This is a genomic window from Acinetobacter calcoaceticus ANC 3811 (assembly GCF_000399665.1).
Lineage (GTDB): Bacteria > Pseudomonadota > Gammaproteobacteria > Pseudomonadales > Moraxellaceae > Acinetobacter > Acinetobacter calcoaceticus_B.
Map to the genome: position 1 here is coordinate 3,502,788 of NZ_KB976986.1, position 52,268 is coordinate 3,555,055.

General features: G+C 39.4%; 47 protein-coding genes, 2 tRNA genes, 3 rRNA genes and 3 pseudogenes. 30 read left to right on the forward strand and 25 right to left on the reverse strand.

From position 1 onward, the window contains the following. Positions 1-191 precede the first annotated feature (191 nt). Together F935_RS17770 and F935_RS17775 are read left to right on the forward strand one after the other, a co-directional pair. On the forward strand, positions 192-689 hold the full coding sequence (locus F935_RS17770; protein WP_016140124.1) for a YcxB family protein: 498 nt from the start codon (positions 192-194) through the stop codon (positions 687-689). A 39-nt stretch (positions 690-728) separates the two neighbouring features. Beyond that, the gene (locus F935_RS17775) at positions 729-1,370 is read left to right on the forward strand and encodes a fumarylacetoacetate hydrolase family protein (RefSeq protein WP_016140125.1); all 642 of its coding nucleotides are present in this window, start codon (positions 729-731) and stop codon (positions 1,368-1,370) included. A gap of 105 nt (positions 1,371-1,475) precedes the next feature. Here the strand turns inward: F935_RS17775 and F935_RS17780 are convergent, their stop codons facing one another. Beyond that, on the reverse strand, positions 1,476-2,723 hold the full coding sequence (locus F935_RS17780; protein WP_016140126.1) for a YihY family inner membrane protein: 1,248 nt from the start codon (positions 2,721-2,723) through the stop codon (positions 1,476-1,478). 360 nt (positions 2,724-3,083) lie between these two features. Here F935_RS17780 and wrbA point away from each other — a divergent pair, with 360 nt between their 5' ends. Further along, positions 3,084-3,692, forward strand: a complete 609-nt coding sequence (gene wrbA, locus F935_RS17785) for an NAD(P)H:quinone oxidoreductase (protein WP_016140127.1) — start codon at positions 3,084-3,086, stop codon at positions 3,690-3,692. Positions 3,693-3,739: 47 nt separating this feature from the next. Here the strand turns inward: wrbA and F935_RS17790 are convergent, their stop codons facing one another. From F935_RS17790 to F935_RS17800, 3 genes are all read right to left on the reverse strand, one after another. After that, positions 3,740-4,315 carry a xanthine phosphoribosyltransferase gene (locus tag F935_RS17790; RefSeq protein WP_016140128.1) on the reverse strand — a complete coding sequence of 192 codons (576 nt, stop codon included), beginning with the start codon at positions 4,313-4,315 and terminating at the stop codon, positions 3,740-3,742. A gap of 71 nt (positions 4,316-4,386) precedes the next feature. Beyond that, positions 4,387-5,100 carry a DUF3108 domain-containing protein gene (locus tag F935_RS17795; protein ID WP_016140129.1) on the reverse strand — a complete coding sequence of 238 codons (714 nt, stop codon included), beginning with the start codon at positions 5,098-5,100 and terminating at the stop codon, positions 4,387-4,389. A 156-nt stretch (positions 5,101-5,256) separates the two neighbouring features. Further along, a complete protein-coding gene (locus tag F935_RS17800) occupies positions 5,257-5,928 on the reverse strand; it encodes a hypothetical protein (protein WP_016140130.1) in 672 nt (223 codons plus the stop codon). A 232-nt stretch (positions 5,929-6,160) separates the two neighbouring features. On the opposite strand from F935_RS17800, the gene F935_RS17805 reads away from it, so the two are divergent. Then, positions 6,161-7,045, forward strand: a complete 885-nt coding sequence (locus F935_RS17805; RefSeq protein ID WP_016140131.1) for an energy transducer TonB — start codon at positions 6,161-6,163, stop codon at positions 7,043-7,045. Positions 7,046-7,145: 100 nt separating this feature from the next. Here F935_RS17805 and ybeY read toward each other — a convergent pair whose 3' ends face one another. From ybeY to miaB, 3 genes are read right to left on the reverse strand one after another with little or no spacing between them, the layout of a single operon-like run. After that, the gene (ybeY, locus tag F935_RS17810; protein ID WP_016140132.1) at positions 7,146-7,628 is read right to left on the reverse strand and encodes an rRNA maturation RNase YbeY; all 483 of its coding nucleotides are present in this window, start codon (positions 7,626-7,628) and stop codon (positions 7,146-7,148) included. A gap of 9 nt (positions 7,629-7,637) precedes the next feature. Further along, positions 7,638-8,726, reverse strand: a complete 1,089-nt coding sequence (locus F935_RS17815; protein WP_016140133.1) for a PhoH family protein — start codon at positions 8,724-8,726, stop codon at positions 7,638-7,640. A 37-nt stretch (positions 8,727-8,763) separates the two neighbouring features. Continuing rightward, positions 8,764-10,215 carry a tRNA (N6-isopentenyl adenosine(37)-C2)-methylthiotransferase MiaB gene (gene miaB / locus F935_RS17820; RefSeq protein ID WP_016140134.1) on the reverse strand — a complete coding sequence of 484 codons (1,452 nt, stop codon included), beginning with the start codon at positions 10,213-10,215 and terminating at the stop codon, positions 8,764-8,766. Between the two features lie 287 nt (positions 10,216-10,502). On the opposite strand from miaB, the gene F935_RS17825 reads away from it, so the two are divergent. From F935_RS17825 to F935_RS17840, 4 genes are all read left to right on the forward strand, one after another. Next, positions 10,503-12,446: a lytic transglycosylase domain-containing protein gene (locus tag F935_RS17825; RefSeq protein WP_035366422.1), complete on the forward strand. Its 1,944-nt coding sequence runs from the start codon at positions 10,503-10,505 to the stop codon at positions 12,444-12,446. A gap of 56 nt (positions 12,447-12,502) precedes the next feature. Continuing rightward, positions 12,503-13,165 carry a ribonuclease T2 family protein gene (locus tag F935_RS17830; RefSeq protein WP_004789563.1) on the forward strand — a complete coding sequence of 221 codons (663 nt, stop codon included), beginning with the start codon at positions 12,503-12,505 and terminating at the stop codon, positions 13,163-13,165. Between the two features lie 211 nt (positions 13,166-13,376). Continuing rightward, entirely contained in the window at positions 13,377-14,363 is a 987-nt protein-coding gene (locus tag F935_RS17835) for a malate dehydrogenase (protein WP_004639466.1), read from the forward strand. A 176-nt stretch (positions 14,364-14,539) separates the two neighbouring features. Continuing rightward, positions 14,540-14,785 (forward strand): DUF2789 family protein, encoded by a 246-nt coding sequence (locus F935_RS17840; RefSeq protein ID WP_016140137.1) that lies wholly within the window; start codon positions 14,540-14,542, stop codon positions 14,783-14,785. A 54-nt stretch (positions 14,786-14,839) separates the two neighbouring features. Here the strand turns inward: F935_RS17840 and F935_RS17845 are convergent, their stop codons facing one another. Next, complete coding sequence (locus tag F935_RS17845; RefSeq protein ID WP_016140138.1) at positions 14,840-15,367, reverse strand: hypothetical protein; 528 nt, start codon at positions 15,365-15,367, stop codon at positions 14,840-14,842. A gap of 67 nt (positions 15,368-15,434) precedes the next feature. Further along, on the reverse strand, positions 15,435-16,040 hold the full coding sequence (locus F935_RS17850; RefSeq protein ID WP_016140139.1) for a 2OG-Fe(II) oxygenase: 606 nt from the start codon (positions 16,038-16,040) through the stop codon (positions 15,435-15,437). A 117-nt stretch (positions 16,041-16,157) separates the two neighbouring features. Here F935_RS17850 and F935_RS17855 point away from each other — a divergent pair, with 117 nt between their 5' ends. From F935_RS17855 to rrf, 8 genes and pseudogenes are all read left to right on the forward strand, one after another. Next, on the forward strand, positions 16,158-17,015 hold the full coding sequence (locus tag F935_RS17855) for a 23S rRNA (adenine(2030)-N(6))-methyltransferase RlmJ (protein WP_016140140.1): 858 nt from the start codon (positions 16,158-16,160) through the stop codon (positions 17,013-17,015). Between the two features lie 41 nt (positions 17,016-17,056). Continuing rightward, a complete protein-coding gene (gene pssA, locus F935_RS17860; RefSeq protein ID WP_016140141.1) occupies positions 17,057-17,890 on the forward strand; it encodes a CDP-diacylglycerol--serine O-phosphatidyltransferase in 834 nt (277 codons plus the stop codon). Positions 17,891-17,907: 17 nt separating this feature from the next. After that, positions 17,908-18,994: pseudogene (locus F935_RS17865) on the forward strand (DUF6670 family protein). A 444-nt stretch (positions 18,995-19,438) separates the two neighbouring features. Further along, positions 19,439-20,976 (forward strand): 16S ribosomal RNA (locus F935_RS17870). A gap of 59 nt (positions 20,977-21,035) precedes the next feature. Then, positions 21,036-21,112: transfer RNA gene (locus F935_RS17875), tRNA-Ile, on the forward strand. A gap of 56 nt (positions 21,113-21,168) precedes the next feature. Continuing rightward, positions 21,169-21,244 (forward strand) — tRNA-Ala (locus F935_RS17880). Positions 21,245-21,605: 361 nt separating this feature from the next. Further along, positions 21,606-24,499: ribosomal RNA gene (locus F935_RS17885) — 23S ribosomal RNA — on the forward strand. A gap of 178 nt (positions 24,500-24,677) precedes the next feature. Then, positions 24,678-24,792 (forward strand): 5S ribosomal RNA (gene rrf, locus F935_RS17890). Together the 16S, 23S and 5S rRNA genes with 2 tRNA genes alongside form the textbook arrangement of a ribosomal RNA operon. 149 nt (positions 24,793-24,941) lie before the next feature. Here the strand turns inward: rrf and F935_RS19125 are convergent. Then, positions 24,942-25,031, reverse strand: a pseudogene (locus F935_RS19125) (hypothetical protein); the annotation flags it as partial. Between the two features lie 79 nt (positions 25,032-25,110). On the opposite strand from F935_RS19125, the pseudogene F935_RS18065 reads away from it, so the two are divergent. From F935_RS18065 to F935_RS17900, 3 genes and pseudogenes are all read left to right on the forward strand, one after another. Further along, positions 25,111-25,300 (forward strand): annotated as a pseudogene (locus F935_RS18065) (hypothetical protein). A gap of 20 nt (positions 25,301-25,320) precedes the next feature. Beyond that, complete coding sequence (locus F935_RS17895) at positions 25,321-25,884, forward strand: DUF4256 domain-containing protein (protein WP_016140143.1); 564 nt, start codon at positions 25,321-25,323, stop codon at positions 25,882-25,884. Positions 25,885-26,020: 136 nt separating this feature from the next. Next, a complete protein-coding gene (locus F935_RS17900) occupies positions 26,021-27,184 on the forward strand; it encodes an acyl-CoA dehydrogenase family protein (RefSeq protein WP_016140144.1) in 1,164 nt (387 codons plus the stop codon). An 81-nt stretch (positions 27,185-27,265) separates the two neighbouring features. On the opposite strand, the gene F935_RS17905 is transcribed toward F935_RS17900, so the two are convergent. Both F935_RS17905 and F935_RS17910 read right to left on the reverse strand, forming a co-directional pair. Continuing rightward, the gene (locus F935_RS17905) at positions 27,266-28,102 is read right to left on the reverse strand and encodes a DUF4238 domain-containing protein (RefSeq protein WP_016140145.1); all 837 of its coding nucleotides are present in this window, start codon (positions 28,100-28,102) and stop codon (positions 27,266-27,268) included. A 126-nt stretch (positions 28,103-28,228) separates the two neighbouring features. Next, positions 28,229-28,828, reverse strand: a complete 600-nt coding sequence (locus tag F935_RS17910) for a TetR/AcrR family transcriptional regulator (protein WP_016140146.1) — start codon at positions 28,826-28,828, stop codon at positions 28,229-28,231. 185 nt (positions 28,829-29,013) lie between these two features. On the opposite strand from F935_RS17910, the gene F935_RS17915 reads away from it, so the two are divergent. The 6 genes from F935_RS17915 to F935_RS17940 are packed head-to-tail and all read left to right on the forward strand — an operon-like array spanning position 29,014 to position 37,355. Continuing rightward, a complete protein-coding gene (locus tag F935_RS17915) occupies positions 29,014-30,819 on the forward strand; it encodes an acyclic terpene utilization AtuA family protein (RefSeq protein ID WP_016140147.1) in 1,806 nt (601 codons plus the stop codon). A gap of 20 nt (positions 30,820-30,839) precedes the next feature. Next, on the forward strand, positions 30,840-31,727 hold the full coding sequence (locus tag F935_RS17920) for an SDR family oxidoreductase (RefSeq protein WP_016140148.1): 888 nt from the start codon (positions 30,840-30,842) through the stop codon (positions 31,725-31,727). Between the two features lie 2 nt (positions 31,728-31,729). After that, positions 31,730-33,343 (forward strand): acyl-CoA carboxylase subunit beta, encoded by a 1,614-nt coding sequence (locus tag F935_RS17925; protein WP_016140149.1) that lies wholly within the window; start codon positions 31,730-31,732, stop codon positions 33,341-33,343. 42 nt (positions 33,344-33,385) lie between these two features. Further along, the gene (locus F935_RS17930; RefSeq protein WP_016140150.1) at positions 33,386-34,543 is read left to right on the forward strand and encodes an acyl-CoA dehydrogenase family protein; all 1,158 of its coding nucleotides are present in this window, start codon (positions 33,386-33,388) and stop codon (positions 34,541-34,543) included. Positions 34,544-34,559: 16 nt separating this feature from the next. Beyond that, on the forward strand, positions 34,560-35,396 hold the full coding sequence (locus tag F935_RS17935) for an enoyl-CoA hydratase/isomerase family protein (protein WP_016140151.1): 837 nt from the start codon (positions 34,560-34,562) through the stop codon (positions 35,394-35,396). An 18-nt stretch (positions 35,397-35,414) separates the two neighbouring features. Then, positions 35,415-37,355 carry an acetyl/propionyl/methylcrotonyl-CoA carboxylase subunit alpha gene (locus F935_RS17940; RefSeq protein ID WP_016140152.1) on the forward strand — a complete coding sequence of 647 codons (1,941 nt, stop codon included), beginning with the start codon at positions 35,415-35,417 and terminating at the stop codon, positions 37,353-37,355. 53 nt (positions 37,356-37,408) lie between these two features. Here the strand turns inward: F935_RS17940 and F935_RS17945 are convergent, their stop codons facing one another. The 5 genes from F935_RS17945 to rplM form a co-directional block, all read right to left on the reverse strand. Then, entirely contained in the window at positions 37,409-38,068 is a 660-nt protein-coding gene (locus F935_RS17945) for a hypothetical protein (protein ID WP_016140153.1), read from the reverse strand. A gap of 17 nt (positions 38,069-38,085) precedes the next feature. Further along, positions 38,086-38,520 (reverse strand): ClpXP protease specificity-enhancing factor, encoded by a 435-nt coding sequence (locus F935_RS17950; protein ID WP_016140154.1) that lies wholly within the window; start codon positions 38,518-38,520, stop codon positions 38,086-38,088. A 6-nt stretch (positions 38,521-38,526) separates the two neighbouring features. Beyond that, positions 38,527-39,180 (reverse strand): glutathione S-transferase N-terminal domain-containing protein, encoded by a 654-nt coding sequence (locus F935_RS17955; protein ID WP_016140155.1) that lies wholly within the window; start codon positions 39,178-39,180, stop codon positions 38,527-38,529. A gap of 174 nt (positions 39,181-39,354) precedes the next feature. Then, complete coding sequence (gene rpsI, locus F935_RS17960; protein WP_016140156.1) at positions 39,355-39,741, reverse strand: 30S ribosomal protein S9; 387 nt, start codon at positions 39,739-39,741, stop codon at positions 39,355-39,357. 12 nt (positions 39,742-39,753) lie between these two features. Then, positions 39,754-40,182: a 50S ribosomal protein L13 gene (gene rplM / locus F935_RS17965; RefSeq protein ID WP_003656097.1), complete on the reverse strand. Its 429-nt coding sequence runs from the start codon at positions 40,180-40,182 to the stop codon at positions 39,754-39,756. Between the two features lie 173 nt (positions 40,183-40,355). Here rplM and pdxA point away from each other — a divergent pair, with 173 nt between their 5' ends. The 3 genes from pdxA to F935_RS17980 are packed head-to-tail and all read left to right on the forward strand — an operon-like array spanning position 40,356 to position 43,018. Further along, positions 40,356-41,339, forward strand: a complete 984-nt coding sequence (gene pdxA / locus F935_RS17970) for a 4-hydroxythreonine-4-phosphate dehydrogenase PdxA (protein ID WP_016140157.1) — start codon at positions 40,356-40,358, stop codon at positions 41,337-41,339. 23 nt (positions 41,340-41,362) lie between these two features. Then, the gene (gene rsmA, locus F935_RS17975; RefSeq protein ID WP_016140158.1) at positions 41,363-42,175 is read left to right on the forward strand and encodes a 16S rRNA (adenine(1518)-N(6)/adenine(1519)-N(6))-dimethyltransferase RsmA; all 813 of its coding nucleotides are present in this window, start codon (positions 41,363-41,365) and stop codon (positions 42,173-42,175) included. After that, on the forward strand, positions 42,176-43,018 hold the full coding sequence (locus F935_RS17980) for a symmetrical bis(5'-nucleosyl)-tetraphosphatase (protein ID WP_016140159.1): 843 nt from the start codon (positions 42,176-42,178) through the stop codon (positions 43,016-43,018). It abuts the gene before it with no gap. A gap of 58 nt (positions 43,019-43,076) precedes the next feature. On the opposite strand, the gene F935_RS17985 is transcribed toward F935_RS17980, so the two are convergent. The 4 genes from F935_RS17985 to hflX form a co-directional block, all read right to left on the reverse strand. Further along, positions 43,077-43,520: a DUF2147 domain-containing protein gene (locus tag F935_RS17985; RefSeq protein WP_016140160.1), complete on the reverse strand. Its 444-nt coding sequence runs from the start codon at positions 43,518-43,520 to the stop codon at positions 43,077-43,079. An 82-nt stretch (positions 43,521-43,602) separates the two neighbouring features. Then, the gene (locus F935_RS17990; protein ID WP_016140161.1) at positions 43,603-44,277 is read right to left on the reverse strand and encodes an LrgB family protein; all 675 of its coding nucleotides are present in this window, start codon (positions 44,275-44,277) and stop codon (positions 43,603-43,605) included. A gap of 10 nt (positions 44,278-44,287) precedes the next feature. Continuing rightward, entirely contained in the window at positions 44,288-44,659 is a 372-nt protein-coding gene (locus F935_RS17995; protein ID WP_005299915.1) for a hypothetical protein, read from the reverse strand. Between the two features lie 33 nt (positions 44,660-44,692). Next, a complete protein-coding gene (gene hflX, locus F935_RS18000) occupies positions 44,693-46,036 on the reverse strand; it encodes a ribosome rescue GTPase HflX (protein ID WP_016140162.1) in 1,344 nt (447 codons plus the stop codon). Between the two features lie 214 nt (positions 46,037-46,250). Between hflX and F935_RS18005 the strand changes: the two genes are divergently transcribed. Continuing rightward, positions 46,251-47,060: a lysophospholipid acyltransferase family protein gene (locus tag F935_RS18005; protein WP_016140163.1), complete on the forward strand. Its 810-nt coding sequence runs from the start codon at positions 46,251-46,253 to the stop codon at positions 47,058-47,060. On the opposite strand, the gene F935_RS18010 is transcribed toward F935_RS18005, so the two are convergent. Beyond that, positions 47,061-48,686 carry a phospholipase D family protein gene (locus F935_RS18010; protein ID WP_016140164.1) on the reverse strand — a complete coding sequence of 542 codons (1,626 nt, stop codon included), beginning with the start codon at positions 48,684-48,686 and terminating at the stop codon, positions 47,061-47,063. 106 nt (positions 48,687-48,792) lie between these two features. Between F935_RS18010 and F935_RS18015 the strand changes: the two genes are divergently transcribed. Continuing rightward, complete coding sequence (locus tag F935_RS18015; protein ID WP_016140165.1) at positions 48,793-49,803, forward strand: metallophosphoesterase; 1,011 nt, start codon at positions 48,793-48,795, stop codon at positions 49,801-49,803. A 48-nt stretch (positions 49,804-49,851) separates the two neighbouring features. On the opposite strand, the gene F935_RS18020 is transcribed toward F935_RS18015, so the two are convergent. From F935_RS18020 to F935_RS18030, 3 genes are read right to left on the reverse strand one after another with little or no spacing between them, the layout of a single operon-like run. Then, a complete protein-coding gene (locus F935_RS18020) occupies positions 49,852-50,331 on the reverse strand; it encodes an outer membrane lipoprotein YfiB (protein WP_016140166.1) in 480 nt (159 codons plus the stop codon). Between the two features lie 14 nt (positions 50,332-50,345). After that, positions 50,346-51,569, reverse strand: coding sequence for a diguanylate cyclase DgcN/YfiN (locus tag F935_RS18025; protein WP_004796327.1), 1,224 nt, complete (start codon positions 51,567-51,569; stop codon positions 50,346-50,348). A gap of 5 nt (positions 51,570-51,574) precedes the next feature. Continuing rightward, complete coding sequence (locus F935_RS18030) at positions 51,575-52,078, reverse strand: regulatory sequestration protein YfiR (protein ID WP_016140167.1); 504 nt, start codon at positions 52,076-52,078, stop codon at positions 51,575-51,577. Positions 52,079-52,268 lie beyond the last annotated feature (190 nt).

Below are 52,268 nucleotides of genomic sequence, written 5' to 3' on the forward strand. Positions count from 1 at the left end.
TGTAGAAATTTTAAAAAGTGAAATAAGCTCAATAAATATGAATCTACGTTCTATATATGCAACGAAAAATATTTCGCAACCGAACCGTAACTGTTCATTTTGAACAAAACAAAAAATAGCCTTTGATTCATTTTAAAGCTGAAATGAATATGCTCTAATAGTTTCGATTTATTGAGTATTGATGCATTGCAATGACTGAGCAAAAAACAGCTTTATCTTTACGTTACTATTTGAATTTAGAAGAATCACAAGATGGATTTTCATTGGTAACATTTGGGAAAAAACAATTTACCCGTTTTCTCACACCTGCGATTAGTATCGCAATTATTATTTGGGGACTTTATTTAGGTTTCTCTGGTGTAGGCCGATATTATGTCGGGTTAGGTTTGTTTTTTCTGGTGATGCAAGGGTTAATGCGTTACTGGCTTTTACCGATGTTATTTAAACGTCAATTTGTTCGTTACCAGTTTGGAAAGAGCGAGCAGGGAATCGACCTCTATCAAGATTATTTTGAGCTTTATTCCAGTGAGCGTAAGCAAGTGGTGCAATATGCGGATGTGCAAACCTTTGCTAAAGGTAAGTTGACTTACATGCTTGAGTTGAAAAATAAAACTGTAATTATTGTGCCAAAGCGCGCATTTGCACAGGATTCAGATCAAACGATATTTGAAAATACATTTAAGAAATAAATTATTGGAATTATTAGTCGCAACAACAAAGGAAGCCTCATGAATACACGTCCTTCAAAAATCGTTTGCGTAGGCAGAAGCTATGCCGATCATGTCAAAGAACTAAATAATGCTATGCCTGACAAGCCTATATTATTTATTAAACCACCTAGTAGTTTGATTGGTTTAAATGACGGTATTTCTTGGAATCCAGCTTGGGGCAGTTGTCATTTTGAGTGTGAATTAGTTTTACGCATTGACCAGCCTTTAAAAGGTGAAACAGATCCTACAAAAGCATTGAAAGCGATTGGTGCTGTGACATTAGGTCTTGATTTAACAATGCGTGATTTACAGAATGATCTGAAAAGTAAAGGTCACCCATGGGAACGTGCAAAAGCTTTTGATGGTGCTTGTGTATTGGCTGATTGGGTAGATACAAAAGAAATTACAAACTGGCAAGAGACCAAATTTACTTTCCATATTAATGATGAGTTACGTCAAGATGGAAATACTGAACTATTAATGTTTACCATTGGTGATCTATTAACAGATATTAATCAGGTCTTTTCACTAGAGCCGGGTGATGTGATTATGACAGGTTCACCTGCTGGTGTTGGGCCATTATATTCGGGCGATCAGTTAAAAATGACATTAAAAGGTGCAACGCAAGATTTTGTATGGAAAACTTTTGTAAAGGCATAATCCATTCTTAAATTTGCCAATTTTTAACCCTATTATTTTTCAATAATAGGGTTTTTTAGTGTTTAGAAGTGGAAGACATTTATATTAATAAATCGTCTTATTTTTCTATTTCTCTTCAAAAACTGTTGAAAGAGGAATAGAAAGTTTTGCAGCCAAATAATCATTAGACTCAATGAGTGCTGGTCCAATTTTTTCCATCCACTCATCGTCATCATGCACATTTTGGACATCTTGACGTAAAGGTAGTGGGTATGGAAGGGCGGTGAAAAAACTCCAGAAATCAACTTGGGATAAATTACGCGCTAGAACATATTCATCTTTATCAGTACGTTTAACCAAATTTTGTTCTTCTAGTAAAAGCACATAAGCAGGCCAGCGACCAATTTCTCCACGGCCTAAAATTTCTAAGGCTTCTTTATCACTTACACTTTCACCTAGTTTTTGCTTTTTATAAAACAACTCAAGAATATCTAATAGCATTAGAACAGGATGTCGTTTTTGCTCTTTACCAGAGTGAAAAGCAGTTAAAGCAAAACTGACTTCTACGCCCAGTAAAATAATATTCCATGAAAGGAATATCCATAATAGGAAAATAGGTACCGCTGCAAATGCACCGTAGATCAGTTCATAGCTAGTGAAATTTGACATTACGAAGCTGAATAAGTTTTTGAGTATTTCAAAAAGTACAGCACTTAAGCAGGCCGCTATACCAGCTGCATAAACTGGAACTGTTCGATTCGGAATAGTCCAATACAAAATAAAAAAGCCAACAATGGTCAATAAGAAAGAAATTAACCAGAGTATGAAAGATCCATCAAGTTGATATCCTGCAAAATTATTGCTGAGAATATTCATAGAAGCGACAGTCGAAGAAATGACGAATGCACTTCCTAAGATAATCGGACCTAAAGAGATGATGGTCCAGTAACGCATAAAACCCATAATGCCACTACGAGTTTCTTTTACGCGCCAAATACGATTAAAGACTGTTTCAATTGAGGTCAGCATTAAAACGGTAGTGACGAATAAAAACAGCACACCAATAACGGTCAGATTGCTCGATTTCTCTGTGAAAGCATTTAGAGCTTTATCAAACGCAATAGTGCTCTTGGGTAAAAAGTTACTATAGATTAAATGTTGGAGCTGTTGTCTTGCAGGCTCTAACGCCTTAATTGAAGAAATAATAACTAAAAAAACCGTTAACATCGGTACAACTGCGAATAGTGTTGTATAGGTGAGGGAGCCAGCTTGTTCACGGCACCGATCAGCTTCAAAACGTTTAAATACATATAAAACGAATTGAAACCAGGTTTTATTATAAAAAGGAAGCTTACTTAAGAAACGTTGTAACATGCGTTGTCTATCCCGATTTTTTTAATCATCATGTTGGGCGATTAATAGCTTATCAAAGTATGAGCTGAAGAACTCAAATCGTAGATTAAAGCAAAATAATAACTTATAGAATTAAAGTCGTTCTGTAAGTTTACTATGCGCTATAGAAAAAATTGTAGCCATAATCTTTTCAAAAAAGTTGGCTTTCTGTTGTGTGATCATAAGATTCATCAAAAGTTGGTGAACCTTTTACTCAACGATTTTGAGAAATTTGCTCGTGTTACCTTTAACGCTAAACAATTAATCACCTCTAGAATTTCATAAAATTGGTTTCGCCAAAAAAATAAAAAATACCGTATAGTGTTCTTTTTAACAAAATTTATGAAACCGATGCAACCTTACATTCTTGTACTCTATTACAGTAAATATGGTTCTACTAAAGAAATGGCGCATTTAATTGCCAATGGTGTTGAGTCTGCGGGTATGTCAGTGAAAATTCGGACAGTGCCAAATATTGCTCCGGTCATCACGGTAGCTGAACCAAGTATTCCAGCAGAAGGCGATATCTACTGTACGTTAGATGATCTCGCGAATTGTGCTGGTCTGGCGTTAGGTTCCCCAACTCGCTTCGGCAATATGGCAAGTGAAATGAAGTATTTTTGGGATCAAACGACGAGTCTTTGGCTTAATGGGGCATTACATAATAAACCTGCTTGTGTTTTTACTTCTTCTGGATCAATGCATGGTGGGCAGGAGAGTACTTTACTCACGATGTTACCGCCATTATTTCATCACGGGATGATGATTTTGGGATTACCAAATGCAATTCCAGCTTTATCTAACACTAAAACAGGTGGAACACCGTATGGGGCAAGTCATGTAAGCGGACCCCGCCATGACCAGAGCCTAAGTCAGGATGAAAAGATTTTGTGTGAAGCTCAAGGTAAACGTTTGGGTGAAGTTGTTAAAAAGCTTGTAGATTCTCTTTAAACAGTCAAGAAAAAGAGCGGATATCCGCTCTTTTTTATTTGCACAATTTATTCTTTTACAAAGGTAACTTTACCATCTGTAAGAGAAAGAACACGTGCTAATGACTCAACTCGGTAGCCTTTTTCAAGCAATAAATCACGGCCCGATTGGAATGATTTTTCAATCACAATACCAACACCGACAACTTCTGCATTTGCTTGGTGAATTAAATCAATTAGTCCTAATGCTGCTTGACCATTTGCCAAGAAGTCATCAATAACTAATGCTTTATCAGTTGAATGAAGGTGTTTGTTTGAAATCGCAATCGTGCTTTCAGTTTGTTTAGTAAAACTAAATACTTTAGAGCGATATAAGTCATCTTTTAACGTCAATGACTGATATTTACGAGCGAAAATTACAGGTACACCAAGTTCCAAACCTGCCATGATTGCAGGTGCAATACCTGATGCTTCAATGGTAATAATCTTGGTAATCCCTGCATCTTTAAAGCGAGCGGCAAATTCTTTACCAATCTGCTGCATTAATACAGGATCAATTTGGTGGTTTAAGAAAGCGTCGACTTTCAAGACTTGATCAGATAGAACGATACCTTCTGTTAAGATTTTCTGTTCTAGTGCTTGCACGGGAGAATCCTCTAGACGGATGCTTTTAAAGCAAAGGCGTATTTTAAAAAGCATCCGAAAAAATGCAAGCTTTAATTCGTTTTACCTGTATAACTTGTTAATAACAGGCCATAAGAAGTTTTACCATCAACATGGCTCACTTTAACCGGTAAATAGTCCAGTTTAGGTGCTAACCAGAAAATAGTATTACGGTCTGGTCTGCCATGTTCTAAAACAACTTTTACGGTATCAAAGGTGCCATAAGAGGTTTTAATTTTCTCAGTGCCTTGTTTTACAAAACGACGATTTTCAACTTCTTTTGCATCGGCAAGAGGGTATGAAGTTTTAAGTGAACCATTTTTTAAATCTTCACGAACTTGTAATTCTGCATTTAACTCATCAAGTACGCCAGGCTGCCAAGCAAATGAACGCGCTTTATCATCTTTCTTGGTAGAAATAGTTTTGCTGTTTGGATTAAAGTTAATATTCATAGTGTTGTTATGAATCAAAATTTTGCTGGTACGGCTAAAACTTTGAGATCCAATTTTACCATTAGCAAAACTAAATTTACTTGTTTCACTTGCAGAAGCAATTCCACCTGCTTTTGCAGTGAAATTATAAGTCCAATTATTTCCTTGCTGGCTTAAGGCACGTGTAGCTGAACCCATACCTTTATTATTATAAGTGAACTGATAATTTGCCTGAAATGGGCTCATGGCAAGTGCATGGCTTGAGAAACCTGCAAAAAGCAAAGTTGTTGAAATACCTGTTGCGATGCCAAACGATTTCAGAAATTTTGTTGCCATAAGTAAATATCCTTGTACAGACTGAAAAGTCAGTGCTGATGCATCTATAACTTAAACATATTATGCCTGCTGATCATGGAGAAAAAATCAGGATTTATGCTAAATGTGTAATCTATTTGTGTTTTTTGGCATTTAATTCATTTTTATTCATAACAGCTATATATCTTTTTGCTGGATTGGTGTGATTTCAGAATCTTCTAATTCATCTTCAAAATCATCGTCCTGATCACGGTAAAGTAGCGCTGCTAAATTCACATTTCCAAATACGACTAACTCAGCCTCACGAACTCGTGCGTAATTTACATGCACTTTACTTAATGTCTCAATGATGCTGGCCTTTTTACCAAACCAACGATTGAGATCAAGAAATATGAGTTCATCACGTTCCTCTGCTACATTAAAACGTTCTAGAATCATTCCTAAAGGATCTTTTTTCAAAATTTTATGGTAGTAAAAAACAGCGGCTTTTACGGCAATCTTCTGCCAAAAGTTTTTATATTTCGCTTCAATAATTTGTGTATTACTAATTTGTTCAAAAACTAAAAGCTGTTGCTCTTGATTAAATTCCATCTGAATCAGTTTTAAATCAACAGATAATGTGGTCTCTAGACCTTTTACATGCATGGTTGCATATAACCTTAACCAGTCATGATAAAGATCAGCATGGAGGTCATCTAAAAACTCAACATTATTGGTGACATAACGTTGTAAAGTCGCATTCAGAAAGGTTTGTGATAACGTAAAATCTCTTTCTTCTTCAATGAATGCTTCTGCTTTTTGGTAGACTTTTTTAAGGCGTCTGACTAATGATGAAAATAGCGTTTGCATAAAAGAACTTCCAGAAGATAATTTACTTAAGAACCAACACAATCTTTATTATGATAAAAAACGAGTTTTGATATTGCAGTGTAACAAATTTAATTGATACATTTTGACAAAATGAAAATGGATAAAACTCTATATTTGAAGTGAATCACACTTTTATCCAGATTTGAATATCAGTTTATATTTTATTCGGTATTAAACCGTGGGGATAAGGCATTTATATGCTTTTAAGATTATGTTGAACAAAAGAAGTCTATCCATAGAGCCTTTTTACCATTGGTGGCAAGACCGAGTCTTTATTGCTGCAACAATATTGGCAGTCTTACTGCATATTTTTGTGTTGCTCATTCACTTTGCCATGCCGAGCCCGTCAGAGCAATCTACTAAAGAAATTGCAATTTCAATTCGATCAAGCAATGAGCCCGTTCAGCAGGCAGACTTTTTGGCACAAGCGGACCAGCAAGGTTCGGGCGCATTTCGTGAAGCTCACCGTGCCTCTAGTGATACACCAAATCCGATGCCTAATGATGCGTCAACTGGAGATGCACAGTTAGAAAGTTTGCAAAAGGTTCAGCAGCAAAGAGAGCTTAAATTTGAAGAAAAAGTCTTAATGACTGTTTTGAGTTGGCAAAAACAAGCTGATGCGAGTCAAAGGAAAAAAGAATTAGAACAATTACAAAGTCAGTTTCAGGCAAAAGCTGCGATGGTTGCGAGCCTTGAAGCACAATATTTACAACGTAGACAAGATTTTAGCCGGCAACAAAAAATCAAAACAGTAGATGGAATTCAAGCGAAGAAAGATGCTTCAGCTGCTTATTTAGATAAGTTCCGTGAAAAAGTGGAGTTGTATGGTAATCGCTATTATCCAGAAGAGGCCAAACAGCAACAGCTAAGAGGTGAGGTCCGTTTAATGGTGATTTTGAATGCTCAAGGCGGAATTCGTGCAATTCGATTGCTTGAAAGTTCAGGACATTCAGTATTGGATGAAGCCGCGAAGTCTTCAGTACGTCGCGGTGCACCATTTGGGCATTTTGATGCCAATATGAAAGATATTTCTGAATTACGTATTGTGCGTACGTGGCGTTTCGATCCAGCTCAAGCAGAATTTGAAGTACATTAATAAAAAATGTGGATAAGTTTTAGCTTATCCACATTGATTTTAGTTAATTAGAAAAAATCCCATTTGAAGACAGATTAGATTTTTATCTAATTAAGAATGATTAGATCTGTTCTTGGTAAGGATTTTCTATATTCAGCTTTGCTAGAATTTCAACTTCAATCCCTTCCATTTCTTCTGCATCTTCATCACTGGTTTCATGGTCATAACCAAGCAAATGTAAAACACCATGTACTAATAAATGCGCAAAGTGTTCTTGAGCAGTTTTCTTTTGTTCAACCGCTTCTTGCAATACCACTGGAATACAAATGACTAAGTCACCCAGAGGAAAGGCATCGAGCATTGGTAAAACTTCTTCGGGAATATCACTTGGAAATGATAAAACATTGGTTGGTTTATCTTTCTCTCGATATTGCAGATTAAGTTGTTGGCTTTCTGCTAAATCGACACAAGCAACGCCAATTTCGCAGTCTTCTTTATAACCAACGTGGCGTAAAGTTGTCTCAATAATTTTTTTGAGTTGAGCTCGTTTGAGCTCTAACTCAGGTAATTGAAGGTCTTGTTGTAAACTTAAACTGATTTTCAAAATGAATCCTTAAGCATCCTGATGTTGCAAGTCTGCTGCTGTATCGTTTTCAGCGACTAATGCTTCCTGACGGGCTTTACGTTCAGCACGTGCTTCGGCATTAAGACGATGTTGTTCACCATCCCAACCTTCATAAGCCTCAACGATTTTTTGAACCAGTTGATGACGTACAACGTCGCGAGAATGGAAACGGGTAATATGAATTTCTGTAATATTCTCGAGTACACGAAGTGCGTGTGCCAGACCAGATTGTTGACCTTTAGGTAAATCGACTTGAGTAATGTCACCTGTAATCACTGCACGAGAGCCAAAACCTAAACGGGTCAAGAACATTTTCATTTGTTCAGGTGTTGTGTTTTGAGCTTCATCCAGAATTACAAATGAATGGTTAAGTGTGCGACCACGCATATATGCAAGAGGCGCAACTTCAATCACTTGACGCTCGATTAACTTGGCAACTTTTTCAAAGCCAAGCATTTCGTAAAGGGCATCGTAAAGAGGGCGTAGATATGGGTCAATTTTCTGGGTTAAATCACCAGGTAAGAAACCCAGCTTTTCTCCAGCTTCTACAGCAGGACGTACAAGTAAAATCCGTTGGATTTCGTTACGTTCTAGCATGTCTACTGCGGCAGCAACTGCTAAATAGGTTTTACCCGTACCAGCAGGGCCTACACCAAAAGAAATATCGCTTTGTAAAATACGTTGTACATAACGTTTTTGATTGGCACCACGTGGATTAATACGGCCTTTTCGGGTCTGGAAATAGACATCGAGTGGCGCATCGTGTTCATCCATTTCGTCACCAACTAACTCGAAATTGCGTTCAGTTTGTGACGATTGAATGAGGAGGTGTAATAGATCAGCACTGATTTGCTGGGATACCTCAGACTCTTCGTAGAGTCGTTGCAATAATGCTTCGGCTCTCCCAACAGCATCTATTTCACCATCTATGTGAAAAACATCTCCACGATGAGTAATTTTGACATCTAAACGCTGTTCAATTTGCTTCAAGTGCCCATTATAGGCACCTAGAATGCTCTTTAAACGTTCCATTGAAATTTCAGGAAATGTTACGGTACGTCGAATTGCTGCAGTCAAGAGAAAACCTTTCAGTAGACTTTAGAATACCTCTACATTACGCCACGTCAGGTTCAAGATTCAAGAGCTCACCGTAAACAAAATTTAAAGTTTTAATTTCAGTAATCTCGATCTCTGCAAAACGACCAACCCAAGTCGCATCACCAACGAAAGTGACTAGACGTGTATTGTCAGCAGTACCAATTAAAACATTAGGATCTTGATCAGATACTTTTTCAATAAGTACGCGTTCAATTTTACCTAACATGGCATCTGTTTTTTCAATACTAGACTGCTTAATTACTTTTTGAACTTGAGCTAAACGTTCTTTTTTAACTTGCTCAGGTGTGGTGTCTGGCAAGTCAGATGCAGGTGTACCTGGGCGTTTTGAATAAACAAAACTATACGAATGGTCGAAGTCTAAATCTTTGATAAATTGCAATGTTTCTGCAAAGTTTTCATCGGTTTCACCAGGGAAGCCAATAATAAAATCACTTGATAAATGCATATCTGGACGAATTTTACGTAGCTTCGCAATTTTATCGATATAAACATCAATCGTATGATTTCGCTTCATTGCCTGTAAAACATCATTAGATCCACTTTGTACAGGCAAGTGTAAATGTGACACCATTTGAGGTAGATCTTCATAACACTGAATAAGCTCATCAGAGAATTCTAGTGGGTGCGATGTTGTATAGCGTAAGCGTCCAATACCCGGAATTTCTGCAACGAGTCGTAACAATTCAGGGAAGGTGCAGATGCCACCTTCGAAGGTTTCACCTCGGTAACCATTTACATTTTGACCAAGAAGTGAAATTTCACGAACACCTTTTTCAGCAAGACCTGCAATTTCTGCAAGTACATCGTCTAAAGGTCGCGAAACCTCTTCACCGCGTGTATATGGAACTACACAGAAAGAACAGTATTTAGAACAGCCTTCCATAATAGAAACAAATGCTTTAAAGCCTTCTACACGTGGTTCTGGTAAAAAGTCGAACTTTTCAATATCTGGAAAAGAAATATCAACGAGTTTGATTTTGTCTTTTTTCGGTTTTTCTACTTGAGCATTATGTTGATCAAGCATTTGTGGTAAACGGTGTAATGTTTGAGGGCCAAAAATCATGTCTACATAAGGCGCACGTTTTTGAATATTGTCACCTTCTTGAGAGGCAACACACCCACCGACACCAATCACAAGATCTGGATTTTTGTCTTTTAGTTTGCGCCAGCGCCCTAATTCACTAAATACTTTTTCCTGCGCTTTTTCGCGAATAGAACACGTATTCATGAGCAGAATGTCTGCTTCATTAGGGTTGCTCGTTAAAATGTAACCGTGAGAGTCCCCTAAAAGGTCTGCCATACGGTGACTGTCATACTCATTCATCTGACACCCTTGAGTTTCAATATAAAGTTTTTTTATTAAAACATCAGTGGTGTGCGTTGGCTGGGTAACAGTGTTTTCTGAGGCAGCTTTGGCACCATTGGGAATGAAGGTTTGAACCGTCATGCAGGCTCCTAACAGATCGATCTAAAAAAGAATAAATTTGCCCAAAATGGGTCAAACCATTCATTATAGCAGCATTTGGACCGAACCGATAACAGTAAACCTTTAGAACATGACACGGTTTTTTTGAAGTAAATTATGTGAATTTTAATGATGTTGAATCATAGAGTTACATAACACAACAAAAGAAAGCACGAAGACTAATTAAACTATGCTTTGAAGGTGAATAGTCAGGGTTTAACACATTTATGAGACCAAGTAGAAAGAGCTCATCAATCCATAGTCGTGTAATGGAAAATAAATATATGCATCGTAGCTGGTTAGGAGCTATGTGTTTACTTGGTTGTTCATTTACCTATGCTGCCGAAGAGCAGTTCAATGACGCATTAAATGCTGCAAATAGTGGCAATACAGCGTTATTAGACCAATATCAGCTTGCTATGCAAAATGATGTATTGGGGTACTATCCAGAATATTGGAAACTTAATACCAATCTTGGCTTTCAACCTTCAGCTTCGATTGTAAGTTTTGCTCAGCGCTATCCTCAATCAGCAATGGCTGAGAAATTAGCTGCCGACTATGTTGAAGAAAAAGTTAAACAAGCTGACTTCGTATCTGCACAACCTTTACTATCTTATGTAACTAACCCAGATCAGGCCGAAAATTGCGCATTGGCACAGGTGAGAGCGAAAACTGGTGATTCATTAGTTTTTGCTGAATATAAAGATGTATGGTTAGCCACCGAATCACAACCTGAATCTTGTGTGGGTTTAGGACGCTTGATGTTATCTAGTCCATTAATGAGTCAGCAAGATAAACAACAGCGCCTTTGGGTCCAGTTACGTTCTGGTTTAACAGGGCAGGCACTTGCTAGTGCACAGACTTTAGGTATGAATTTATCTTTAGCTCAGCTTAATCAAATTCAGGCGAATCCTCTTAATTATTTGTGGACTGCGCCTAAAACCAATGATACAGACTATGCTTATTTGATTTTTGCATTAGGTCGTTTGGCTAATAATGACTTAAGTAACGCTTTTTCGAACGTCCAACGTGTCGCTCAAGGTACACCAGAGAATATACAAAAGTATTTATATCGTACTGTGGCTTATATTGGTGGTACTACGGTCATGAAAAATAACTTCAATCGTGAAGTTCTTCAATATTTTGATGCAAGTTATGGTTATCCTCTAAGCCCTGAAGAAGCTGAAATTTATGCGCGTCAGGCAATTCGATTTGGTGCGTGGGAAAGTTTAATTCGTGCCATTGATGCTATGAGCGTGACACAAAAACAAGAAGATCGCTGGCAATATTGGCTTGCTCGTGCAACAGAGCAGCGCAATGACAGTAATTCAAAAAATACTGCGCAACGTATTTATAAGAAGTTAGCTGAAAGTGGCGATGACTATCACAACCTTTTAGCTAAAGATCGTTTGGGCGAACGTTATAATCACCAACCTTATGATGATCAGCCAACTGCAAGTGATTTAAGACGTTTAGACCAGAATGTTCACTTTAATCGCGCTTTTACTTTAAGACGTATTAATGCAAATCCGACTTATACCAACCGAGAATGGAACTGGGCAGTTCGACAAGCTTATCTTCAACACGATGATGGTGTGTTGTTAGCTGCTGCAAAACGTGCTCATGACATGGGTTGGTATGACCGTGCGATTTACGCAGCAGATCGTACAACCAATAAACATAATGATACGTATCGCTATGTGACACCCCATAAGACTAATGTCGTAAGTCATAGTTACAATGCAGGAATTGATCCAGCGTGGGCTTATGGTTTAATGCGACAAGAAAGCCGATTTGTTACCTCTGCACGTTCACATGTTGGAGCGGGTGGTCTTATGCAAATTATGCCCGATACGGCGAAGTTGATTGCACGTCAAATGGGCGAAACCTATAATCCAGCGGCATTAAATGAAATGAATACCAACATCCGTTATGGTACATTTTATCTGTCGATGATTCAGGGACAATTAAGCAATAATCCAGTTTTGGCAACGGCAGGTTATAATGCTGGGCCTAATCGGGCAAGACGTTGGCAACCGGACTTTCAATCAATTTCGGCTGACCAATATACAGAGACAATTCCATTGTTAGAAACCAGAGACTATGTCAAGCATGTTATGACGAATGCTACACATTATGGTGTGATATTGGGGCAAGGGGCTCAATCATTATCACAACGTATGAAAGTCATTCCAATGCGTACATCGCCTTAAGTTTAGGTGCTTGATGATGGATCTTCTTTTAATTGGCATATTCAAGTTTTAATTAAATGAAATATAGATATTTGGAACTTCGTTCAATTTTGCAACTTGCATGGTGGCTTATCTGTGCAGGAGTAGGATTGATGAGTTCCGTTTTGCATGCCGAGCCTGTTAATTTACAGGGGTATGTTATGCACGTACAAATGACACCTGCCGCATGTGCGTTAGATCCCTCTAAACAAAAACAACGTAAATGTCTTGAAGGATATTCACTGACAATTACGGGCCTTATGCCAGAAACAAATCAAACTGATTGTTCAACAGAAAGTTCGGCCGCTCTTTCTCCATTGCAAGCCAAAGTCGTAGCTCGGGTCATGCCTGACAACAATGCACGCGTACAGCTTTGGAAAAGTGTAGGGGGGTGCGTTCCTATGAATGCAAGTCAATATTTCCGGACAGTCATTAACTTTGCTGAGCGTTTAAAAATTCCAGCTAGCCTTACAAGTTCGACAAATGTTGAAATTCAACAGTCCGCCTTAAAACAGCAATTTACTCGTCTTAATCCGAGCCTGCCTCAAAATGGTATTCGTTTGACTTGTCAGTTATCGCGTTCAGATGTTGTTTTAACGGAAGTGAAGGTGTGTTACACGGTAAAAGGTCAATATAAACAATGTGCAAATCATGTGGTATCGAATTGCCCAGGTGAAATTACAATTAAAGGTAGTTACTAAAGATGACGATCATTTCGTAAAAAAATGCTGACCATGCATTGAATCTTTTTGTAAATATTAATTTGTATTTTCTATCAGACTTTTGGTGAAAATGAGTCGCTTTTACATGCATCTGCCACATCTTTAGAGTACAATCTTTGCCGTTTATGATGATTTAGTTAGATGGAATTCCTATTTAGCTAGATTAAGGACACTCATTGGAGACAATTACATGAAGCAACCCGTTCGTGTTGCCGTGACTGGCGCTGCAGGTCAAATTGGTTACAGCTTATTATTCCGTATCGCAAGCGGTGAAATGTTAGGTAAAGATCAACCTGTTATTTTACAATTGCTTGAAGTTCCAGTTGAAAAAGCTCAACAAGCGCTTAAAGGCGTAATGATGGAACTTGATGACTGTGCTTTCCCTTTATTGGCTGGCATGATCGGGACTGATGATCCGAAAGTTGCATTTAAAGATGCTGACTACGCTTTATTGGTAGGTTCTCGTCCACGTGGTCCTGGTATGGAACGTGCTGACTTGTTAAAAGTTAACGGTGAAATTTTCATCGGTCAAGGTCAAGCATTAAACGAAGTTGCTAGTCGTGACGTTAAAGTATTAGTTGTGGGTAACCCTGCAAACACTAACGCTTACATCGCTATGAACTCTGCTCCAGACCTTCCAGCGAAAAACTTTACTGCAATGTTGCGTCTTGATCACAACCGTGCGTTGACTCAAGTTGCTCAAAAAGCTGGTGTTGCCGTTGCTGATATCGAACACTTAACAGTTTGGGGTAACCACTCTCCAACAATGTATGCTGATTACCGTTTTGCAACTGTAAATGGCGAAAGCTTAAAAGACAAAATCAACGATGCTGCATGGAACAAAGATGTGTTCCTTCCAACTGTTGGTAAACGTGGTGCTGCGATTATCGAAGCACGTGGTTTGTCTTCTGCTGCTTCTGCTGCTAACGCTGCAATTGACCATATGCGCGACTGGGCACTTGGTACAAACGGCAAATGGGTAACTATGGGTATTCCATCTGATGGTTCTTATGGTATTCCAGAAGGCGTTATGTTTGGTTTCCCTGTAACAACTGAGAATGGTGAATACAAAATCGTTCAAGGTTTAGAAATTGATGAATTCAGCCGTGAACGTATTAACTTTACGTTAAATGAGCTTGAAGAAGAACGTGCAGCAATTGCTGACATGTTGAAATAATTTATCTTTTTGATAAGTTAAAAAAAGCACTCTTTTTAGAGTGCTTTTTTATATTCAATCATTTGAAACAAAACACAAAAAACAACAAGAAAATATAAACATTATCATGCATATAAAAAGGTTTTATTGTTAGATTAGTTAATAGATGATTTAAAACAATTTATAGGAGAAGAACAATGTTTGAGCAGCAACCTACTTTAGAGCTTTTATTTGATCAGCTGGGTTTAGATTCAGATGAAGCCAGCATTGAAAGCTTTATCAAAACACATCAATTGCCTGCTGAACAGAAATTACATGAAGCTTCTTTTTGGTCAAAAGGTCAAAGTGATTTTTTAAAAAGCCATTGGGAAAAAGATGATGAATGGATTGTGGTGATTGATGAGCTTAACGAACAACTACATGAAGACAGTCTGAATAAATAAAACGAAGGCCTGTTTTAAATTCAATAAATAAAACAGGCCTAATACATTAAGTGTTTAATGCGTCTTTAGTTTTAAATGATCTTTATACCAAGGCTCATGACGTATAAGGTCAAATGCAGGTTGGCCATGAAGCAATTCAAGGTCACACGTGTTTGTTGATAAATATTTAGTTAACCAATGCCGTGTTAATGCTGACTCTTGTCGAGCGGCTGACGCATAAGCCAAGAAGAAATATATATCTGCATGTTCATTGTGGGCTAATGGCTTCAAAATTTGTTGAGTAATGAGAGCAAAACGTTTTTCTTTATTTAATTCAAAATAAAGCATATATGCCTTAGCCAAATGTAAAGATAAATTAAGATATAAGCTCAATGGCATTTCTTCATATTCCATACGAGCTTGTTCAAGCAAAACAATCGCTTCTTGTAAAAAGTGAAGTTGCTCTTGGCGAACACGGCTTAATACGACAAGTTGCATGCGTAATTCAGCACGCTCCAAAGCAAGCTCAGGCGTATTTTCAGTCAAATAAAGTTGGTCTGTTTCACCAATTCGGTTCACAATTGTTTTACTTTCAATAGACATACGCCATTACCTTCTTTAATCAATAGCTTTTATATCGGGTTCATTTACCAAATTTAAAGAGTAACTATTAAACCCAAATGGAATTTCCACTACGAAGCCAAGCTGTAATGGAGAGTCTTTGTTGTTTAGAGGGTAATACTTCATGTAATAAATTGCTTTGAAATATTACAAGTCGATTTGGCTCGGGATTAACGACATGCCACTTCTCATTTTTATCTTGTAGTCGTAATTGACCACCCCAATCTTCTTGCCATTCTGGATGTAAATAATAAACGGTTGAGATAATACGATCATTTTTTTGCTGAGGGTTATCTCGGTGTAAAGCATAAAACTCACCCAAACCATAACGGGCGAAATGAGCTTCAACCTCTTTAATTCCTAAATAGAATGCTTGATTTAGATTTTGTGAGAAAGAACTTAAGGTTTCAATATGCTGTTGAGCAATAGGAAGTTGATCATTAATCCAGAGAATATGATCGCTACGAATATTACTCACCACGCCGTTTTGAATACCAGCTTCTCTAAATTCATCAATATGATGGCTACATTCTTTGGCGACTTGAGCGCGATATTGATCCGAATAGGTGCGATTAATAATCGCAAAGCCATGCGTATTTAAATCATCTAGAATTTGATCCAGATCCCATGAGTCCGGAAGCAGGTGAGAGAGCATATAACCTCGAGTAGATCGTAAAAATATCAAGCTGCTCTATTTTAGATGATCACAACCTTACGAAAGAATATTTTTTTCATGTTAAACTATTTGTTGAATTGAGGAATTAAAGTCAACATGAATTACCGTCACCATTTCCATGCGGGCAACTTTGCAGATGTTATGAAGCATGTGCTTTTGCTACAGCTTCTCAACCGCTTAAATGCTAAAGATAAACCTTATCGTTATATCGATACGCATGGAGGTGCAGGAAAATATAATTTATCTCTGGCACCTTCACAAAAGTCTGGAGAGTTTCTTACAGGCATTCACCGTCTAGTTCAGATATCTGACATGGAAAAGCGTCAGGCACCTGAAGCAATCCAGCAATATTTGAAGTTAGTAGAAGAACTACGCTCTCAAGAAGGTAAAGGAAGTTATCCAGGATCACCATGGTTTGCTTTGCAAGGCATGCGTGAAATTGATAAAGCAACCGTTTTTGAAATGCAACGCGATGTTTTTGAGCAATTGCGACATAACATTTATGATAAACGTGCAGGTTTACATGAGCGTGATGCATACGAAGGCTTGCTCGGCGTTATTCCACCGAAAGAAAAACGTGGTTTGGTCATGATTGACCCGCCTTACGAATTAGAACGTAAAGACTTTCCGCAATTAGTTGAACTTTTACAACAAGCTTATAAAAAATGGCCAACAGGTGTCTTTGCAGTTTGGTATCCAATTAAAGACCGACCGATGATTGAGCGTTTTGAAAAGAAAATGTTTAAAACGGGAATTCGTCGTCAATTAATCTGTGAAATTTGTGTATGGCCAGACGATACACCTATAGGTTTGAATGGTTGTGGTCTATTAGTGATTAACCCACCTTGGCAGTTCTCAGAACAAGCAGACCAAGCACTACAGTGGTTATTCCCGCATCTACGCATGCAAGAAACTGGTGGTCACGCTGCTGTTCGCTGGTTAGTAGGTGAGTAACAGTTAACTTAAATCAATGCACATGTTTGGAATAGAAAATAATGACAAATGCGCCTAAACCAGAGCAAGATTTAACTCATAATGAACATTCATTTGATGGGATTACATTCGAAGTGGTTGAAGAAGAGGATAATCCGGAAGGACAAAAAGTGAAGCGCCGAGGAATCTATCTTTGGCCTAACTTAATTACGACAGCCGCTTTGTTGTCTGGTTTCTATTCCATCATTGCAAGCATGAACGGGGATTTTACCCAAGCTATCTATGCTATTTTTATTGCAGCGCTACTTGATGGTCTAGATGGTCGAGTTGCTCGCGCGATTGGTGCACAAAGTGCTTTTGGCGAGCAATATGATTCTCTCTCCGACTTGTTAGCTTTTGGTGTAGCTCCGGCAATGCTAATGTATAGCTGGAGTTTGCATGATTTAGGTCGTATTGGCTTAGCATGTTGTTTTGTATATACAGCATGTGCAGCTTTCCGCTTAGCGCGTTTTAATGTGCAAATTGGTGTTGTTGATAAGCGCTATTTTATCGGAATTGCGAGCCCACTCGCTGCCATTATCATTATTTCCCTTGTCTGGGTTGCTCGCGATTATCCTTTCATTTTTGATTTACGCGATATTGCGATTAAAAGCATCAATGCTGTGATTATGGTTGTTGTGGGATTGCTCATGATTTCCAATATTAAATATTACTCTTTCAAACAAATGGATCGTAAACGCGTTCCCTTTGTAGTTATGTTGCCAGTAGTACTGATTTTTGCAGCAATCACTTATAATATTCCAATGGGCATTTTGACTGTTTCAATTATCTATGCTCTCTCTGGTTTTGTTACGACATTATTTGCACGCAAAAGTAATGAAACAATAAAAACATAAAATAGAAGAGGTTCAGTATGCCTAAGTTGATAAGTCAAATTAATCAATTACAGCAGCTGGGCCTTAATGCTAAAGAGAGGGTTGTATATCAACCTTCTCGTGGTTTTTTTAAAATCGTTTATCAAGGCTTAATCCTTCCAAATCTTCCTGCTCCACTGCGCTATTTTAATTACATTAGTCTAGTTGGACAGCCACGCATTCCTCTTTGCTATAACGCTCACACAATTACAACTTCGGCAATCGATACGGCAACTGTGCTTGTCAGTAATAGCCAACATAGTGTGGGACATTTAAAAACTTATTCTATTCGGCGGCAATGCCAGTTTGACTCAGAACAATATCAATTTGATAAAATAGATTTGATTGAGTGGGAAATTCCAAAGATCCATCTTCAGCGCTTAGACCTAGAAATGGGTTGCAATCTTACTATTCAAATTCCAGACAATATTTCTAATACGTCTGCATTGCAGTGGGGTGTTTCAGACTATTGGTCAACACTATGCTTATGTGAAGGTGAAGTTTTTTATAAAGGACAAAAGTATCAAGTCGAAGGGTTGGGGCGATTTAAACACGCAAGAGCTCTGCATTTACCGTTTTTATCTTTATGTTTTTATACATGCCAAATCATTAATTTAAATGAAACGACTCAGCTTACATTTTCACAAATCAGAAATCAGTGGAATATCATCTTATGTTCAAGATTAGATATTCAAGAATTTGGTAAGCCTGTTGAAAGCTTTACTGAAGATGTAAATTTAAATATCCATCGCGTTTATCCAAAAGTTAGAACACCGAATGGTAAAGAGATGTATTTGCCCAGAGAATTTTCTTGGCAGTGTAAGAAAAATGGAAAAATTATTTTTGAACTTTATGCACAAAGTCGTGGTGACTACAAATTTGGATTGGCTGCTGGATATGTTGGAAGCTTTCAGTACCAACTAAGTTGGAATGAACAATGTCTACAAGGTGAAGGCGGATATTGTGAATATATTGATTGTCGCCCACTTAGGTGGCAAGAAAAGAATCAAGACGAGAAAATTTTAGATAAATTGATGCTTTTACAACCATGTTTATATAAGAAATGACTATTTTTATCATTTTTGATTAAAAATCGAACTGTTGTTGCAGTAATATTAAAAAAGGGGTTGCCAACGAGATTTAATGGTCTATAATGCACATCCATCGGCGGTGATGCAGATAAGAACTTGTTGAAAAACAGTTACTTGGAATTGAGTTGATTACTTTAGGTAGTGAATTTGATAAGAAGTTGGTTTTGAGAATAAGTTTTAAAAATATCGAAATTACCTGTTGACTTTTAAGAGATTAAGAGTAATATAGCCGACCTAGCTTGCTGGTGACGAACCAGGAAGAAGATCATTAAGAGATTATGAAGAACAACTTGTGTGGATTTTTACTGATTGATTGATCGAAATATTATCATTGATTGATTGGTTTAAATTACTCGAAGTTTATTTGAGCGAAATTTAAGTCAGAAAATTGATGAGCCAGAATTGGCACCTTGTCTTTAATAAGGTGCAAAATGATTTTTAACTGAAGAGTTTGATCATGGCTCAGATTGAACGCTGGCGGCAGGCTTAACACATGCAAGTCGAGCGGAGTGATGGTGCTTGCACTATCACTTAGCGGCGGACGGGTGAGTAATGCTTAGGAATCTGCCTATTAGTGGGGGACAACATTTCGAAAGGAATGCTAATACCGCATACGTCCTACGGGAGAAAGCAGGGGATCTTCGGACCTTGCGCTAATAGATGAGCCTAAGTCGGATTAGCTAGTTGGTGGGGTAAAGGCCTACCAAGGCGACGATCTGTAGCGGGTCTGAGAGGATGATCCGCCACACTGGGACTGAGACACGGCCCAGACTCCTACGGGAGGCAGCAGTGGGGAATATTGGACAATGGGCGCAAGCCTGATCCAGCCATGCCGCGTGTGTGAAGAAGGCCTTATGGTTGTAAAGCACTTTAAGCGAGGAGGAGGCTACTGAAGTTAATACCTTCAGATAGTGGACGTTACTCGCAGAATAAGCACCGGCTAACTCTGTGCCAGCAGCCGCGGTAATACAGAGGGTGCAAGCGTTAATCGGATTTACTGGGCGTAAAGCGCGCGTAGGCGGCTAATTAAGTCAAATGTGAAATCCCCGAGCTTAACTTGGGAATTGCATTCGATACTGGTTAGCTAGAGTGTGGGAGAGGATGGTAGAATTCCAGGTGTAGCGGTGAAATGCGTAGAGATCTGGAGGAATACCGATGGCGAAGGCAGCCATCTGGCCTAACACTGACGCTGAGGTGCGAAAGCATGGGGAGCAAACAGGATTAGATACCCTGGTAGTCCATGCCGTAAACGATGTCTACTAGCCGTTGGGGCCTTTGAGGCTTTAGTGGCGCAGCTAACGCGATAAGTAGACCGCCTGGGGAGTACGGTCGCAAGACTAAAACTCAAATGAATTGACGGGGGCCCGCACAAGCGGTGGAGCATGTGGTTTAATTCGATGCAACGCGAAGAACCTTACCTGGCCTTGACATAGTAAGAACTTTCCAGAGATGGATTGGTGCCTTCGGGAACTTACATACAGGTGCTGCATGGCTGTCGTCAGCTCGTGTCGTGAGATGTTGGGTTAAGTCCCGCAACGAGCGCAACCCTTTTCCTTATTTGCCAGCGAGTAATGTCGGGAACTTTAAGGATACTGCCAGTGACAAACTGGAGGAAGGCGGGGACGACGTCAAGTCATCATGGCCCTTACGGCCAGGGCTACACACGTGCTACAATGGTCGGTACAAAGGGTTGCTACCTAGCGATAGGATGCTAATCTCAAAAAGCCGATCGTAGTCCGGATTGGAGTCTGCAACTCGACTCCATGAAGTCGGAATCGCTAGTAATCGCGGATCAGAATGCCGCGGTGAATACGTTCCCGGGCCTTGTACACACCGCCCGTCACACCATGGGAGTTTGTTGCACCAGAAGTAGGTAGTCTAACCGCAAGGAGGACGCTTACCACGGTGTGGCCGATGACTGGGGTGAAGTCGTAACAAGGTAGCCGTAGGGGAACCTGCGGCTGGATCACCTCCTTAACGAAAGATTGACGATTAGTAAGAATCCACAACAAGTTGTTCTTCATAGATGTATCTGAGGGTCTGTAGCTCAGTTGGTTAGAGCACACGCTTGATAAGCGTGGGGTCACAAGTTCAAGTCTTGTCAGACCCACCATGACTTTGACTGGTTGAAGTTATAGAAAAGAAGATACAGAACTGATGATGTAAGCTGGGGACTTAGCTTAGTTGGTAGAGCGCCTGCTTTGCACGCAGGAGGTCAGGAGTTCGACTCTCCTAGTCTCCACCAGAACTTAAGAGAAGTTCAGATTACAGAAATTAGTAAATAGGGATTAGATCTTAGTTTATTAACTTCTGTGATTTAAGTATCACGGTATTAAGCATGACCTGACGAAGGCATGTTTATTCATTAACAGATTGGCAAAATTGAGTCTGAAATAAATTGTTCACTCAAGAGTTTAGATTAAGCAATTGATCTAAATGAATTGAGAACTAGCAAATTAACTGAATCAAGCGTTTTGGTATATGAATTAGATTGAAGCTGTACAGTGTTTAAATACACAGTACTTCAAACTGTAAGAGATTGATGAGAAATCATTGATCATGTCTTATTACTCCTTGTAGGTAATAACGACTGTTTGGGGTTGTATAGTCAAGTAATTAAGTGCATGTGGTGGATGCCTTGGCAGTCAGAGGCGATGAAAGACGTAATAGCCTGCGATAAGCTCCGGGGAGGCGGCAAATATCCTGTGATCCGGAGATTTCTGAATGGGGGAACCCACCTACTTTAAGGTAGGTATTGCAACATGAATACATAGTGTTGCAAGGCGAACGAGGGGAAGTGAAACATCTCAGTACCCTTAGGAAAAGAAATCAATTGAGATTCCCTTAGTAGCGGCGAGCGAACGGGGATCAGCCCATTAAGTTATGTGTGTTTTAGTGGAACGCTCTGGGAAGTGCGAACGTAGAGGGTGATATTCCCGTACACGAAAGGGCACACATAATGATGACGAGTAGGGCGAGGCACGTGAAACCTTGTCTGAATATGGGGGGACCATCCTCCAAGGCTAAATACTCCTGACTGACCGATAGTGAACCAGTACCGTGAGGGAAAGGCGAAAAGAACCCCTGTGAGGGGAGTGAAATAGATCCTGAAACCGCATGCATACAAGCAGTGGGAGCCGACTTGTTCGGTGACTGCGTACCTTTTGTATAATGGGTCAGCGACTTATATTCAGTAGCGAGGTTAACCGTATAGGGGAGCCGTAGAGAAATCGAGTCTTAATAGGGCGTTTAGTTGCTGGGTATAGACCCGAAACCAGGCGATCTATCCATGAGCAGGTTGAAGGTTGGGTAACACTAACTGGAGGACCGAACCCACTGTCGTTGAAAAGCCAGGGGATGACTTGTGGATAGGGGTGAAAGGCTAATCAAGCCTGGTGATAGCTGGTTCTCCCCGAAAGCTATTTAGGTAGCGCCTCGGACGAATACCATAGGGGGTAGAGCACTGTTTCGGCTAGGGGGTCATCCCGACTTACCAAACCGATGCAAACTCCGAATACCTATGAGTACTATCCGGGAGACAGACTGCGGGTGCTAACGTCCGTAGTCAAGAGGAAAACAATCCAGACCGCCAGCTAAGGCCCCAAAATCATAGTTAAGTGGGAAACGATGTGGGAAGGCATAGACAGCTAGGAGGTTGGCTTAGAAGCAGCCACCCTTTAAAGAAAGCGTAATAGCTCACTAGTCGAGTCGGCCTGCGCGGAAGATGTAACGGGGCTAAAACTATGTGCCGAAGCTGCGGATTTGACTTTTAAGTCAAGTGGTAGGGGAGCGTTCTGTAAGCCGATGAAGGTGTATTGAGAAGTATGCTGGAGGTATCAGAAGTGCGAATGCTGACGTGAGTAACGACAAAACGGGTGAAAAACCCGTTCGCCGAAAGACCAAGGGTTCCAGTCCAACGTTAATCGGGGCTGGGTGAGTCGACCCCTAAGGCGAGGCCGAAAGGCGTAGTCGATGGGAAATTGGTTAATATTCCAATACTTCTGTGTAATGCGATGAGAGGACGGAGAAGGTTAAGTCAGCCTGGCGTTGGTTGTCCAGGTGAAAGGAAGTAGGCATGCATCTTAGGCAAATCCGGGGTGCTCTATGCTGAGATCTGATAGCAAGCTGTACTTGTACAGCGAAGTGGCTGATACCATGCTTCCAGGAAAAGTCTCTAAGCTTCAGTTACACAGGAATCGTACCCTAAACCGACACAGGTGGTCAGGTCGAGTAGACCAAGGCGCTTGAGAGAACTCTGCTGAAGGAACTAGGCAAAATGGTACCGTAACTTCGGGAGAAGGTACGCTGTTGTTGGTGATGGAACTTGCTTCCTGAGCTGATGACAGCCACAGAAACCAGGCCGCTGCAACTGTTTATTAAAAACATAGCACTCTGCAAACACGAAAGTGGACGTATAGGGTGTGATGCCTGCCCGGTGCTGGAAGGTTAATTGATGGGGTTAGCGTAAGCGAAGCTCTTGATCGAAGCCCCAGTAAACGGCGGCCGTAACTATAACGGTCCTAAGGTAGCGAAATTCCTTGTCGGGTAAGTTCCGACCTGCACGAATGGCATAATGATGGCGGCGCTGTCTCCAGCAGAGGCTCAGTGAAATCGAAATCGCTGTGAAGATGCAGTGTACCCGCGGCTAGACGGAAAGACCCCGTGAACCTTTACTGCAGCTTGACATTGAACTTTGACCTTACTTGTGTAGGATAGGTGGGAGGCTTTGAAGTTGGAACGCTAGTTCCAATGGAGCCGTCCTTGAAATACCACCCTGGTAATGTTGAGGTTCTAACTCTGCCCCGTAATCCGGGGCGAGGACCATGTCTGGTGGGTAGTTTGACTGGGGCGGTCTCCTCCTAAAGAGTAACGGAGGAGTACGAAGGTGCGCTCAGCGTGGTCGGAAATCACGCGTAGAGTATAAAGGCAAAAGCGCGCTTAACTGCGAGACCCACAAGTCGAGCAGGTACGAAAGTAGGTCTTAGTGATCCGGTGGTTCTGTATGGAAGGGCCATCGCTCAACGGATAAAAGGTACTCTGGGGATAACAGGCTGATACCGCCCAAGAGTTCATATCGACGGCGGTGTTTGGCACCTCGATGTCGGCTCATCTCATCCTGGGGCTGAAGCAGGTCCCAAGGGTATGGCTGTTCGCCATTTAAAGAGGTACGCGAGCTGGGTTTAGAACGTCGTGAGACAGTTCGGTCCCTATCTACCGTGGGCGCTGGAAATTTGAGAGGATCTGCTCCTAGTACGAGAGGACCAGAGTGGACGAACCTCTGGTGTACCGGTTGTGACGCCAGTCGCATCGCCGGGTAGCTATGTTCGGAAGGGATAACCGCTGAAAGCATCTAAGCGGGAAGCCTACCTCAAGATAAGATTTCCCTAGGACTTTATGTCCTCTAAAGAGCCGTTCGAGACTAGGACGTTGATAGGTTGGATGTGGAAGCATAGTGATATGTGAAGCTGACCAATACTAATTGCTCGTGAGGCTTGACTATACAACACCCAAGCAGTTGTATATATAGCATCAATCGATTCATTAATGTACAAATCAACTTGATTTAGTTATACGCTTAGCTAAAATGAACAAAATATCAAGACTCAATCAGCCCATCTGTAAAGATTTGGAAAACGCATCGGCATATTAAGACCAATGCTAGTATCCATACCAGTTGTGCTGGCGACCATAGCAAGAGTGAACCACCTGATCCCTTCCCGAACTCAGAAGTGAAACCTCTTAGCGCTGATGGTAGTGTGGGGTTTCCCATGTGAGAGTAAGTCATCGCCAGCTCATTATTCTAAACACCCCCAACCTAAGTTGGGGGTGTTTTTTTATGCAAAAATAAAATGATATTGAAGATTTAATCAATTTTAGGCAATAAAAAAGACTCCAGAAGAGTCCTTTTTTATATGGGAGGGAAATTTCGAGTTCATTCTGATTTAAAAATGAGCTTCCAGTCCTACATACGGGCCCTTAAATTCAAACTTAAGATCATTATTATCGTAGTCTTCTAAATCAATATTGATTAATTAGATTACATTTTTATATGGAAACTTATTCTTTAAACTGGAAAAGTAAGTAGCATGAAAATTATAAAGAGTAAGACAAATGAAATATCAAGGAAGTTGTCATTGCGGTCAGATTAAATTTGTAGTGGAAGGAGAATTGTGGGATCCATCCTTATGCTCAAGGTATAGATGCAGAAGGTAATTCTATTTTTGCTATTAATGTTAGATGCATAGATGACATAGACTTAGAAAAAATAACAATAAATTATTTTGATGGGCGTTCAGCTTAATAAATATAAGGATTTATTTAATGACAGCAAAACAGCAACTAGCTCCAAAGCAGATAGAAATTTTAATTGAAATATTAAAAGATAGATTCGAAAAGAATTTACATCGTCATAAAGAAATAAGATGGACTAAGGCGCAAACTAAACTCATTAAATCTCCTGAAAAATTATGGTCATTGCAAGAAATGGAGAATACCGGAGGAGAGCCAGACATTGTGGCTTATGACCCAAAGAGCGATGAATATTTATTTGTAGATTGTTCTCCTGAGACACCGAAAGGTCGTAGAAGTCTTTGTTATGATCGAGAAGCTTTGGTGGCTAGAAAAGATCATCCTCCTAAGAATAGTGCAATCGAGGCGGCTAAAGAAATGGGAGCCGAGCTTCTCACAGAGGAGCAATATCATGAATTACAAAATTTAGGGGAGTTTGATCTTAAAACATCAAGTTGGCTCAAAACCCCAGATGAGATTCGACAGTTAGATGGAGCAATTTTTGCAGATCGTCGTTATGGTCGGGTCTTTATTTATCATAATGGGGCGCAATCTTATTATGCTGCTCGTGGATTTCGGTGCTGTCTAAGAATATAGATTTTACAGTTTGATAAGAATTATTAGGTTTGATGTTTTATGCCAAGAAATTGGAGGTTCTTGCAACTTTTGATTGATGGTAAACATGACAAGATATGCTCTGGAATTAAATAAAAACACCAGGATATCTCTAAAAATGCAACCCAATCCAATTTACTATAATGAACAACATATTGCTTTTGCTGATAATGTTCGCCGATTTGTACAAAAAGAAATAGCACCTTTCGTTAATGAATGGGATGAAGCTGAGACATTTCCTAGAGATCTTTATAAAAAAGCTGCTGAGATTGGTTTATTGGGGTTAGGGTTCTCTGATGAATATGGTGGCATTCCCGATGCTGATCCATTCTATTCATTATTGGCTGGTATAGAAATGGCGAAGGCTGGGTCGGGTGGAGTGCATATCTCCTTGATGGTACACACAATTGGTGCTCCGCCAATTCAGCACTTTGGAAGTGAGGAGTTAAAAGCAAAAGTCCTTCCGAGTATTATTTCTGGTGAAAAAATTTCTGCTTTAGCTATTACAGAACCTGGTGGTGGTTCTGATGTTGCTGCATTACAAACGAAAGCCGTTCGTGATGGTGATTACTATATTGTCTCAGGTGAAAAGACATTTATCACATCGGGAATTCGTGCAGATTACTATACTGTTGCGGTGCGTACAGATCCAACTAAAACAGGTGCAGAAGGTATTTCAATGTTGTTAGTTGATGCACATAGCGACGGAATTACTAAAACACCTTTAAAGAAAATGGGATGGTGGGCTTCTGATACAGCTCATTTGCATTTTGACCAAGTACGAGTACCTGTATCAAATCTGCTCGGCAAAGAAAATGCCGGTTTTAAAGTCATTATGAATAACTTTAATATGGAGCGCTTTTTCTTAGGTGTAGTAGCTTATGGGTATGCATTAGTCTGTTACGAAGAAGCCGTAGACTGGGCACAGCAACGCAAAACTTTTGGTAAGCGATTAATTGATCATCAAGTGATTCGTCATAAATTGGTAGATATGGCAACGCAATTAACTTCAACACGGGCATTACTTGAAGAAACTGCATGGAAAATGACTCAGCCAAAATTACAAGGACCTGAGTTGGTGGCTCAAATTTCAATGCTAAAAAATGTTGCGACTCGTACTATGCAATTTTGCGCTGATGCAGCGGTACAAACGTTGGGCGGCATGGGCTTTATGCGAGGTACCAAGTCTGAACGTATTTACCGTGAAGTGAAGGTCAATATGATAGGTGGCGGTGCTGAAGAAATTATGAAAGATTTGATTAGTAAACAGTTAAGGTATTGATTGTATTCTATCTTATATAGTGCCTAAATTTTTCCTTAGATCGTCAAATATTATTGTTAGTACTTGACGATTTGTTAAGTTTTATCCTGATTGAATATGGTGTTCATAGACTTTCAATTCACTATCTAACAATAAAATTTTATCGTCACAGCTATAAATATATTTATGAGAATTTAATAAGAGTTTAGTATTCACTAAAGCCACTAACTTTTTATCAGCGATGAAACTGATTTCGTTACAAGGCTCATTCTTAGCAATTATAAAAGCTTTTTTAGTTATAGGTATTAATATTTCAATATTGGGCGTATTCAGCCCGAAAGAAAAGTTTTGCTCATCTTCCAGTGGATGAGTTAATACAAATGGATTGTCACTAGTAATAATATATAAATCTGGCTCATTGATGACAAATAACTGGAAATATTTAGTTGTTAGATAGTTTTGTATTCTACTAAGAAGTTTTGTTTCAATTCTAATCAGATCTGTTTGATTAAAATTGAATTCATCCTTATTAGATATGGAGACATCTTTTTCCATACTCGTAATAATTTCTTTCATTTGCTCTAAAGGTTTTTGGACTAGTTGTCGAAAAAATGGTACTCGTAAATACAAAGCAGCCATAAGTAAAACTAGGTTTTGTCTTTCATTTCTTTGTGGGATTGACGCATATTTATTTATGTAATTAATGGCGAGGCTGATTTTAGGTTCAACTTGATTTGCATAGAAATCTTCAATAATTAATGGATCTATATGGTCTATTGTATAATAGTCACGTTGGGCACATGAGTCATTTGGACTTGTTTGAAAAGATTTGGTGTTATTGTTTGGAATACACCAAAATAATGATGTAGTTTTTCTATCCTTAGTAAATTCTTTTAAATAACATTTAGGAATATAGTGGTGTTTTGATTTTCTTCCCATAGATACCTTTAAGATTTAAAAAAATTGATTGTAATGATTTTATTTGTCTATCCATTCTTCATTTAAAATTGCCAAACGTTCATGTTCTTTCCATATTTTTCCTCAAATTCTAAGATATTACAGAACTCATTTCAAAGCCATCTCCCAGACCATTTCGGTTAACTCATCAATTTTGACTTTACCCTCAGCTTTATACCAAGTTACGGTCCACGAAATTGCACCACCAACTAATCTTCGCCAAATAAAGGCATCATGTTTTATCGTGCCCTGAGTACATAATTTTTCAATCACATCTAACCAGATTTGCTCATATTCATTACGCATTTTTAGAAGATAATCTTGTTTTTCTTTTGACAGGGTAAACCATTCATAAACCAAAACAGCCATGGCTGCACCTGTATCTCCAGTAATTGAAATGAGTTCAGCTTTAATAAGGGCACGTAATTGTTGTTCTGGATCAGTAGATTGAGCTGCTGCATCTTCTAAACGAGCAAGATTGTAAATAATAGTTTCCTCCATCACATGAGCGAGGATGTCATCTTTACTTTTGAAGTGATGAAATAAGCTACCTGATTGAATTCCAATAAATTGAGCAAGTTCGCGTACAGTGGTTTTATCGTAGCCTTGCTTGTGAAATAAATAAGCGGCTCCCTGTAATAAACGACCACGTGGGCTGTCGTCAAAGCAAGAAATATTTGGAATCTGTTCAATTGAAGTAGCAATCATGCGAAAGCTGAGTCCTTTATATAAAAATACTTAACAGGAAAGTTTGTCAAATCTCATTTTGTTTTAGCTGAGCTGTCGAGTTTGGCAGTTTTGGTCAATTTAACAATAACATTTTGCTCTTTACAAACCAAGCGCTTGCTTGGTAATGTTGAGTGTAATTTTTAAACAAAATAATGAGAAATAGGATGGCAAGTAATCAACAGGATGATGAACGTGTCGTAAAAATAGGTTGTGCCTCTGGATTCTGGGGAGATACCAATACTGCCGCTTTCCAATTGGTACATCTAACCGATATTAATTATTTGGTTTTTGATTATTTGTCAGAGATCACCATGTCGATTATGGCAAAAGCGAAGATGATAGAACCAAAGCATGGTTATGCTTTGGATTTTGTCAGTCGAGTGATGGCACCTCTACTTAAAAAAATTGCAGAAAAAAAAATTAAGGTGATTAGTAATGCTGGTGGTGTTAATCCACTGGCGTGTCGAGATGCCTTGCAAAAAATAATTAAAGAATATGGTCTAGATCTGAAAGTTGCCGTGATTTTAGGCGATGATCTTTTAGCGGAGCATGAACAACTCAAACAGCAAAATATTCAGGAAATGTTTAGCGGTGAAGCTTTGCCAGAACAAGTGGCGAGCAGTAATGCTTATTTAGGTGCGGTGGCTATTCGTGATGCTTTGAATTTAGGCGCAGATATTGTGCTTACTGGCCGTGTTGTTGACTCTGCTGTGGTCCTTGCACCGTTGCTCCATGAATATCAATGGTCGGTCGATGACTATGACAAATTGGCACAAGGTTCATTAGCAGGCCATGTGATTGAGTGTGGTGCGCAGTGTACGGGTGGTAACTTTACTGATTGGCAATTGGTACAAGGCTTTGACAATATGGGGTTCCCTGTAGTTGAAGTGAGTGAAGATGGTTCATTTGTTGTGACTAAACCGCAGGGAACAGGTGGTCTGGTATCTACCGCAACGGTTGCTGAGCAAATTGTCTATGAAATTGGTAATCCTCAAGCGTATTTACTACCAGATGTAATTGCTGATTTTAGTCAGGTGCATTTAGAACAAGTCGGGGAAAATCGAGTTCGTGTGATGGGGGCAAAAGGACAAGCACCGACTGCACAATATAAAGTCAGTGCAACTTATCCTGATGGCTATCGGGTTTTAGTCAGTTTCTTAATTGCAGGACGTGAGGCACCACAAAAAGCGCAAGTGATTGCTGATGCGATTTTGACTAAATGTGAGCGTGTTTTAGCAATGCGCTCAGTGCCACCGTTTAGTGAAAAATCGGTTGAAATCTTAGGTATTGAAAGTACTTATGGCGAACATGCCCAAGCAATAAATAGTCGCGAAGTTGTGGTCAAAATAGCTGTAAAACACATGTTTAAAGAAGCATGTATGTTCTTTGCATCAGAAATTGCACAGGCCTCTACAGGCATGGCTCCAGCCTTGGCGGGAATTGTTGGAGGCCGACCAAAAGCATCGCCAGTCATTAAGTTATTTTCATTTTTAATTGATAAAGATCAGGTCAATGTCGAAATCGATTTTGAGGGGAACCGTTATCCGGTTGAGATTCCTCGGGACACTTCTACAGAGCAATTCAATACTTTAGCAACGGGTGAAAATGCAGTTTATCAAGGGAATGAAATTGAAGTTCCTTTGATTGAAATTGCGCATGCTCGCAGTGGTGATAAAGGCAATCATAGCAATATCGGTGTGATTGCGCGGAAAGCAAAATATTTACCATGGATTCGTGCAGCACTGACTGAACAAGCTGTTGCAAGTTATATGCAGCATGTCTTGGATGCTGAAAAGGGAAGTGTAATTCGTTACGAGTTACCGGGTTTAAATGCACTGAATTTTATGTTGGAGAATGCCTTGGGTGGTGGTGGTGTTGCAAGCCTACGTATCGATCCGCAAGGTAAAGCATTTGCTCAACAATTATTGGATATGCCTGTAAAAGTTCCGGCAAATCTTTTAGAAAAATAAAATGAATGGATGAAACAAAGATGAGTTATCAATCAATTTTTAGACCAGATGCTTTTGCTAATAAAGTCATTATTGTGACAGGTGGGGGCTCAGGAATTGGCCGTTGTACGTCACATGAGCTTGCAGCCCTTGGCGCTCAAGTGGTGATTACAGGACGAAAAATTGAAAAATTAGAGAAAGTAAGCCAAGAAATTACAGAAGATGGCGGACTGGTTCATTGCATTGTCTGTGATAACCGTGAAGAAGAACAAGTGAAAAATATGATTGCCGACGTGATTGAGAAATTCGGCAAATTGGACGGTTTGGTGAACAATGCAGGCGGTCAGTTCCCGTCAGCATTAGAGAATATTTCTGCGAATGGCTTTGATGCCGTAGTACGTAATAACTTGCATGCAACTTTCTATTTAATGCGTGAAGCTTATAACCAATGGATGGCAAAACATGGCGGTAGTATTGTCAACATGACTGCCGATATGTGGGGTGGAATGCCGGGAATGGGGCATTCAGGTGCTGCACGTTCAGGAGTAGATAACTTAACCAAAACTGCATCAGTTGAATGGGGTAAATCTGGAGTTCGTGTAAATGCGGTTGCTCCGGGGTGGATCGTATCATCTGGTATGGATAATTATAGTGGTGATTTTGCCAAAGTAATTATTCCAAGTCTTGCTGGCAATGTACCATTAAAACGCATGGGAACTGAGTCGGAAGTATCATCGGCGATTTGTTATTTACTGTCCGATGCTGCGGCTTTTGTGTCAGGTGTAACTTTACGTATCGATGGTGCCGCATCGCAAGGTACGCGTATGTATCCACTAACTGAGGCGACAAATAGTCAGTCTTATAATGGTTTTCACCGTGCATTTATTCCTGAAATCTTTCAGAAAAAGACTGAGGCTGAGGAGGAATAACAATGACAATTCTTCTCTCAGAGATCGCTGTTGGCAGTGAACAGTATCAAAAGAATAAAGAGGCACTGCTTGCTCAGCTGAGTGAAGTCCGTGCAATTCAGCAAAAAAGCATTGATAAATCATATGCTGCCAAACCTAAGTTCGATAAAAAAGGCAAAATTTTGCCGCATGAACGTGTGCGATTGTTACTCGATGCTGATTCACCTTTTGTTGAGCTATGTGGCTTAGTTGGCTACAACATGCATGATGATAAGGATGGTTCAGAAGCTGGTGGTGGGGTAATTGCTGGCATTGGTTTTGTAAGTGGTGTGCGTTGTCTGGTCTCTGCAAGTAATAGTGCAATCAAAGGCGGAACCATGTCACCTATGGGTGTGCAGAAAACCTTACGCCTGCAAAAAATTGCCTTAGAACAAAAACTCCCATTGATTACGCTGACCGAAAGTGGCGGTGCCAACTTAAATTATGCAGCAGAAGTATTTACCTATGGCGGTATGACCTTTGCCAATCAGGCACGTCTTTCAGCGGCTGGTATTCCTCAACTTGCAGTGGTACATGGGAATGCAACGGCAGGAGGGGCTTATCAACCCGGTCTTTCGGATTATGTGATTGCTGTACGCAAACAAACTGAAATGCTTCTTGCAGGCCCACCTTTACTTTTAGCAGCAACTGGTGAAGTTGCAACAGCTGAAGAGTTGGGCGGAGCAGAAATGCATGCGCAGGTTGCTGGAACAGCAGAATACTTAGCAGAAAATGATGCTGATGGTATTCGACTTGCACGTGAAATTTTTGAACACCTGAACTGGAAAGAGCAAATCAAACCAGTTGATCTGACTTATAAAGAGCCTCGTTACGATGCCGAGGAACTGTTGGGTGTAATTCCAAATGATCCTAAACAACCATTCAATATGAAAGAAGTGGTTGCCCGCATTATTGATGATTCAGATTTTCTAGAATTTAAACAGGAATATGATGATTTAACGGTGTGTGGTTGGGCAAAAATTGGTGGATTACATATAGGCATTATTACCAATAATGGCCCGATTACTCCTCAAGGAGCGGCGAAAGCAGCTCAGTTTATTCATCTGTGTGAACAGACCAAGCGTCCGTTATTATTCTTGCATAACACCACAGGTTTTATGGTGGGAACCGACGCCGAACAAAATGGCATTATCAAACATGGCTCGAAACTGATTCAGGCGGTTGCGAATTGTACCATACCTAAAATTTCGATCATTGTGGCAGGCTCATATGGTGCTGGTAACTACGCGATGTGTGGTCGAAGCCTATCACCAGATTTTATTTTTGCTTGGCCGAACTCGCATGTTGCTGTAATGGGCGCTGCTCAAGCCGGAAAGGTGCTACGCATTGTGGCTGAAGGAAAGCAAAAAGCTTCCGGTCAGGAGCCTAATTCGCAAATACTTGATTTTCTTGAGCAAAGTACGGCCATGAAATTAGAGCAGCAATCTACCGCGCTTTTCAATACGGCCATGCTACATGACGACGGCATTATCGATCCGCGAGATACTCGAAAATTATTAATTTTCCTTTTACAAACCATTTATGAAGCACAGCAACGAGAGTTGAATCCAACTCGTTTTGGTGTGTCTCGTTTTTAATCAACCTTTACCGCAATTAAAAAAATTAATAGGAATAACACAATGAAATTTACTACCGAACATGAAGCATTGCGCCGTACAGCTCGTCAATTTGTTCAAAATGAGCTGAATCCACATATTCCAGAATGGGAAGCTGCGGGGAAATTTCCAATCCACGACGTATTTAAAAAAATGGGTGATCTTGGTTTATTAGGGATTTGTAAGCCAGAAGAAAATGGTGGTTTAGCTTTAGATTATTCTTATAACCTTGTAGTTGCAGAAGAAATTGGATATGCGGCTTGTGGCGGGGTGCCTTTAGCTATTGGTGTACAAACCGATATGGCTACACCTGCTTTGGCACGTTTTGGCAGTAAAGAATTACGCGATGAGTTTTTAACACCAGCGATTGCTGGGGACTATGTTGCATCCATTGCAGTATCAGAAGTGCATGCTGGTTCGGATGTTGCTGCTATTAAAACGACTGCTAAAAAAGATGGCGATGACTATGTCATTAACGGCAGCAAAATGTGGATTACCAACTCATTGCAAGCCGACTTCTTTTGTCTTTTAGCCAACACGTCTGATGATAAACCACACGTCAATAAGTCGATGATTATTGTGCCCGCAAAAACTAAAGGGATTAGTTTTTCAGAGCCACTTAATAAATTAGGGATGCGTTCAACCACTACAGCGCAGGTTTATTTAGACAATGTACGTGTACCGCAGCGTAACTTGGTGGGTGTTGAAGGCATGGGCTTCATGATGCAAATGATGCAATTTCAGGAAGAGCGTTTATGGGCTTGTGCCAATGCTATTGGTGGGTTGGAAAATTTAATCCAAAAGACCATCGACTATACCAAAGAGCGTACGACGTTTGGTCAACCACTCATTAATAACCAATATATCCATTTTCGTTTTGCCGAGCTTATGACCGAAGTGGAAGCACTTAAAGCATTAACTTACCAAGCGTGTGAACAGCATATTGGGGGTGAAGATGTGACCAAACTGGCATCTATGGCAAAACTAAAAGCAGGTCGCTTAAGCCGTGAAGTGGCCGATAGCTGTCTGCAATATTGGGGGGGCAATGGCTTTATGTGGGATAACCCTGCATCACAGTTATATCGTGATGGTCGTTTAGGCTCTATTGGTGGTGGTGCAGATGAGATTATGTTGGGGATTATCTGCAAGTTGATGGACATCCTACCTAAAAAACAGAAATAAAAATAAGGAATACACCATGACACTTTCAGCATCGCTTCAAGCTTTAGATATTGATGACAGTATTCAATTAGAACAAGACGGCAGTATTTTATATCTCTGGTTAAATCGACCAGAGAGCCGTAATGCCATGAACTTGAAGATGGTCAATGCCATTCAACAAGTCTTTAATGCTATTCGCGATGACCTTTCAATTCGTGCGGTAATTATCCGTGGGGAAGGCGGAACCTTTTGTGCAGGTGGTGATATTAAAGACATGGCTGCTTTACGCGTTGAAGCGACCAATGTCGGCAGTCTACAACCTTACGCTGACTTTAACCGCCGTTTTGGTGCCATGCTTGAGCAAGTTGAAGCTGCACCGCAAACGGTTGTGGTGATTTTAGAAGGTGCAGTTTTAGGTGGTGGTTTTGGTTTGGCATGTGTTTCCGATGTTGCCATCAGCCGTGATAATGCTCAGTTTGGTTTGCCTGAAACGGGACTTGGTGTGATTCCTGCACAAATTGCTCCTTTTGTAGTGAAGCGTATTGGCCTGACTCAGGCTCGTCGATTGGCTTTATTGGGCATGCGTTTTGAAGGACAGACTGCTTTGAGTGTCGGAGTGGTTCATCAAATTGCACATAATGAAATAGAACTCGAGCAATCTTTACAAGAAACGATTCAACACATTAAACGAGCAGCTCCCCAAGCTTCACGTGTGACTAAAGCACTGTTACATCGAACACTCAATGAGCCTTTGAGTGATTTGCTCAATGACGCAGCTCATCAGTTTGCTCAAGCAGTTGGTGGTGCCGAAGGACAGGAAGGAACAATGGCTTTTATCCAGAAACGGTTGCCGAATTGGGCCGATGAGTCATAAGCGATAAGGATAAAAATAATGAAATTTTCAAAAGTACTGGTTGCTAATCGTGGTGAAATTGCAGTTCGAGTCATGCAAACGGCTAAGGCAATGGGCTATCAAACTGTCGCAGTTTATTCTGATGCTGACCGTAATGCTCGTCATGTGCAAGAGGCTGATGAAGCTGTCTATATTGGTCTTTCAAAAGTATCGGAGTCTTATCTTTCAATTGCAAAAATTATAGATGCTTGTAAAAAAACTGGGGCGGATGCGGTCCATCCTGGATATGGTTTTTTGTCAGAAAATACTGATTTTGCACGGGCCTGTATCGACAACAAGATTACGTTTATTGGGCCAACAGCTTCTGCAATTGAGTTAATGGGTAGTAAACGCCTTTCAAAAATTGCCATGATTGAAGCAGGCGTACCTTGTGTACCTGGTTATGAAGGCGATCGGCAAGACCTTGAATATTTAGCAATACAAGCTGAGCAAATTGGTTTTCCAATTATGGTCAAAGCTTCTGCGGGCGGTGGTGGCCGCGGTATGCGCTTGGTACAGCAGTCGTCCGAATTGGTTGAGGCATTGCAAACCGCACGTTCAGAAGCTGAAAATGCATTCGGTTCAGGTGAGCTTATTTTAGAAAAAGCGGTCATTGCTCCACGCCATGTCGAAATTCAGGTTTTTGGGGATACGCATGGTAATTATGTTTATTTGTTTGAGCGTGATTGTTCGATTCAACGCCGTCACCAAAAGGTCGTTGAAGAAGCACCATGTCCAGTCATGACTCTCGAACTGCGTCAGAAAATGGGCGAGGCGGCTGTAGCAGCGGCTAAAGCATGTGCTTATGTCGGTGCTGGTACAGTTGAGTTTTTACTTGATGCATCGGGTGCATTTTATTTTTTAGAAATGAATACTCGTTTGCAAGTGGAGCACCCCGTCACTGAGCTTATTACTGGATTAGACTTGGTTGAATGGCAGTTACGTGTCGCGAATGGTGAACAATTGCCTTTGCAACAACATGAATTGACGTTAAACGGCCATGCAATCGAAGTGCGTTTGTATGCCGAAGATCCACGTCAGGATTTCTTGCCACAAACAGGTCAAGTGTTACGTTGGCAGCCTGCAACTTTGCCAAATGTGCGAATAGATCATGGTATGTTGGCAATCGATGAAGTCAGCCCTTTCTATGATCCGATGGTGGCGAAGGTGATCGCATACGGTAAAACCCGTGAGGATGCGATTCGCTTACTTACTCGGGCTGTAGATGACTGTGTTTTGCTAGGTGTAAATAGTAATAAGCAGTTCTTGGTCAATTTATTACGCCATCCGGTTGTTGTTACAGGGGGTACCAATACTGCGTTTATTCAACAGCATTTTCAAGATGACGGCAGTCTACATAAGCAGGTTCTATCTTTAGAAAATTTAGCGATTGCTGCTGCATTATTTAGTCAAAGTAAAGTGACTGCGGTGTGGCAAACTGGGCTTGGCGTACCATTACCATTAAAACTTAAATATGATGAGCAGCAAATTCAATTGCAGCTTTCCTCTGTAAATAACACGTTTAAGGCACAGCTCTGCGATCAAACAGTTTGTATTGAAGTGCTTGAGAGAACGACAGAGCAATTAGTTTATTTAATTGATGGCGTACGTCGCCGTGTCCAATATGTATTAGATGGTGATCAGCTTTATCTAGATAAAGATAATGGCAATGTTGCGATACGCAATGTGACCTATGCTGCCCCAGAAATAGCGGATGTAGCTGGTGATGGCAAAATTCGTGCACCGATGGACGGTGCTGTAGTGAATATTTTGGTCAATAAAGGCGATCAAGTTGTGAAAGGGCAAACCTTATTGGTGCTTGAAGCGATGAAAATCCAGCAACAGATTAAATCTGATGTAGATGGAGTGGTCGATGATGTTTTAGGGCAACAAGGGCAGCAAGTAAAAAAACGACAAATGTTATTTAGTATTGTAGTCTAATAAAAAATGCCACCTTTTATGGGTGGCATTTAATTGATTGTATAGGTAAATTTTTAAGCAATTAATTGTGTATAAGCACAGTACAAATAGCCCAAAATTGCTAAAGCAACGACAGGGGCAATAATCTTTGACCATGTAGGTACAGAAACCTCGGCAGCTTGTTCTTCAATATGCAAGTCATCATGATGAGGTTGGGCTTGGTGAACCATTTGGTTGAACTCCTTCATTGTTATATCCAATGATAGCTCTTCTTGTTCCACAGGTTTAGAACCAATTAATTCATTTAGGTGGTTTGTTGACCAAACCCAATCTTCTGCCTGACCTGATAAATGTTCTACTTGACCTAAAATTAATTCTTTTAAACCATTATGCCCAAAACCACCTGTTTCATCGAGTTGGTTAAGTTCTGCTAACTGCAAAGTTAAAATTTCAGAAATACTCTGTTCTAGTTCTGCATTTTTTAAAGTCGACTGATTATGCTTAGAAGTTGTTAAATGGCGAGCAACTTCCTGAATATAAAGTGGATCTGCAGCTTTGATTTCTTGATAAATCTTATTGTCATCTTGGCGCCATAAACTAATCAGTTTTCCAAGCGCAAGAATATTCACTTCATCAATCAGTTTATTTTTTTCATTAACTGGATATTGATTTAAAAGCTGAGGCTTTTGAATTTTTATCTGCTCAGCAAAGTATTGGACTAAATCAAATGCCATGCTTTCTTCCTCTAAATTTAATCTAAAATTCTTAACGTTGGTTTTTTCTTGGACGATGTTGTTTCAATTGCTTCTTGTACTTCTGACTCTACTGTATTTTCTACAGGCGTGACATTGGCATATTCTTCAGGATCAAAGAATAAACCTTGTCCATTTTCACGTGCATAAATACCTAAAACAGCCTGAATAGGTACATAAATGTCTTTTGATGCTCCCCCGAAACGAGCAGAAAAAGTAATGGCTTCATTTCCGATAATAAGTTGATGAACAGCATGAGGCACGATATTTAAAATGATTTGGCCATCTTTAACAAATTGCTGTGGAACATCGGTATGTGGCTGAGTCGCATCCACTAATAGATAAGGAGTAAGTTGGTTATCACAAATCCATTCATAGATTGCACGAGCAAGATAAGGACGTGTAGGGGTTAAATCAATAGTTTGCTCAGACATATCACACTATTCCATATTTAATAGTTCATTGTAACGGTTTTTCTCTTGAGCCGTCATTGATTTAGCAAAAGAAGGCCTCTCAAAGATACGTTTACAATACAAAAGTATCGGTCGGCAGTGCTGTTTGGGTAAATCGATTCCCATGCTATTTAATCTTAAAAAGATAGGGGCAAGCATACAGTCCAAGATTGTAAAATGCTCAGACATAAAATAAGGAAAATGCTGAAATAGGGGAGTAAGTGAAATTAAAGTTTCACGTAATTCTTTTTGGGCTTTTTGCTTTTGTTCGACATTTAAAGAATCAGCATGTTTTAACATGTGATCTGCTAACTTGAACCAGTCATTTTCAAGTCTCCATATATATTGACGCTGCTCTGCACGCATCATTGGAGCATCTGCATAAAGCTTACTTTGGCGATAACGATCATCTAAATATTCAGCAATAATAGGTGCTGAAAATAATTTAAGATTTTGCTCGACCAACATCGGCAATTGGTTATATGGATTTAAACTTGCCAAATCTTCGTCTTCATGGTCAGTTACGATCAATTGATATTTGATTTGTTTTTCTGCTAATAAGAAACGAATCCAGTGAGAACGGAAATCATCAGCATGACTGTAAAGGGTAATCCCCTGAATAGAGGTGTTTTCGACCGACATATCACAAGACGACGTGGTTGAGTGAATCGATTAGGATACTAAAAATGCTCTAGGAAATCACGGTTCTAACGAGATAGTTTGTTTATATTTATAAGTTTGCATTTTATTGTTCTATTTTCATAATAAAAAAGCCTTGGAAAAATCCAAGGCTTTTTGTCCAACTCGATAAACGAATTAACGTTTAGAGAATTGAGGACGCTTACGAGCTTTACGTAAACCAAGTTTCTTACGTTCAACTTCACGAGCATCACGAGTAACGAAACCAGCTTGACGAAGAACAGGTTTTAAAGTTTCATCAGCAGCGATAAGCGCACGAGTAATACCGTGACGGATTGCGCCAGCTTGACCACCCATACCACCACCTTTAACAGTGATGTAAAGGTCAAACTTTTCAGTAACTTCTAAAAGTTCTAAAGGTTGACGAACAACCATACGAGCAGTTTCACGACCGAAATATTGCTCTAAAGTACGGTTGTTAATAACGAGTTTGCCTGTACCAGCTGACAAGAAAACACGTGCAGTTGCGGTCTTACGGCGACCTGTACCATAATTAGTAGCCATGTGCTGTATCCCTTAGATGTCCAAAACTTGTGGCTGTTGAGCAGCATGCGGATGCTCAGTACCAGCGTACACTTTCATTTTTTTGATCATTGCATAACCAAGAGGACCTTTTGGTAACATACCTTTAACTGCTTTTTCAAGAACAGCTTCAGGCTTGTGAGCAATTAACTTCTCGAAGTTAGTCTCACGGATACCACCAGGGAAACCAGTATGGCGATAATATTTCTTATCAAGCGCTTTTTTACCAGTCACTTGAACTTGTTCAGCATTAATCACAACGATGTAATCGCCAGTGTCAACGTGAGGAGTATAAGAAGTCTTGTGCTTACCGCGTAAACGACGAGCGATTTCAGTCGCAAGGCGACCTAAAGTTTTGCCAGAAGCATCAACAACATACCAGTCATGTTGAACTTCAGCTGGCTTAGCGCTGAGAGTTTTCATTAAACCACTACCTATTATAGTTGGTTTGGACTATGGAATCTGTCCAAACAAAAGGAGCCAGCATTCTAAACGAGTTTGTTTAAAGTCACAAGAAAAATCCAGTTTAAGCAGCATAATTTAATCCATAAACTGATGAATGCGGGATATGTTAAAATCAAACAAATTTTCGTTATGTGTCTGGGGTGATTGTGCTGCCTTTATATGTCACTTCCGGTGAGCCGGCTGGTATTGGTCCAGATATTTGCTTGAGCTTGGCTAAGCGAGTTGATGAACGCCCTGTTGTTGTTTTGGGTGACCGAAATTTATTAGAACAACGTGCCCAAAAACTAGGGAGATATGTTCAACTTGTAGAATATACGGGACAAGCTGAATCATCATCTATAGGTGAGCTTTATATAGAGCATGTGCCTTTAGAAACAGCGGTTGTTGATGGGCAATTAAATTCAGCTAATGCGGCTTATGTATTAGAACAATTACGCCGTTCAGCTGATTATGCGTTATCTGGTAAAAGTGTCGGGGTGGCCACTGCTCCTGTACAAAAGTCAGTCATTAATGACGCAGGTATTTTGTTTAGTGGTCACACTGAATATTATCAAGAGATTGCAGGTGTAGAGCGCGTCGTCATGATGCTTGCAACCAAAACTTTGCGTGTTGCCTTAGCGACTACACATTTGCCTTTAAGAGATGTTGCTGATGCAATTACCAAAGAGCGGTTACATCAAGTCATTGATATTTTAATACATGACTTAAAAACTAAATTTAAAATTATAGATCCGCGCATATTAGTGTGTGGCTTAAATCCTCACGCGGGTGAAGATGGCTATTTAGGACGTGAAGAGATTGATACCATTAATCCGGTACTCGAAACTTATCGGACGCAAGGAATTAAAATGAGCCTAAGCTTGCCTGCGGATACCTTATTTACCCCTGAGCATCTTAAAAATGCTGATGCTGTACTCGCTATGTACCATGATCAAGGTTTACCTGTGTTAAAATCACAAGGGTTTGGTGAGGCCATCAATATTACATTGGGTTTGCCATTCATCCGAACCTCGGTCGATCATGGCACTGCATTGTCTTTGGCTGGGACTGGTTTGGCAAAAAGCTCAAGTTTAAATGTCGCTGTCGATTTAGCGTTATCTTTGGCAGCGAGCTAAATTTTTCATGTTGGAAATGTTATATGTATCAAATTAATGCCCTAAACCCGAAAGATGAAGGGCATAAAGCTCGTAAACGTTTTGGTCAAAACTTCTTACATGATCAGCGAGTCATTGCCAAAATCGTGCGCTCGGTGAATCCGCGTGCGGGTGAAAATGTTGTCGAAATTGGTCCTGGTTTGGCCGCTTTAACTTCTCCTTTAATTGGAGAGTGTGATGCATTAACAGTGGTTGAGCTAGATCGTGATTTAGCGGCAGGCTTACCAGAACGCGTTCCACATCCTGAACGTTTAACTATTATAGAAGCTGACGCATTAAAATATGATTTTAACGAGCTGGTAAAAGATGGTCGACCATTACGTGTGGTTGGTAATTTACCTTATAACATTTCAACTCCATTACTTTTTCATCTCTTGGAATTTGGCAGTAAAGTTAAAGACATGCACTTTATGCTGCAAAAAGAGGTGGTTGAACGTATTACTGCCGAACCAAATACAAAAGAATATGGTCGCTTGTCGGTAATGATTCAGTATTATTGCCAACCTACGTTTTTATTTGAAGTGCCAGCTGGCGCATTTAACCCGCCACCTAAAGTAACGAGTGCTGTTTTCCGTCTTGTTCCATATGAACAGAAACCAATTATTGCAAAAGATGAAAAAGCTTTAGCTCGCTTGGTTGGTCATGTATTTACCCAACGTCGTAAAACCCTAAGAAATAGTCTTAAAGGTATGATCGCTGAAGATGGTTTTGAAAAAGCAGGCGTTGACCCGATGGCTCGTCCTGAAACTTTAACACTTGCTCAATTTGTTGCTTTAGCCGATCAAATGGTGGGATAAATGACTAAACGTTTTAATTATGTGATTGGCGATGTACAAGGGTGTTTTGAAGCTCTGAAAGCCTTACTTAAAGAAATACGTTTTGATCCAGACCAAGATTTTTTATGGTTTGCAGGTGATTTGGTCGCTCGTGGCGAAAACTCAGTAGGTGCCTTACGTTTTGTTAAAAAACTTGCTGATCGCGGTGCTGCTGCAACTGTACTCGGAAATCATGATCTAACTTTAGTTGCTGGTGCGCGTGGTTTAAAAGAGATTAAAGCAAAAGATCGCACACAGGATGTTATTGATGCAATTGATGGCGATGAGTTAATCGACTGGTTGCGTAAACAACCTTTATGCTTATTCCCGAACGAGCACACAATTCTTACTCATGCAGGTATACCTTGCATTTGGGATGCCCAAAAAACTGCAACGCTTGCAAAAGAGGTTGAATCTGTACTCTCACATCCAGATTTATCTGTATTAGATGCCTTTTTGGCAGAAATGTATGGCTCAAAACCAGATTTGTGGGAAGATGACTTAACGGGTTCAGCTCGTTTACGTTGTATTACCAACTATTTGACCCGCATGCGTTTAACCAATGTAGAAGGGGCTTTAGAGTTCAGTTTTAAAGATGCTCTAGATGCTCCAATGCCAGAAGGCTATTTACCTTGGTTCGAATTTCCAAGTAAAGCTGCAGAGACTCATCAGATTATTTTTGGTCATTGGGCTGCGCTAGAAGGTAGAAGCATCAATGAGCAAATCCAGAATATTGATGGCGGCTGTGTTTGGGGCAGAAAGTTAATGGCTTATCGTCTTGAAGATAAAGAAGTCTTTGCTGTCGATAATCCAGTGCAAATATAGGAAAAGCAATTCTTTTCATGAGTGAAAATAAAAAAGCCGCATAAGCGGCTTTTTTTAACTATTCAACACGTATCCATATTTGGTTACGGCCTAATGCTGAAACCCCAAGGTATCCACGCAGATGGAGAAGTTTACCACTTGCGTTAAGTTTTGCTTTAAGTCCATAAACTTTACCAGTGTTAGGATCTAAAATTCTCCCACCTGTGTAATTAGAACCATCTGTTCGCTTTAAACCCGTTGCAATATCCAATCCTAAAATTGGTTTATTGGTATAGGGTGCTGGGCAATTGTCACAAATCTCTTTAGGGGTATAACCCGGACGAGGTGTAACTTTAACAACTTTTCCAGCATAGGTCCCATTGGCTTCTTTTCGTATTTCTACCTGTGCTTTTGGAGCACTTGTCTTATCATCAATTGTTTGCCAAAGACCTGTAATATCTGCTGCAAATGTAGCAGTATTAATCCCCAGTAAGAGCATAGCTCCAATAAAAATTTTCCCCATAATTAAAAATCCTTTTAACTTTGAAAGATCATCTTATTTCTAATTGTTAACTGGTTCAATGTTTATTTAAACTACTTTTTAATCAATGTATTCCAAAAGATAACATGAATGTCGGCAGCCAAATCGCAGTAAATACACCATTTAAAGCCATACCAAATGCAGCGTAGCGACCTGCAACTGGTCCGCGTTGCCAAGCTTGAGCTGTTCCTATGGCATGCGCAGCTAAACCTAAGGCTAAACCTGATGCTCTTTCATCATGAATATGTTTAAGTAAAAATGGTGAAAACGCTGCTCCAATAACGCCAGATAAGATAACAATAAGAGTCACCAGCGTTTCCGGAGCATGCAATAACGTTGCGATATTCAGAGCGATTGGAGTGGTTACCGCACGGGTCGCAAATGCAAGAACGGTAGGTTCCGACATATGCAATAAATAAGCGAGACCCATAGGCAAAGCGACGGCGCTAATACTTGCAAAAAGTAAAATACCAATGACTGATTTAATTGGAAGATCATCGTAACGCATTGCAGCCAAGGGAATGGCTAAAGCTACAGTCACATACCCTAATAAATGACTAAATAACTCATTCACATAAAGGCGGTACTGTTCATAAGGAACTTGTAAAACTGAAAGTAATGCAATGACAATGAACATGCCAAAAACTAAAAGTGGAACTTGTGGAAAGCGTCGGTTTAAAGGTTTTGCACATAGATAACCAATGAGTGTGATCAAAAAACCATAGAAAATCGTAAACATTTTATTCTCCTTATAACCAACGTTTTGCCATTTTTGCATAGACCCACAAAGGTATAAGGGTGCTGACCACTAAAACAAAAAGGAATAGTGGAATTTCTTTACCCATATGCACCAACATAATTAAGGAGCCAGCACAAACAGGTAAAAAAGCAAAACCACTTTCTTTCATGATTTTATTATTGGTATCGACTATTCGGAGAGGAATTTTTTTGAACTTTCTCCAGATAATCAAAACAGTGAGTAAGCTGATTAAGCCGACCAGATTACCTAATTCTGGATGACCAAAAGCACGCATGACAATGACAGAGCCTTCACGAAAACCAATAATGAGTAGTAAAGTTGCTACCCATGCTGTCCAGTCTATACTTTTGATCTTATCCATATTTTTTATCTCTAAAAGTTTACTTATCGAGTTTTAACTGATCTCGCCCTTGATTTCAAACTCTTCCAATGGGCGCTTAAATTGACTAGCGCGTTCTCCTAAGATTTCTTCTAAGGGCAATTTTGCTTGGCGAATAAGCTTTTCTAACTTATGTGGCGCAATGCGTACATCAATATGTAATAAGCCTGCATCGTCATAGTGTTCAGACTCAATCACATTTAAGGCATAAAGCTGTGTGCGAAATTTGCCATAAGCAGGTTTAAGAATCAGAGAAAACTTTTGAATTTGACCCATTAAACATTCTTGTACTGCTTTTTGAAGTAACTCTAGGCCAAGGCCAGCATGAGCTGAAACATAAACTCGATCTGGTACATGTGGCTCGGCATAAACAATTTTGGCTTCTTCACCACTCAGGTCAATTTTGTTGTACACCCGAAGTACTGGAGCATCTGCACCAATCTCTTTTAATACGCCTTCAACTGCTTCAATTTGATCAAGCATGTCGTGGCTATTACTATCAATTACATGTAGTAAAAGTGTGGCTTCTAGGGTTTCTTCAAGTGTTGCTTTGAATGATTCAATTAAATCATGCTGTAAGTTTCGTACAAAACCTACTGTATCTGCTAACACGACAGTACCAATACCATCCCATTCCAAACGGCGTAATGTCGGGTCGAGTGTTGCAAACAGTTGATCGGCTGCGTAGACATCACTTTTTGCTAAAATATTAAATAGAGTCGATTTTCCAGCATTGGTATAGCCTACTAACGACACAGTTGGAATGGCTGCCTTTTGTCTTGCAGCACGTCCCTGTATACGTGTTTGATGTACCTTTTCTAATTTATCTTTTAATTGGGCAATACGTACACGAATGAGACGACGATCTGTTTCTAGTTGCGTTTCACCGGGACCACGTAAGCCAATACCACCTTTTTGTTGTTCAAAGTCTGCTGACCAGCCACGAATAAGGCGGGTGGATAAATGCTTAAGCTGTGCAAGTTCGACTTGTAATTTACCTTCATGCGTACGGGCACGCAGCGCAAAAATATCTAAAATTAATCCTGTACGATCAATGACTCGGCATTTTAATATTCTTTCTAAATTTCGTTCTTGAGCGGGTGACAAAGCATGGTCAAAAATCACCAGACTTACTTCTAGTTCCTGAACTCGCTCTGCAATTTCTTCGACTTTTCCTGAACCAATAAAAAATTTAGGATTGGGTTTGTTTCGCTGAACCTTAATATGTTCAAGGATATCTGCACCAGCAGACTGTGCAAGTAGAGCAAACTCTTCGGCATCCAGATCATCTAATAATTGTACTGAAACACTCACTAAAATTGTGCGTTCACCGCCTTGATGCCGATCAACATATTCCACGTGGTTGTAAATCCTGAAAATGGGAAAACTTTATTCTAGATGAAACTTATGCAAAAGGGGAAAGCGTTTGTTCTTATCCTTTAGATTAGTTAAATGCTATTAGAGGTGTCTGAATTTATTTTTTCCCCGTTCTCTATCATCAATGCAAGTTTATTCTGAAACGTATAGAATGCTTGAGATGGGTATAACAATGATTGATCGTTAGTGAAATTTTATGGCTCAAACGCAAAGTATAGTTAATTCAACGTTAAAGAAATTATCAAAAATAGGTTTGTACGGAAAAAAAGTCACTTCGGCTACCGCTGCAATTAGTGAAGGTTTTTATTTAGTTTATCGACATGGCCTTTATAAAGATCCTAATAATCCGGTCAATACACGCTATGTTCAATTTTTTTGCCGCCGTTTATGTCAGGTTTTTAACTTAGATGTCGAAGTACACGGAACAATTCCTCGAGAACCTGCTTTATGGGTAAGTAATCATATTTCTTGGCTCGATGTTGCTGTTTTAGGTTCAGGCGCTCGTGTTTTCTTTCTTGCCAAAGCTGAAATTGAAAATTGGCCCATTTTAGGCAATCTAGCTAAAGGTGGTGGAACTTTATTTATTAAGCGTGGGTCTGGTGATTCCATTAAAATTCGTGAGCAAATTACCGAATTTTTAAAACAAAATATTCCTGTACTATTTTTCCCTGAAGCAACGACCACAGATGGACATTCTGTTAAGAAAGTACATGGTCGTTTGCTTGGGGCTGCTATTGAGGCTCAACGCCCAGTACAGGTATGTTTAATTTGTTATGTAAACCGTGATGGACAATTAGATACAGTTGCTCCATTCATTGGCGAGATGTCGTTTGCCGAACATATTCAACGTGTACTTGAAATGCCGAGAGTAACTGCTCATCTGTTAACTTTGCCACCAATTTCCGTGGAAGGGCATGATGTGAAGAGTTTAACGCGTGAAGTTCAAGAAAAAATGGTAGAAGGCTTGGCTCAACTACATCAAAAAGTACTTAAGCCAAAAAATTAATTACATAAATCCTTCAAGTGGCAGCCATGAAAGAAATTTCATGCCTGCTTTTTGCCACCATTTCATCTCGGGTTCTTGTCTATAAATTAAGGGACCATTGGGCGTTTCTTGCTGCCAATAAATATGATTATTCGAGTCAAGCTTTAGCTTATAAGCATATTTATTTAAATTTTCATCCATCGTATGGTGAATTGTCTTAGCCAACGACGGGCTATCTAAAATTACGCCAATTTCAGTATTCAAATAAGCTGAGCGTGGATCAAAATTAAATGAACCAATAAAAACCTGTTCATCTAATGCCATCAGTTTAGTATGCAAACTTGAGCGGCTTAATCCCTTCATATTTACTTTCGCTTTAGTGGCAAGCTCATCAGTATTTTTATTTAAATCTCTTTTATCAGGGGTAGGTAAAAACTCATAAAGTTGTACGCCGTTTTTAAGAAGTTCTTTACGGTATTTTCCATAAAAGGCATGTACAACGGCAACGTCATTCGCTTTAAACGAGTTAGTTAAAACTCGCACCTCAACGCCTTCTTTAGCAAGCGTGCTTAAAATTTTAGCGCCTTGTTTTTCAGGAATAAAATAAGCTGAAATTAAATCAACATTACTTTCCGGTTTTTCTAGATGGTTAATTAACTGGAAATTCAGGTGCTCTTCTTTTTTTGCCTTTGATTTGATTTTATCAGGCGAGTCTTTTACGACTTCTGCTTTGACCCAGTCGAATTGGATGCTGCGATTTAACCATTGATCAAATGCATGTGATTTTGCGGTTAAGTTTAAAAAGTTTTGAACAGTTGCTAGTTGGTAGTGAGCTTCGAGTTGCTCTTTTAATCCTTCATAACGTAGACGGTGCTGCTCAGGACTTACGATGCTTTGAACTGAATAGGCATATTCATGATTCCAGTAATCATCAAACGAATTCACAATGTCATCAACAGCAGCACCAACTAACATCACATCGACATCAGAAAATTGATAGCTATCGCTTACATTGTAATATTGATTTGTCATGTTCCGTCCGCCAATAAGAGCAACCTCATTGTCGGCAATAAAACTTTTATTATGCATGCGACGATTGATACGTTTTAAATCAAGCACCATATCCATCGCACGATATTTACGAAAACGGTATGGGTTAAAAAGCTTCACTTCAATATTTTTATGTTGAGAGAGAGCGAGTAAAATCCCTTCTATTTTTTTTGCATTATTGTCATCAATAAGAAGTCGAACTTTTACACCACGATCAGCTGCCCGAATAATCGCGTGCAAGGCTAAGGCACCAACTTTGTCATTGTCCCAAATGTAATATTGTAAATCTAAAGTCTTTTCGGCTTTATCAATTAATCTTAGGCGGGCTGCTAGAGCCTCCAATGGATCATTTAAGACGTGGTAACCGGTTAGCTTGGGGTTTTGCTGACGTAATGGAGTAACAATTTGAGCAAGTGAAGTCTCCGATGTGTCGATATCATTTGCATATTCTAATGGTTCAGCCCTATGTTTTGGCAGAGTACTACATCCTGTCAAACCCACAGCAAAACTAGAACATAGGACTATAGAGACTTTTATCAAAAAGCCTTTAGCTTGTTGATTCGTTTGAAGCTGTTTGGAATGAGAGGATTGTGCCATAATCAGTACATACGATAACGTGAGCTAGAGTATAATTCGTGCATATTGAAAGATAAATATTGAATTTGATTACTAGCAATCAATATAAGATAAGTCGAGAGTCGTAATGTGGAATCCAAATTCAATTATTTTTTGTTTTTACTTTATATTTTCAATACTTGCTTTATGGGCGATTTCTGAAGCTTGGATTCACCAATCTCGGACCGAGACGATTCATCCATTTAAAGCTTTTGTTCATTTACTCGCATTTTATCTCTCTTATCTACTTATTCCTCTCTGGTTTTTTAATTTATACGCTGCTTGGATTGGTTATTATTCAATTCACCAAGGTATTTTCATCTTTTTCTTAAGTGGTGTTTTAATCTACGCCCGATTTATTGAACCTCATCTTGTACGTGTCGATACTCATCAATATCGCTTAAATCCAGATCGTAGTTTTACTAAACCTGTAAAAGTAGCGTTAATTGCAGATTTACATATCGGTTTATTTTCAGGGCATGAACGTCAGCTAAAAACAATAGTTAAAAAACTAAATGAGCAGCAACCAGATTTAGTAGTTGTGGCAGGTGACTGGACCTATGAACCAGAAGATAGGCTGATTCAAGAATTGAGTGTTTTAAAAGAAATTCAGGCGCCTGTTTACTCGGTTCCTGGCAATCATGATGAGCAATATCCTGGGCCACCAATTCAACAATTATTAAAAGATGCCTTGTTTTATAATGAAGTTGTTGATATCGAAGGAAAAATTGTTGATTTTGAAGAATTCCGTTTGATTGGTATTGGCGATCTTTGGGCTGGGAAAACTGATATGCGTTCTATGCCAGATTTACCCCAAGACAAACCTTGGTTAATTTTGTCCCATAATCCCGATACGGTTGATATGGTGCCTAAATTACCGAATCGTCCATTAATGTTATCTGGACATACACATGGAGGGCAAGTGGAGCTTCCGTGGTTAACTAACTATATTATGAAAAAAGTATCAATTTTAGGGCATAAAAGAGGACTTTATTCCCACGAACATGCGGATGTCTTTGTTACCGTTGGCACAGGAATGGTCGGAATTCCTTTACGTTTTAGAGTGCCGCCAACCATTGATATTATTGAGTTAGTTTAAAATAAAAAAGCCAATCACAAAGGATTGGCTTTTTTATGAATTGAAAAATTATGGAATAACGACAATAGCAACACGTCGGTTAATCGCACGATTTTCATTGGTTGTATTTGGAACATAAGGTTGCGTTGAACCACGACCAATCACATAGATATTTTCTTTCTTAAACCCGCGAGCTAAGAAAAGATTTGCCACACTTTGCGCACGTTCTTCAGACAGCTTTTGATTATAGGCAGCATCACCAACATCATCAGTATGACCAACAATTTTCAATTTATTTAGATCATATTTATTCAATTGATTTGCTAGACGCACTAACTCAGCTTCATGGCTCTGTTTTAACTCTGCATTATTAAAGTCAAATAACAAACGTTCAGGTAAACCCAGAGTCCATCCTTCATTAGTAAGAACAAAACCTTCTTTCTTAAGCAATTTTACCTGACGATATTTTAATGGACCAAAACTCAGGCACCCTGCAAGAGTAATGCATAGCAATGCAATAAAGGAGAGTTTCAAAGATCTTGTATTCATAGATTAGCCTAAATTTAATTTTCAGGTTTATAGATAAACCAGTGTTCATCCGAAGTTTTAGCCTTATACATTGCCTGATCTGCTTGCATAATGAAATCTTCGGGGCTAGATGCAAATTGTGATAAAGCAATACCCACACTAAAACTGAAGTAAATGGTTTGACCATTCAGATGCAAAGGTTCTTTACAGCTTTCGAGTAAATTTTCAGCAATAGATATTAAATGATCAGCATGACTAATGGAATGCAAAATGACAGCAAATTCGTCGCCGCCTAATCGGGCAATAAAATCTTGATGACGTAGACGAGTTTGTAGACGATTTGCCATTTCTTTTAAAACTTCATCTCCAGCCAAATGTCCAAATTGGTCATTAATCGCTTTGAAGTTATTGTTATCTATAAATAATAAAGCAGACTTGTTATCAAAACCCTTATCTTCAAACATGTCTAAGAGAATCTGATAAAAATAATGTCTATTAGGCAATAAGGTGAGTTGGTCATGATGAGCCTGAAAGGATAATTTACGATTTTCCTTTTGTAGCTGGTTATCCCATATCTGAATTTCTTCAAGTAACTCGTTAAAAACGGTATTTAAATCTTGAAATTCTTTAATACGATTATAAGGAAAACGAAGATTATAAGCTTTTTGCTCACTTACAATTTGAGCAATATTGGTAAGTGGATAAATAGCCTGCATAATTTGACGATAAGTTAAGTTTACTGACCACCACAAAGCGCAAACAATAAACAACATCGCAATTGCAAGCCCTACCATAATCATTTTAAGGAACTGCAATATTTTTTCAGAACTACCAAAAAGTGTTAATTCACCTACATTTTGTTCATGATGGTAAATTGTAAGATGAACAGGTTCATTTAAAAACCAATGATCAAACCAGCCCTCTAGAATTGAAGTCTGACTTGATAATTTAAAACTTTGTGCAATTAAATGATGCTCTGAATCATAAATATGAATAGTACGAATTGAATGATCATTCGTATATTCATTCAAAATTTGCTCTATCGTAATTTTATCATTAAATACAACTGCGGGCTGAATACGCTCTAGCAGAGTATGGCTAAGCAATTGCAAGTTTTGTTTGGCGTAAGTTTCCATTGTAAAAACAGAAATTGATACAAACGTAAAAGAGCAGATAAAGAAAGTAATTGCGAAAATAGTAAATTGAGATTTTCTAAATAAAGCATGTAATGAAGTGGACTGATACAACTTTGATATCATGACCCTTACTCCGCATTCTTAGCCAAGAGTAATACTCTCGGATCAATATGAACTTTGGAGTGACTTAAAGCATCTAAGTTAACTTTAAAGGTAGTGTAATTATTTTGGTTATATAAACAAAAGATACTTCCTATTTCACATTCTGAATTATTAATGCTTAAAGAAAGTAAAGAACGATAAGGATAGTTCTGAATAAGACTTTGTTGTTGTTGGGGCGTAGTAGTAGAGAAATAAACAGCCTGACAATGTGACCGAGCAAAATCTTTCGCGTTTACAGTTTGAACACGATAATTATAAGACATTTGCTGGATATAAGATTGAAAGGTAGATGTAATGGAGGGATTATCAATAACACAAAGAGTAGGAGTATTCACATTCTCCCACTTACTGTAGCTTAGAATAGATAAAGTAAGCACATAGAAGTTATGTTTTGAATTGGCATAACAAGGCCCACTCGTAGCAAACACTACAAGTATGCAAACAAATACTTTTTTAGCGAACTGCCACATGGTGAGTTAATGCCAAACTATTGCACGAATAATCTATTCTACATGAAGTTGATAAAGTAAAAAAAGTTTAATATCTCATCTAAAGTTGACTGAAGTGCCTAAAAAAAAGGCATATATATGACTTTTTTCACAAAATAGAAGAAAAAATCGGCACTCGATAGAAAAAGGCAGAAATACCCCTTGCCAAGGG

Bases quoted from the DNA above. Each gene is read 5' to 3' on its own strand.
- F935_RS17770 (WP_016140124.1), top strand. From the start codon at position 192: ATGACTGAGCAAAAAACAGCTTTATCTTTACGTTACTATTTGAATTTA.
- F935_RS17775 (WP_016140125.1), top strand. From the start codon at position 729: ATGAATACACGTCCTTCAAAAATCGTTTGCGTAGGCAGAAGCTATGCC.
- F935_RS17780 (WP_016140126.1), bottom strand. From the start codon at position 2,723: ATGTTACAACGTTTCTTAAGTAAGCTTCCTTTTTATAATAAAACCTGG.
- wrbA (WP_016140127.1), top strand. From the start codon at position 3,084: ATGAAACCGATGCAACCTTACATTCTTGTACTCTATTACAGTAAATAT.
- F935_RS17795 (WP_016140129.1), bottom strand. From the start codon at position 5,100: ATGGCAACAAAATTTCTGAAATCGTTTGGCATCGCAACAGGTATTTCA.
- F935_RS17800 (WP_016140130.1), bottom strand. From the start codon at position 5,928: ATGCAAACGCTATTTTCATCATTAGTCAGACGCCTTAAAAAAGTCTAC.
- F935_RS17805 (WP_016140131.1), top strand. From the start codon at position 6,161: ATGTTGAACAAAAGAAGTCTATCCATAGAGCCTTTTTACCATTGGTGG.
- miaB (WP_016140134.1), bottom strand. From the start codon at position 10,215: ATGACGGTTCAAACCTTCATTCCCAATGGTGCCAAAGCTGCCTCAGAA.
- F935_RS17825 (WP_035366422.1), top strand. From the start codon at position 10,503: ATGGAAAATAAATATATGCATCGTAGCTGGTTAGGAGCTATGTGTTTA.
- F935_RS17830 (WP_004789563.1), top strand. From the start codon at position 12,503: ATGAAATATAGATATTTGGAACTTCGTTCAATTTTGCAACTTGCATGG.
- F935_RS17835 (WP_004639466.1), top strand. From the start codon at position 13,377: ATGAAGCAACCCGTTCGTGTTGCCGTGACTGGCGCTGCAGGTCAAATT.
- F935_RS17840 (WP_016140137.1), top strand. From the start codon at position 14,540: ATGTTTGAGCAGCAACCTACTTTAGAGCTTTTATTTGATCAGCTGGGT.
- F935_RS17845 (WP_016140138.1), bottom strand. From the start codon at position 15,367: ATGTCTATTGAAAGTAAAACAATTGTGAACCGAATTGGTGAAACAGAC.
- F935_RS17850 (WP_016140139.1), bottom strand. From the start codon at position 16,040: ATGCTCTCTCACCTGCTTCCGGACTCATGGGATCTGGATCAAATTCTA.
- F935_RS17855 (WP_016140140.1), top strand. From the start codon at position 16,158: ATGAATTACCGTCACCATTTCCATGCGGGCAACTTTGCAGATGTTATG.
- pssA (WP_016140141.1), top strand. From the start codon at position 17,057: ATGACAAATGCGCCTAAACCAGAGCAAGATTTAACTCATAATGAACAT.
- F935_RS17895 (WP_016140143.1), top strand. From the start codon at position 25,321: ATGACAGCAAAACAGCAACTAGCTCCAAAGCAGATAGAAATTTTAATT.
- F935_RS17900 (WP_016140144.1), top strand. From the start codon at position 26,021: ATGCAACCCAATCCAATTTACTATAATGAACAACATATTGCTTTTGCT.
- F935_RS17905 (WP_016140145.1), bottom strand. From the start codon at position 28,102: ATGGGAAGAAAATCAAAACACCACTATATTCCTAAATGTTATTTAAAA.
- F935_RS17910 (WP_016140146.1), bottom strand. From the start codon at position 28,828: ATGATTGCTACTTCAATTGAACAGATTCCAAATATTTCTTGCTTTGAC.
- F935_RS17915 (WP_016140147.1), top strand. From the start codon at position 29,014: ATGGCAAGTAATCAACAGGATGATGAACGTGTCGTAAAAATAGGTTGT.
- F935_RS17920 (WP_016140148.1), top strand. From the start codon at position 30,840: ATGAGTTATCAATCAATTTTTAGACCAGATGCTTTTGCTAATAAAGTC.
- F935_RS17925 (WP_016140149.1), top strand. From the start codon at position 31,730: ATGACAATTCTTCTCTCAGAGATCGCTGTTGGCAGTGAACAGTATCAA.
- F935_RS17930 (WP_016140150.1), top strand. From the start codon at position 33,386: ATGAAATTTACTACCGAACATGAAGCATTGCGCCGTACAGCTCGTCAA.
- F935_RS17935 (WP_016140151.1), top strand. From the start codon at position 34,560: ATGACACTTTCAGCATCGCTTCAAGCTTTAGATATTGATGACAGTATT.
- F935_RS17940 (WP_016140152.1), top strand. From the start codon at position 35,415: ATGAAATTTTCAAAAGTACTGGTTGCTAATCGTGGTGAAATTGCAGTT.
- F935_RS17945 (WP_016140153.1), bottom strand. From the start codon at position 38,068: ATGGCATTTGATTTAGTCCAATACTTTGCTGAGCAGATAAAAATTCAA.
- F935_RS17950 (WP_016140154.1), bottom strand. From the start codon at position 38,520: ATGTCTGAGCAAACTATTGATTTAACCCCTACACGTCCTTATCTTGCT.
- F935_RS17955 (WP_016140155.1), bottom strand. From the start codon at position 39,180: ATGTCGGTCGAAAACACCTCTATTCAGGGGATTACCCTTTACAGTCAT.
- rpsI (WP_016140156.1), bottom strand. From the start codon at position 39,741: ATGGCTACTAATTATGGTACAGGTCGCCGTAAGACCGCAACTGCACGT.
- rplM (WP_003656097.1), bottom strand. From the start codon at position 40,182: ATGAAAACTCTCAGCGCTAAGCCAGCTGAAGTTCAACATGACTGGTAT.
- rsmA (WP_016140158.1), top strand. From the start codon at position 41,363: ATGTATCAAATTAATGCCCTAAACCCGAAAGATGAAGGGCATAAAGCT.
- F935_RS17980 (WP_016140159.1), top strand. From the start codon at position 42,176: ATGACTAAACGTTTTAATTATGTGATTGGCGATGTACAAGGGTGTTTT.
- F935_RS17985 (WP_016140160.1), bottom strand. From the start codon at position 43,520: ATGGGGAAAATTTTTATTGGAGCTATGCTCTTACTGGGGATTAATACT.
- F935_RS17990 (WP_016140161.1), bottom strand. From the start codon at position 44,277: ATGTTTACGATTTTCTATGGTTTTTTGATCACACTCATTGGTTATCTA.
- F935_RS17995 (WP_005299915.1), bottom strand. From the start codon at position 44,659: ATGGATAAGATCAAAAGTATAGACTGGACAGCATGGGTAGCAACTTTA.
- F935_RS18005 (WP_016140163.1), top strand. From the start codon at position 46,251: ATGGCTCAAACGCAAAGTATAGTTAATTCAACGTTAAAGAAATTATCA.
- F935_RS18010 (WP_016140164.1), bottom strand. From the start codon at position 48,686: ATGGCACAATCCTCTCATTCCAAACAGCTTCAAACGAATCAACAAGCT.
- F935_RS18015 (WP_016140165.1), top strand. From the start codon at position 48,793: ATGTGGAATCCAAATTCAATTATTTTTTGTTTTTACTTTATATTTTCA.
- F935_RS18020 (WP_016140166.1), bottom strand. From the start codon at position 50,331: ATGAATACAAGATCTTTGAAACTCTCCTTTATTGCATTGCTATGCATT.
- F935_RS18025 (WP_004796327.1), bottom strand. From the start codon at position 51,569: ATGATATCAAAGTTGTATCAGTCCACTTCATTACATGCTTTATTTAGA.
- F935_RS18030 (WP_016140167.1), bottom strand. From the start codon at position 52,078: ATGTGGCAGTTCGCTAAAAAAGTATTTGTTTGCATACTTGTAGTGTTT.